This window comes from Undibacterium sp. Tian12W (assembly GCF_049339405.1).
Taxonomy (GTDB): domain Bacteria; phylum Pseudomonadota; class Gammaproteobacteria; order Burkholderiales; family Burkholderiaceae_D; genus Undibacterium.
Genome location: NZ_JBMPPK010000028.1, coordinates 1 through 57,671 on the forward strand (window position 1 = coordinate 1; position 57,671 = coordinate 57,671).

The window sequence follows — 57,671 nt, forward strand, 5'->3', positions numbered from 1 at the left end:
TGAAGAAGTTGGGGATACAACTCCCCAATTCTTGATGAAAATCATGTTCAGCAGCACGTTTTATGCTTTGACTGGAACATGATTTTGTAATTGATGGAAATTAGAACTTAATCAGATGTTCCTTAGCCATGTGTTATGGAATACCAACAGGGGATCTTCAGCGTCGCGATTTTGTCTGGAATGCCCCGCAAACATATCCATGTTATCTCGAATAGTTTCATATACTTGAGGAGCAAATATTCTGAGAAATTCAAGTGCAATAAAATCAACAACGTTAACTTCTCCAGCAACGGGAGGAAAAGTAACGCAAAAGATATTTGTTAGCCGTACAACGTCACGAGGTTTCTCAATGAACAAATCCAGCCCATCCACGTATACGTTATGCCAATAGACTTCATCAAACTTAATATCTGGGAACGACTCCAAAACTCGACTCAAATTCGTAAATAGCTGCTGCCGTAAGAGTATTTTATCTATAGAAGGCAGTGAGAACGGTACTTGAACAATTTTCTCCAAATATGAAGCACCATCGATACCAAGTGACTTATTTAAAGCCAATTGCACGACATCTCTATCGAAGGAAAGTAAATAAATCACATTTGGAAAATCTGCGATAGCCTTGATTGCCTTAAATAACTCTCGAATTTCATCTGGTGAGAGGCGATCAATATCATCAATTAAAAATAATACTCGTGTGTTTGATTCAAATAATGCCTTAGCAATTTTCGACTTTAGCTGTGGAATATCTTCAGTCTTTATATTTAATTTACTTAACAGCCATGCCACTATTTTGGAAGCCCATGGCGCACCTGCGCTTGTCGTGGCTGTCGCGGCTAAAGCATCAGAATATTTAGCCATTATGTCGCCGACCTTCTGCAAGGCACTTGGAGCGAGTTTGAGGGAGGATTGAAATGTCGATAAGAATTGATTAACCAAATGGTTTTTATCATTAAACCACCAAGGATTGAAGTCAATTACAAGAATTGGCGAATCCTCTTTTGTTTCCTCTAAATGACACTTTACGAAGTTGAGTAGCGTTGATTTCCCTGCCCCCCAAGGACCGTGCACAGCCATGACCAACCCCTGAGGGCTTGGGGTAACCAAAATGGCTTTGGCGATTTGACGAGCAAAAGCTGTATATCCATAAGAATCCTCAAAAGGATTACTTTTAGGTACATCAGATCCTAAAATAATTATATCTTTTGCTCCCGCTTCTGCCATACATACCTCTATTAGTTAATAAGTATCCACAACGTGATGTTTCTCAAACTTCGCAAGAGCAATTGATAAAACGCCACCTAGCGCTGACGCTCCTTCTCCCACAACACATCCGATCCCCCAGCATACCGGTTCAACACCCGCGACAACACAAACAGCAAGTCCGACAGACGGTTCATATACTGTCTTGGTGCCTCATTGATGGCCTCGGCATTGCCTACGCTGACTATCGCACGTTCTGCGCGGCGGCAGACGGTGCGGCAGACGTTGGCGATGGCGGCGGCACGGGAGCCTCCGGGCAGGATGAAGTCTTTTAGTGGTGGCAGGTCGGCATTGTATTTTTCCAGGAGGGCATCTAGCCGCTCTACCTGGGCATCGGTGATCATGGTGTAGCCGGGGATGCAAAGTTCGCCGCCCATGTCGAACAGGTCGTGCTGGATGGAAAACAATTCTTGCTTCATCTGCTCTGGCATGTCTTCACACAGCAGGACGCTGATCTGAGAATTGAGTTCATCCACATCACCCATGGCGTGCACGCGCAGGGCGTCTTTGGCGACGCGGCTGCCATCACCGAGGCCGGTCGTACCTTTGTCGCCGGTACGTGTTGCGATTTTTGAGAGTCGATTACCCATGGCAAATAAATTAAGTGAAAAATAAATAAGGAAGTGTGAAAGGATACGGCAAAATCTGCCCGAATACACCTTGGATACACCATCCTCTCCGCTGGCAGCATGCACATCATAGCTGGTATTGGTGCTTGGACACCCGCCATGATTGCCCCGCTTGCCGCGTATCAATATAATCTCGCCATGACACTTACACAATTACTCGGCGCGATACGCGCCTCTTATGTTGCCGTACTGACTGCGGCCATCAATCAGGATAATGCCCATGTCGAACCGGCTTACCGCAATGCCGATGGTGCACTCGCTCTGGAAGGCAGCCCGGCCTTGCCCTGCCGGGCAGACTGGATACCGGTAGAGGGTGAATATGCCGGACAGTCACATACGGTGGATGCCAAAACCCAGCTGGAATTTGAGCCCTTTGGCTTTAGCATGTCAGGCACCGAGGTAAGCATCACTCCGTTTACCTGGGACTGGCTGCCCTTGCAGATCAGTGGCCTTGCACCTGATGTTGCTGCTACTACCCTGGCCAACTGGTTCATGGCCTGGTTTGATGTTGAGGATAACAATGTAAAAAATGCCGAGAGCCTGTACGGAGTCGTGCATTTCATGTCTGCCATCACACAGGAAGATGAAGCCCTGCAAGTCAGCATAGACCTGGGTTCTGTCTCTGAGGCGGCACTGGAAGATTTGTTGTTCAAGCTGGCTGATGCCAAAGCGCAGTCCATAAAACTGGGCTAAAGCAGCACTATGTCATTTTACTTGCCTGGCTGGCAATTTTTGAACGCTGATTGCCGCTGGCAAATAAAATAAGGCAGGAAGTTGGAAAGCTTACGGCAAAATCTGGCCGGACACAGCATAATAGAGGGCACCACTACCTGTACGGACCGCATCATGAACCATCCTGCCATTTTGGCGAGTGTCAGAAAGCCCCTGCCCACTGGCCTGTTGCATGCCCTGCAAGCCATGCTGGAAGACCGTTGCAGCATCGCCCTGGCAGTGCGTGAGCACCATGGCCGCGACGAGTCCTCATATGATCCCATGCCACCAGAAGCGGTGGTATTTGCCCAGAGCACCGAAGAAGTCGCCGAGATCGTCAGGCTGTGTCATGCGCATGATGTGCCAGTGATACCCTACGGTGCCGGTTCTTCGCTGGAAGGCCATATCCTGGCCCTGCATGGCGGCGTGACGATAGATTTGTCACAGATGAACAAAATGGTGGCGGTGCATGCCGAGGATTTGACCGCCACCGTACAGGCTGGCGTGACGCGCAAACAACTGAATACCGAGATACGCGACACCGGCCTGTTTTTCCCGATAGACCCTGGTGCTGATGCCAGCCTCGGTGGCATGGCAGCCACGCGGGCATCCGGCACAAACGCCGTGCGCTACGGCACCATGCGTGAAAACGTCATGGCGCTGACGGTGGTGACTGCAGATGGCCGCATCATACGCACGGGTTCGCGTGCCAAGAAATCATCTGCCGGGTACGATCTGACGCGGGTGTTTGTCGGTAGCGAAGGCACGCTGGGCATTATCACTGAAGTGACGGTCAAACTTTATCCCTTGCCGGAAGCCATCTCGGCTGCGGTGTGCAGCTTCCCTGACAATGCCGATGCGGTGAATACCGTTATCCAGACCATACAGATGGGCGTACCGATTGCACGGGTAGAATTTCTGGATGCGAATGGCGTGCGTGCCATCAATGCGCATGACAAGCTGAATTTGCCAGTCAAGCCTTTGCTGCTGTTTGAATTTCATGGCACAGAACATGGCGTAAAAGAACAGGCTGAGCTGGTGCAAGAGATTGCTGCGGCCAATGGTGCCGGTGATTTTGAATGGGCAACCAGGCCAGAAGACCGCAGCCGCCTGTGGGCTGCGCGGCATAATGCCTATTTTGCGCTGCTACAATTACGGCCAGGTTCACGTTCTATTTCTACCGATTGCTGCGTGCCGATTTCACGCCTGGCTGAATGCATCAGCGAAACCCAGATCGATTGTGAAAACCATGGCATTACTTATTCCATCATAGGCCATGTTGGCGATGGTAATTTTCATGTACTGATGCTGGTAGATCCGGACAGCCCGGATGAAATTGCGGTGGCAGAATCCATCAACCAGCGCATGGTGACGCGGGCGATTGCCATGGATGGTACCTGTACGGGTGAGCATGGCGTGGGCATACACAAAATGGGATTTTTGATAGAAGAACATGGGGCAGATGCAATACACATGATGCGTATGCTCAAGCATGCATTTGATCCAAAAAATATTTTAAACCCGGGCAAGATTATTGCGTGGGATGAGGTTGAAGAATAAATCGAGACCATCGTCGTTTATCGACGGAAGACCACTCACCACAGAGACACCGAGCCACAGAGATAACACAGAGAAGATCGAAGCAAAAAAATCTGAGCATTGCTTTGAACCCAACCTCCTTGTGTTATTTTTGACTGCTTGCCTGTGGATTGAGCAAGCGTATAAAACAAATCAGGAAGAGTATGGCAACACGATTACCACCGGTACATGCATTATCTGCTTTTGAGGCTGCGGCGCGGCATAGTTCTTTTGCGATTGCGGCAGAAGAGTTGTGCATCACACCTTCTGCACTGTCGCACCGCATACGTCTGCTGGAAGAACATTTGTGCGAGCGCGTTTTTGTGCGTGAAGGGCGCAGTGTCACGCTGACTGAGTTTGGCCGCCGTTACCTTGATGTGGTGCGGGTAGCCTTGCGCACCCTGTCTGATTTCCCGCTGCCGAACAAGATCACGCAAAGCCAGTTGCGCGTCAAGGTGACGGTGCCGCCTACTTTTGCGCGCTATATGTTCATGCCGCGCCTGGCCGAATTCATGCGCCAGTATCCCGATGTCGAAATTGAAGTCTATCTGTTTGTGCCGCTGTATGACCTGAGCCTGTCAGAAAGCGATGTAGAAGTGCGCTTTGGCGCCGGTGAATATCCTAATCTTGTCACCAAGAAATTATTTGTCGAACCCAGCTTTGCCGTCGCCAGTCCAGCTTACCTGAAGTCTTTGCCATCGATACAGGCACCGGCAGACCTGCGTCATGCCAGACTCTTGCGGTCTGCGCTGGAACCCTGGCAGCCATGGTTTGAAGTGGCAGGCTTGGACTGGCCAGAACCAACGACAGGCTTGCGCATTGATGACCTGGGCCTGTTGCTGGAAGCAGTCAAGCACGGCCATGGCATAGGCCTGACACGTCAGCACTTTGCCCAGGAGATGATCAACCGGGGCGAGGTCGTGCGCGTGTTTGATACGCAACTGGCAACACCACCGCATGCCTATTACCTGGTACATGAGGCGCAGGCAAATATACGGCCAGAGGTGCAGTTGTTCATCGACTGGATGCAGGCGACTTATCAGCAGGCTTAGTGGCAAGCTTAGTGACAGGTTTGTAGGGTGCGCCGTGCGCACCGTTTGAGGTACGGACATGCCTCTGCAAACCTATATTTGTTGGAAACGATGGTGCGCACGGCGCACCCTACAATTTGCTCAGGCGAATAAATCACCGGGACTTGGGTAAAGAGATAAGCGTAGGGCGCATTGTAATGCGCCGTATGTGTGCGCCACGCACGGCAATCATTTTTTTTCCCGGAATTTGAAATGGCATGCGGCGCATTGCAATGCGCCCTACAACACGGCTACGTTTAGAAATAGCCTATGTGCACCGCAAAGCTGTCTACGTTACACCACCCTGCTGCTTTCCTGCCCTGGTTGCGCTATCTGCTTTTGCAAAGCCAACCATTTATCCAAAGGCATGGGGCGGGCGAACAAGAATCCTTGCATGGATGCACAACCGTTGGCGATCAAAAATTCTGCCTGCTCCTTGGTCTCTACCCCTTCGGCCACCACACGCAAACCCAGGTGGGATGCCATGGACAATATCGATTGCACGATGGCCGTGCCATTTGCATCACCCGGCGTATCCTGGACAAAACTCTTGTCTATCTTGAGCTCATACAAAGGCAGGCGTTTGAGATAAGCCAAGCTGGAATAGCCGGTGCCAAAATCATCGATGGAAAAACGTATGCCCAGGGTCGTCAACTCCAGCATGCGGGCGATGGTGTCTTGCAGATTATCGATGAGCAAACCTTCAGTCACTTCAAAGATCAGGCGTGACGGTGGGGCGCCTGTGTAGCGCAAGACGCGCCTGACTTTTTCTACGAAATCTGGCTGGCGAAATTGCTTGGGGCTGACATTCACAGACAGCGGTATGTCACAACCTGCAGCCTGTAATTGCAGCAGGGCCATGCAACCCTGCTCCAGCACCCAGTCACCCAGGCGCAAGATCATGCCGGATTCTTCTGCCACGGGGATGAACAGTGCGGGCGACACAAAGCCACGTTCAGGATGTATCCAGCGCATCAGCATTTCACCACCGACTGGCTTGCCCAGCCTGTCGACCTGGGCCTGTATATACATGTGCAGGTGCCCGCCTGAGATGGCTTCGCCCAACTCTCTTTCCATGGTCAGCCTTTGTTCGACCTCGGTCTGCATGCCGGTTTCATAAAAGGCGATCTGGTTGCGGCCACTGCTCTTGGCGCGGTACATTGCTGTGTCCGCTTCACGCAGCAGGTCGTGTGAATTCTGGTTTTCTCTTGGCAACATGGTCACGCCTATGCTGCAGGTCGTGCTGTATTGCAGGCCATTGATATCAAAAAACTGTGATATCGAATGACGGATTTTCTCAGCCACGGCCTGTGCTGCATGGGCGCCTGCCACTACGTTATTCGAGATATGGCAGAGCATGACGACGAATTCATCGCCACCTATATGGGCCACTGTATCCACTTCGCGCAGGCTGCTGGAGAGTCTTTGCGCAACGAGGTTCAACAAGGCATCACCGACGGCATGGCCGCGCGCGTCATTGATGTATTTGAAGTGGTCAAGATCGATGAAAAGCACGGCACTGACCATATTGCCGCGCCTGGCTGTTGCCAGCAGTATGCTCATGCGGTCCAGCAAGAGGCGGCGATTCGGCAAGCCTGTCAGCACATCAAAATAGGCCAGCCTGTGTATATGTTCCTGGGCTTTTTTACGGTCACTGATATCGCGCCCGGTAGCCACCCAGTGGCTGAACAGACCGTGCTCGTCGGCCAGCGGTACCACGTCGGCCTCCATCCAGAATTCACTGCCATCGTGGGTATAGCATATTAGTTCTATATGAACCGATTCATAAGACAGCAGCGCTTCGTTGAGTTTATCAAGTTCATCTGTCTGGGTGCGCGGCCCCTGTAAAAAAACCGGCGACTTGTCGATGACATCCTCACTTTTAAATCCGGTCTGGCGCACGAAGGCATCATTGACGAAGACGATTTTGAGGCGGCGTTTTCCTGCGCCATCAATATCAACCTTGATGATCATGACGATGTCATTCAGGCGCGCCACGGCAGCGACAATCAGGCGCAGTTCTTCGTTCGCCACGGCAAGTGAAGATTGCCCATGCTGCAATGAGGCAGCGATGACGCGCTGGTGTTCAAGCGAACTATCCAGTCTTTGCAATAACACACTGCAAGAGATGGACATGACAGCCCCAATGAAGCTGAAATTGATGGTAACCACCACCAGTTGCATGAAGGGGTGGGAATCAAAGCCATACACATGCAAATTGGAATCAGAGATATAGCCCACCACCAGCAAACTCAAAGAAGCCAGCACCAGGGCATACATGGACAGCCGCATGTTCAGCAACAAGGCAGTCAGCACAGGGAAGGCCAGCAGGTAGATCAGCCCGGTCAGGCCGACCTTGATGAGAAACCAGACACCGAGCAGATACAGGAAAAGCAGGAAGTTCCAGGCGCGTTGCTGATAGTTCAAGAATGGCAGGCGCCAGATTGTGGCGACCCAGCCCAGCGCAAAAATATCAACCACGACGACTGACCACAGGTTTTCGCTGATGGCCAGCACAATGCTGGGTATGGCTGTTGCGCCACCCAGTGCGAGTACAAAAAACAGAATGGCAGACAAGACCTGCTCACGCCACTGGTGGGTTTCCACCGGTGCCGAAGAGTTAGCCATGAAATTACTGCGGATGAATTGAAAAACAGTCACAAATCCTGTCCTTCTGCAATCACATCACGAAACAGGCCAGACCAGATTTAGCGGCCAGAACAGTAATACTATACCAACATATATCCATTCAGACAGAAATTGCGCCTGTGCTGGCAAAAAGCGACAAAATGACTTTACACAAGGCAATAATATGGCTGTTTGGCAGACTGATTGATCAAGAGACTGATCAATCAGTGCCTGACAATCCCGACTAATCGACGTTTTTGCCCGCAGAGGCACACCACAGGGCAAACCATTGTTCACGATTCAGCGTGATCGCAGTGGCATTGACTGCTTCTTCAATCGCGGCAATACGACCTGAACCTGTCAGCACCAGTGGCCGGGATGGATGTTGCAAAATCCAGGCAAGGGCAATGGTACTGGGGCTGCTATCAAGCTCTGCCGCAATGCGGGCCAGCACTGTGCTGATGCGCTGGCCGCGTTCGTCCTGCTCATGCAGGGGACGGAACAGGCTGCCACCACCAAGGGCTGACCAGATCATCGGTGCAATGCGCAGGCGCTGGCACAAATCCAGCGTACCATCATGCAGGGGTTGCATATGCAGGAGCGATAATTCCACCTGGTTGGTCACCAGCGGGAAACCGGCTGCCAGCAATTCAAACTGGCTGTTGGTGAAGTTTGACACACCAAAATGCCTGACCTTGCCACTGTCTTGCAAATGCTGGAAAGCACCGGCGATTTCGTCCGCATCCATGAGCGGATCTGGCCTGTGTATCAGCAATAGATCAAGCTGCTCTATCTGCATCGCACGCAATGATTGTTCTGCAGATGCAATGATGTGTGCGGCACTGGTGTCGTAATGCTGCATGCCATGGGCTGGGCGATTATCAGACACCAGCTTGATGCCACATTTGCTGACGAACTGGAACTTGTCACGCAGGTGCGGTGCCAGCGCGATCGCCTCACCAAGCAATTGTTCGCTTTCATAATTGCCATAGATATCTGCCTGGTCTATGGTGTTGATGCCGAGCGCCAAAGCTTGCTCAAGAAAGCTTACTCTTTGCTGCGCTGTCATTTGCCAGCTGGCGAGCCGCCACAGGCCAAGTACGATGCGGGAAAATTCAGGGCCGTTTGGAGCGATAGGGGCAATCTGTAAATGTGGTGTCATGCTATTTTTCATTATTGTGTCAGTGCCTGGAAAGTAGAGATCAGATCATCACGCGTGGTGTAGCCAGAAGCGAGCATGTGTAGCGCGCCCTCATGCACGAGCAAGAGCGCTGGAAAGCCGCGTATGCCCCAGTTTTTTGCCTGCTCAAAATGCTCGCGCGCATCTGACATGGCCATCGGTGACACCAGGGTTTCGGCAAAGCTGGCAACATCAAAACTGCCCTCACCTTCAACCTTGTTCATGGCAGCGACGGCAAGTTCAGACAAGACTGCCGGGTCACGCACATCAAGCCCTTGGGCATAGAAGCCATGCTGTACCGCATGGAAGACTGCCAGTGCAGACCGCCCTGTATCATCGTCAGTCAGCGTGCGCGCAGTCACCACGGCGCGGCAGGCGGGCTCAGTGTCATACACAAAGCCGGACTGTAACATGGCACTATCGCTAAAAGGCAGGCCACTACGTTCTGCCACCTGCTGCCAGTGCCCGATGATGGAAGTGCGCGTAGCATCATCCAGCACTTGTTTGTTATAGGCGCGCAAACCACCCATGATCAAATCAATTTTTGCATCCGGCACAGTATCAAGAAAAGCCAGCAATTCTGGCCCGAAGCCATAACACCAGGAACACATGGGGTCGGCGACATAAATCAGTTGCGTCATAAAGCAATCTCAAAGTATCAATATTGATTTGCCATTGTATAGAAACTTGGGATTGACTGTCGCCTGCGATTTTGTAGGGTGCGCTGTGCGCACCAGCCTGTCTATATTTGCACGCATGGATTTACACGCGTGACTACGGTGTGCACGGCGCACCTTGCTAAACTACGCGGGGTAAAGGGCACCTAAAATTCGCCCGCCAGCGGCACCTGTCACTTCGGCCAGGTTGCCCGCCAAACGCAGGCAAAAGCGCTGTGCCAGCCAGGCGAAGGCCAGGGCCTCTACCTGTTCAGGCGCAACACCGAGCACTGCAGTGCTGCGGACAACAGCAGCGCATGATTGCGCCGCCAGCAAAGCCTGCAAGCGCTGCATGAGCTGATGATTGAAAGCACCACCACCGCAGACATAAACATGGGCGGCATCGGCAGCATGGCGGGCAATATCATTAGCCAGCGTCAGCGCGGTAAATTCACACAAAGTTGCCTGCACATCGACAGGCGATACGGCATCGAAACCCTGCAGTTTGCCTTGCAGCCATGCGGGATGGAACAGGTCACGCCCAGTACTTTTGGGCGGTGGCATGTGCAGGTAAGCCTCGTCCATCAGACTGTTCAACAAGGCGGGTATGACATTACCCTGCGCTGCCCAGTCACCATTGGCATCATAGCTTTTACCCTGATGTTGCAGCACCCAGGCATCCATCAACACATTACCAGGGCCGGTATCAAAACCACGGGTACTGCCATCTGCCGCGAGTACGCTGATATTGCTGATGCCACCAATATTGGCAACCACGCTGGAAGCACCTGCGCGGCCAAATACGGCACGGTGAAAGGCTGGCACCAAAGGCGCACCCTGGCCACCGGCAGCGACATCACGGCTGCGGAAATCGGCAATCACATCTATCCCCGTCAACTCGGCCAGCAAGGCAGGGTTATTGGTCTGGCGGGTATAGCCCAGCTCAGGCCTGTGGCGAATAGTCTGACCATGCACACCTATGGCATGCACGGTTTGTTCCGGTGCACCTGCCTGCAGCTTTTTGACGCAAGCGGCATAAGTACTCGCCAGCGCATTTGCCAGCATGGCTTCATGATGCAGTTCATTGTCACTGGCCTGCTGCAGGCGCATGGCTTGCTGGCGCAGGTCTGGGTCAAAGGGGATATAGGCAGTCGCGATAATCTGCATACCGGTGTCAGCATCAGCAGCAGCATCAACTGAATCGGGCAGACGCACCATGACACCATCCACGCCATCGAGGCTGGTGCCTGACATCAGGCCGATATAGATGTTTGCCGTATTGTGTTGATTGTGCAGCATGCTGATTCCACCTGTATGTTGATCAGCATGAGTATAGAAGAGTCGGCCAGGTATTACAGCGTCTTGCAGAAAATTCTGTTGGCGACTTCTTCGTTTTCCATACGAAAGACGGTGGCACCTATGTCGGCATAACAAGTACGTGGATAAAAGCGCAGAGCCTTGTCATTACCGACCCAGGCTGTCAGCCAGAGTCGCTGTACGCCCAGAGAGCGTAAATGTTCTTCAGCTTCAGCCAGCAAGCGGCGGCCTATGCCGCGACTAAAAAATCCAGGGTGTACGTACAGATGATCAAGCTCGGCCTGGTGTTCGGCCTGCACCTGGTCATTGCGTTTACCGTTCAAGGTCTGGCAATAGCCAACCAGATGGCCATCAATTTCTGCCAGCAGGATGTGGGTATGTTCTTGTGCGAGATAGGCAGCCGTGCGTGCGGTCGTCAGTTCAGACAACACATAATCAGCAATCGATTTTTTGATGCCATGCTTGACATAGGTATCAAGCCAGACTTGCAATATCAATACAGTCAAGGCAGAGACATCCTCTGTCTCTGCCTCGCGTATGATGACTTCGCCTGCGGTCAAACCAGACAAACCAGTCAAACCAGCCAAGGTTTATGAGCGCTTGGCCGCCAGACGCATAATTTCTGCCATGCGTTCAGGATGCAGCAAGTTAAAGCGGTGAATCATGTCGCCAGCAAAACCCTTGAAGCGGCTCATTTCAGCAACTGCCAGAGGTGCTGCCTCTGTCATATTGATGCTCATGGGGTCACGCGCTTCATTATTGACGCGGAACTCATAATGCAGATGCGGGCCAGTGGACCAGCCGGTAGTGCCGACATAACCAATGACATCACCCTGGCTGACCTTGCTGCCCTTGTGTATGCCAGCAGCAAAACGGCTCATGTGGGCGTAGGCTGTGCTGTAGTTATTCCAGTGCTTGAGCACGACCAGGTTGCCATAACCATTGCTGGGCGCGGCTGAATCAACCACACCATCAGCCGAGGCGCGGATAGGTGTACCAGTGGCGGCTGCAAAATCAACACCCTTGTGCGCCTTCCATTGACCGGAAATAGGATGCACGCGCATGGAGAAGCCAGAAGACACACGGGTAAATTCTATCGGTGACTTCAGGAAGGCTTTTTTGAGGGACTTGCCGTCAAAGGTGTAGTAGCCACCCTTGCCGCCGGCTTCTTCAAACCAGGCAGCCTGATACAGCTTGCCAGAATTGCTGAATTCACCTGCGAGTACGCGACCAGTGCGGACGCGCTCACCGTTTTGCCAGAAGCTTTCATAGACAATATTGAAATAGTCGCCCTTTTGCAGGCGCTGGTAATCAACATTGGTCTCGAACATGGATTTGACCTGCTCAGTGACGCCATAGGGGATCATGGCATCGTCGGCAGCCGGGTAAAAGGCAGTGCGGATATAGGCCGTTGCCATTTCCACACGTCTTTCGAGCTTGGCGCTGACATCAGAAGATGTCAGTTTGCCATGAGCATCGCGGTTGATGACGATATTTCTGACTGGTTTGTCCGGGCCATCAGAGACCGTTGTTTGCAACCACAGCAGTTCACCTTCTTCATCCGTTTTTACTGCCACGGTTTTGTCAGCCCTGAATTGCAGGATAGTGCGTGCAATATTGTCTGATTTGATGAACTGTGCCGCTTCTTCGTCATCCACGCCTATGCGCTGCAAGAACGTGGCCAACTGCTCACTGCTCTTGAAGGTGGCTTCACGGATGAATTGCTGATCAACCGCTTCGAGTGCGGCGACCTGTTCATCGAGCGAAGGCAGGCTCAGCTCTTCCTTGATGCGCTTGACTGGCAAGTCAGAAGCATCTGGTGCCAAAGGAGCAACACTAGCAGCGCCAAATGCGCAAACAGCAAAGAAAAGAGCGGAAACAGAAACGATGCGCGAAGCGCGTGTAGTGCCGAACAACAGCCTGCCGCCAGAGACGATACGAAGTAATTTATCTGTTGGACGCATGCAATAAGTTAAAATTGACTGGTTTTATTGAAAATTCGAGTACATTGCGGTGAAATGCTCTTGCATATTTTATGCGCACATTATCAAGACGGCAATATTGAAACTCGCACTAAGTTCGGGATTAAAAACCAGGCAAAGGCATTAAAATGCTGACATCTGGCTTAAACAATAATCCCTGCTAATTAACCAACACCCAGAATTTGGCAAACGCTGATTATGGATTCAGATTTGAAATTCGACCAGCGGTGTTACAAAAAATTTGATTTCCATTCATGATGACTTCTGAACAAAATTCCAGCTCCCCTGAAAACACTGGCAATGCCAGCAAAATCATGCCCCTTTCCGATGCAGTGCAACATGCACTGGCAGTGACCAAACGCGGTGTTGATGAACTGCTCATCGAATCCGAATTTGCCCAAAAACTGGCCCGTAGCGAACAGACGGGCAAACCCCTGCGCATCAAGCTGGGCCTGGACCCGACTGCACCAGATTTGCACCTGGGCCATACCGTTGTACTCAACAAGATGCGCCAGTTGCAAGATCTGGGCCATACCGTGATCTTTTTGATTGGCGATTTTACGTCCATGATCGGCGACCCGTCTGGCCGCAACGCCACCCGCCCACCGCTGACGCGCGAGCAAATAGAAGACAACGCCCAGACTTATTTCAAGCAGGCAGCTTTGGTACTGGACGCCAGCAAAACCGAGATACGCTACAACTCTGAATGGTCAGACCCACTCGGCGCACGCGGCATGATCCAGTTATCATCCAAGTACACCGTCGCCCGCATGATGGAGCGCGATGACTTCACCAAGCGCTTCAAGGCGGGCACCCCGATTTCCGTGCATGAATTCTTGTACCCGCTGATGCAGGGTTATGATTCTGTCGCCCTTAAATCTGACCTGGAACTTGGTGGCACTGACCAGAAATTCAACCTGCTGGTGGGTCGTGAACTGCAAAAAGATTATGGACAAGAGCCACAATGTATTTTGACCATGCCTTTGCTCGAAGGCCTGGACGGCGTCGAGAAGATGTCAAAGTCCAAGAATAACTACATCGCCATCACTGAACCAGCCAATACCATGTTCGCCAAGATCATGAGTATTTCTGATGTCATGATGTGGCGTTACTACGAGCTGCTGTCCTTCTGCTCACTGGAACAAATCGCTGCTTACAAAAAAGCAGTCGCAGAAGGCCAGAACCCGCGTGATATCAAGGTAGCGATTGCGCAGGAAATCGTGACGCGCTTCCATAACAGGCAGGCGGCGGAAGATGCACTGGCGAATTTTGTCAATGTTACCAAAGGTGGAATACCAGATGACCTGCCAGAAGTTAGCGTCAGCGGTGCGCCAATTGGTATAGGCCAGTTGTTAAAGCAAACGAATCTTTGCGCATCGACATCCGAAGCCCTGCGCATGGTAGAGCAAGGCGGCGTGCGTATAGATTCCGCTGTTATCAGCGACAAGGGCTTGAAAGTGGAAGCAGGTACTTTCGTGCTGCAAGTCGGCAAGCGCAAGTTTGCGAAAGTGACGTTGACGGCTTAATGCTTATGCGTAGGTTGGGCTACGGGGTATCAGCCCAATACTGGGCCTTCGCAAATGTATACATTATTTGATCGCCGAGTGTTGGGCTGATGAAGCGTAGCCTAGCGAGGCCCGGCCCAACCTACAATCTTGCCCAACCTACCAGATTTCGCCCGCCCACTCTCTCTTCGCTACACTAAAGCAACAACCAATTACCCCCATGATCGCCCTACTCCAAAGAGTCACCGAAGCCAAAGTCGTCGTTGATGGCAACACCATAGGCGCCATCAATGCCGGCCTGATGATCCTGGTCTGCGCCGAGCGCGAAGACACTGAAAAACAGGCTGACGACCTGCTAAAAAAATTACTCGCCTACCGCGTATTCTCTGACGACGCAGGCAAGATGAACCGCAGCGTCACCGACGTACAAGGCGGCTTGCTCTTGGTGCCGCAATTCACGCTAGCAGCGGATACCAATTCCGGCACTCGGCCCTCATTTACGCCAGCAGCCCCACCAGAACTGGGCAGGCAATTATTCGATTATTTTGTCGCCCAGGCACGCAGCAAACATGCGCAGGTAGAAACCGGCAGTTTTGGTGCCGACATGAAGGTCTCACTGACCAATGATGGCCCGGTGACCTTCTGGCTAAAAACAAAATAAGAACAAAATAAGAACAAAATAAACAAATGAAACCCACAGAAATTTTATTGATACGCCATGGCGAAACCGCCTGGAACGCCGAACGCCGCTTGCAAGGCCATCTCGACATCCCATTGAATGCCGAAGGCACACGCCAGGCCAAGGCATTGGCCTGGGCCTTGCAAAATGAAAAACTACACGCAATAGTCTCCAGCGATCTACAACGCGCGGTGCAAACCGCAGGTGAAATCGCCCGCCTGCAAGGTGTCAGCACCCGCATAGATAAAGGCTTGCGTGAACGTTGCTTTGGTGGCTTTGAAGGCAAGCTGTATAGCGAACTACCCAGCCTGTACCGCAAGGAATATAACGCCTGGCAAGCGCATGAACCAGATGCACAATTCCCACCTGGCGAAAACGAAGGCGAAACCATACGCCAGTTCCACAAGCGCGTTATGGAACATGTGCTGCATTATGCCAAGCAATTCGAGGGCAAGAAAATCGCCCTTGTCGCTCACGGCGGCGTGCTTGAATGTGCTTACCGCGCCGCCAAGGATTTGCCGCTGAGCGCACCACGCGAAGTGACCATCTACAACGCCAGCATCAACCGCTTTGAAGTCACAGGTAAAGAAATCAAGCTGCTGCAATGGGGTGATATTGCGCATCTGGATGCCGATGGGCTGGATGAAATTAACCAGAGCAAGGTCGAGAAACATTGATGTCTTTGCGATGGCAATAACCGGCATTATCTGTCAGTTGAAAAACGCCACTGGGCTCCAGCTTGTGCTGGAGCGACCTTAAATTGTGCCACCAGAATAGTATGTTGAACAAATTGGAATTCTTATTTGCATGAGCGAATGATAATCCTCATATCTTCCAAATCGTCATTCCTGCGCAGGCAGGAATCCAGAGACTTTCGTGATACACCGTAAAAGCGATTGGCTAATAAAACATCATCAACAACAGAGTTCAAGATACTGGCACTTATTTTTACTTCGTTAATTTCTCCAGCTTTCCTTTAGCTTTGGAACTGACATCCAGTTTCACGGCTTGCTGATAGGCTTCTTTCGCTTTGGCCTGTTCATCTGCAGCCAGGTAGTAATCACCCATACCTTCATGGGACAAAGCATTGCGTGGATAATTTTCCAGATTCGCGCTAAGAAAATCATGGGCATTCTTCAATTTTTTCTCACGCAAGAAATGCTGTCCCAACCAATCCATCGTTTCAAGATCGGGTAAAAGCTTGTAGCCCATACGGGCGCTGATTTTTTCAAACTGATGTTTCAGTTCACCTGCACCATCTATCTTCGCATCATACAAGCGCACAAAATCAGCCATCTTGTAAAAATCAAACAAGAAATTTAAGCCGTCATACTCGGCCAAAACCGGAATAGAACCATGGCCTTCGTCCGGGTAGTATTTCCACTTCCAGCGCAGGCCGCTTTGTGGATGCGCATCCAGGGTATCGACCAGTTTGAGTATGGAACGAATATGCCTGCTTTCCTGATCGCTGCCAGATCTGACCTGATCAATAGACACGCCTTTGGCAAGTGTATTGGCAACCGCCAGATATAGCGATTTGTTAGCCAGGCGGCCATCCCTTAGCGCGACTTCCATCTGTTTGACCAGCAAAGCATTATCCCACCACATACTGGGGTCTATCGCCAGATAGGCGTCGAACAATGCACTGTGATTAATCAGATTATGCATCACGGTCAAGCCACCCAAAGAATGACCAACCAATACCCGATAAGGAGCAGCCGGATATTTTGCGTTAATGTAGGGAATCAACTCTTTTTCCAGATAAGTAGAAAAAGCTTCGCCACCACCAGAGTTTTCATTGATCTTTTCTGGCTGGGCATACGAACCTGCCTTCGTCGGTGTCAGTTCACGCTGGCGGTTATTGTGGGTAACCGCAACCAAGATCATTTCGGGGCAAGAGTGTCCAATGCCCCGGCATTTCTTTTCCATCAAACCCATCATCGAAAGAAAATGATCGCTGCCGTCCAGCAAATAGACGACAGGATAGACAGGCTTTTCCGGTCCCAGAGCAGCATTCGGTTTGGGAACATATACCCATATCTTTTTATCTTCATCCAAAGCATTTGAATGTATGGTCTCTATCGTGCCCACGATAATGTCTTCGTTTTTCTCCCCGGCATGGGCAAATCCAACCAAACTCAGCAGAAGAACAAATAGTCGAATGTTGCTCATAGGATGGACAATTCAAGGTAATAGAAATGACAGATGGTTTACATCTTTGTATCGGCATGATGGCAAGATTGCCTAACGAACAATATCAAGTCAAGAAACTTTCCAATTCCTGCAAAGATTCACACACAAAACTTAAAGCAACCTTTTGGTTGCATTTATTCAAAATCCATCCCATAATAAATACGCAGCTATTTGGTTGCATATATCACACAATGGAGACAGATCATGAAAAGCTACCAGCAAAGCCTCAACATCAAAGCCAGCCTTGCCGCGGTCTATGCAGCCCTGACCACCATACAAGGCTTGCGTGCCTGGTGGACCCAGGATTGTGAAGGTGGGGTAGCCGTTGGCGATACCCTGGAATTTCGCTTCAGTGAGTGTTACAAGGATATGCGTATAGAGAAACTGCAAGCTGACAGCGAAGTTCGCTGGCTATGCACCCGCGCGCATATCGTGGCTGAATCAGTCAGCCTTGCTGACGAATGGGTGGGCACTCAGGTCGTATTCCATATCAGCGATGCAGGGCTGGGCAAGACGCAGCTGGATCTGGAACACATAGGCCTGTTACCTTCGCTACAATGCTATACGCTTTGTCAAAATGGCTGGCAGCATTTCCTCGCCAGTCTGCAGCTGTATCTGGAAACTGGCACAGGCACACCGTTTGTAGCGGCCGGTCATCAGCAAATCCCATCCACGGAAAGGAGAGCAGCAGCATGAGCAATAATACAGATAGCATACAGCGCAGCATCTTCATCAATGGCACACGTGAGCGCGTATGGCGTGCCCTGACTGATGCAGAAGAATTTGGCGCATGGTTTGGTGTCGATCTGAGCGGCCAGGTATTTGCGCCGGGCCAGCGCACACGTGGGCTGTTTACCCACCCTGGCTGCGAAGGTTTAATGTTTGATATCGTCATCCAGCATATACAGCCACAAGATGCCATGTCTTTTCACTGGCATCCGTATGCAGTCGATACTGCTGTTGATTATTCTGGTGAGATACCAACCCTAGTCAGTTTCAATTTACAAGATGCGCCCGGCAATGCTGTCTTGCTGACTGTGGTTGAATCAGGTTTTGACAAAGTGCCTGCGCACCGCCGTCGCACAGCCTTTGAGATGAATACCGAGGGCTGGGACATACAACTGCAAAATCTGGGGAACCATGTCACCAAGTAAAACAAGCAACAAGGCCAGCGCACCAGCCATCATTAGTGCCCACGACACGTCTGCTCAGGTGTTCGCGGCACTTGGTGATCCCACACGTCTGAAGCTGGTGGCAGTGCTTTGCGCAGGTGGCGCTTTTTCGATTTCTCACCTGACGCAAACCACAGCCATCAGCCGCCAGGGCGTCACCAAGCACCTGAACGTACTGGCTGAAGCAGGTGTCGTCAGTGACATCAAAATTGGCAGGGAACGTTTGTGGCAACTGCAAGCTGCGAGCATAGATGAAGCCAGAAAAACACTCGAATCCATAGGCCGCGAATGGGAAATGGCACTGGGCAGACTGAAGCGTTTTGTGGAAAAGGATGATTAGGGGACAAACAAATTTCTTGCTATCGACCAACACCATGAATACACGGAAATACTGCATCCAAAAAAAACGACATTTCCCCAAAGCTTATTCCGCTAAGTGCTGGGTAAGCGTAGCGAGCGGTTCAAGTTTGAGTTAAGAAGCGCAGTCGTACTTAAGTACGACGAGCATCGCAGGCTCAAAATTGAGCCGCGCAGTAGCTTAACCAGCACTTAGCAGCTACATTTGGCGAAACTGGTGTTGATACGCCTGCGACACCGCCAACCATTCATCCTCTTTCTGCAAACGCAAAGCCAGGCCACCATCACTTCTTTGCACTGCATCTATCGCTGCCACATTGACGATATTGCTGCGGGATATCTGCCAGAATTTATCACCGTCGAGTTGCGCCGCCAGGTCCTTGATGGTGGTGCGGATATAGGCTTCGAGCCTGGCAGTGATGACTTTGGTGTATTTGGAGTCTGCACGAAAGCAAAGCACATCGCTGACATTGATGAAGCGTATCTGGTTGCCAACCGATGCCTGTATCCAGCGCAGTGCTTCTTGCGGTTTTTTGATTTGCAGGGAAGACAGGTCAGCCGGTTGTTGTGACAGGCGCTGCTTCAACCTTTGCACTGCCAGCGCCAACCTTCCTAAATCCAGGGGTTTGAGCAGGTAATCCACCGCACCCTGGTCAAAGGCATCAACGGCATAATCATTATGGGCAGTCAGAAACACGATATGACAGGGATGCTGGGCCAGGCGGGCCACGTCTATACCGCTCAGGCCAGGCATGCGTACATCCAGAAAAGCGATGTCGGGGCGCAGATCGGTAATGGCTTGCATGGCCTTGATGCCGTCATCAACAGCGGCGATGATATCCAGTTCTGGCCATAGCTGCGCCAACGCGTTTTGCAACTCCTGACGCAAGATGGCTTCATCTTCAGCGATCAGGGTTTGGGGTCTGATGATGCTCATGCCAGCTTACCTGTCCTGGCTGGCAGACATATCGTAGCGCGTACACCACCCTTGCCTCCTGGCTGTAATTGCAGTTCTGCCTGCTCACCAAACAGGGCCGATAGGCGCTCCTGTACATTCAGCAAGCCAACACCACTACCCAGTTCATCCTTAAAACCGCGACCATTATCGCTGACTGTGACCAGCAACTGGCCGGCTTCGCTGCTGGCACTGATATCTATGCGCACCTCACCCGGCTGCGGCTCTATGCCATGCTTGATGGCGTTCTCTACCAGGCTCATGATGGCCAGTGGCGGGATCAGGCAGGCCCGCACTTCATCTGTGGCCTGGACTGAGTATTGAAAGCGTGCACCCAGACGTATCTGGAAGATTTGCAGATACGCCGCTGCCCTGTCCAGCTCTTGTCCCAGTGTGGTGGTACTCAGGCGCATGTCGGGCATGGCAGCGCGCAGGTAGGCAATCAGGTGGTTCAGCATTTGCTCCGCCATGGCGGCATCCTGGTGTATCAGGGCACGGGTGTTGGCGAGCGTATTGAATAAAAAATGGGGTTCTATCTGGCCCTGCAGTGCCGCCAGTCTGGCTTCCAGCATTTGTCTCTCGACTTTGTGCTTGCTGGCTTCCGCCGCCAGGCTGGCCTGGGTACGGTGTCTGATTTCCAGATCTATGGCAGCAGGCAAAACGGTGGCGAAAATAAACACCAGAATAATGGCGGGCAATAACCAGCTGACATGCCTGTGCTCATCGCTGGCCAGTAAGCAGCTTCCGCCTTGAGCCCTGCGAACAATGCCAGCGCCACAGACAAGGCCAGAATAGCCCAGCGCTGGCTGGCATGTTTGAACCACAGTATTTTTTGCGACAGACATAAACCAGCTTGTGCCAAAGTATAGGCCAGCAGGATGGCCAGGCTATCTGCCAGCCAGGCTGAACGTCCTTGGTCAAGGCTTGCATAAACCAGTAAACCCAGCACGGCCAGCATGGGTAATAACGGCCACGCGCTCAATGTGCCTGACTCATCCTTATCCGCATGAGTTATCGTCATGTCTGTACGCATTTTTTTATTCCGAGAAATTCAGGTTTTTTATCGCTGCGCTTGCCTGACTAATGTTGACATCGTTTGCTATAGGTCTGCGTTCAGATATGGAATTATTTGCGGAGGCTTCGGCAAAGGACAGGTCCTTCACCAACAATTTTCCTTGTTTTCTGATGCCTATCCCTAACTCCAGTTTTTGCGCATTGGCGCTCACTGGTGTCTGAACCTTCACCGTTTCCCAAGCGTCCCCTTTAGCTCCGCTAGAGGAGGTAATGCGAACGCCGCCTTTATCATCAGTCGTTCTGATCCAGAGTTCGTAGCGCCCCAGCTCACCAGTGTGTCGGGCAGATGCTGTTAAAACCATGATCTTTCCACGATATGCACCGGCATCGACCACTTGCGTGATGGCGGCAAAGTCATCATCCGTGCTTGTCTCTTTTGCAGCAATAAAGAAAGCTGGTTGCTCTTTACTTCCTTGCGACTCGTCAAGCCCACTTTCATAGTGGGTAGCAATTGCGCCGCTACCTGTCCAGCCTTTTGGAATGCCGTTCTTGACAGCACCTGCGTAAGAAAAATTGACAGCAAAGGCAACCAGTGGGGCTGCGATCAGGATTTTCCAGTGTTTCATGTCTGCTCCAGTATTGTTCAGTATTTGCTAGATTCGGGATATCGTTTGTGAGGCCCGGTAATTTTATTCAGTAAAGTTCAGGTTGCGTGCTGGATAAGCTGGCAGGCCAGAACGATGAGTGGGCAACTCAACCGCTTTGGGAACAGCCACATAGGGCTTGCGCTCCAGCTTGATATCCCTGATCCAGATCTTGCCTTTGGATGCCAGGGAAAAACCGATGTCAAAGTGTTTTTGACCGGGCTCTGCACCTTTAGGGAAATAGCTGCTCAGGGTAATTCTCTCCCAGCCTTTTCCATCAGGTATGCTGCGCGAGTATTCCATCAGTTGCGGCCTGCCAGCTTTTTCGCCCAACATGAGGGCCTGGCTTCTCAAGTGGCGCAACCATACCCTATTTTTCTCTGCGCCTATGGCCTTAGCCATCATACTGAACTCGATCACGCCCCCTTCCCACTCGCTTGCATCTACTTGCTGCATCAGGCTGACGGTTTCATTGGTCGGCGTATCTTTGCTGGCGACAAGCAGTGCGGGGTGTTCCGGCGTGCTTTCTGCCGGGTCTATGCCCATCTCATATTTGTCACCCAAAGGTCCCCATAATTGCCAGCCACTCGGGACACCTGACTTGACGCCATCAGCGAACGAAGTATTCATCGCAAGTGCAATCAGGCTGGCTGCGGCCAGAACTTTCCAGTGTTTCATCATCTTTACTCCATGTGGGTTGTTGATGATGTGCAATATACGGATGAACAAGTTTGGTTTCCTTCGCTTTGCGATTACTGCCCCGTCACCGCCGATAAATGGCGGGAAATTTCTGATGAATGGAGCTGTTAAAAAATAGTTTTATGCATGGCTGCCAGAATGACACAAGTGAATTGACCATGGCATTGTAAATAGCGATACTGCCAGCTTTAGCCTGAAATTTTTTCGCGCATATTATATGCGTGACGTTTTTGCTGATCTGCCTCTTTAATTGAAGGAAAGTTGTGGTGCGAGCCTTCTATCAACTCGATTATGACGCACTCCCCCGTGACGTCAAAAAACAATTGGCCAGGTCGGTCAGAAGCCCGGACTATCTGGTGCATGCTGACGCCATGTCGAATCGGTCGTGGTACCTGCGGCATGCTGCCTTGATGGCCGCATGTATTTTCTTTATTTTCCTGGCTGCGTCGTCAAGCTTTGGTGACCCAGTCAATGATCTCGCCTGGGATAATACTGGTCTGATAGTCTGGTATGCAATACTGTTTTTTGGGGTAGTCTATGCTGGCCATGAAATATGGCAGCGCATGCAGCTGAGCACAAAATTTCGCTTCGCCCCTGGTTGCTACCTGTTCCCACTGGCACTGGTTGATATACGCAGCAACAAAATCGCGGTACATGATCTGGCACAATTGCGCAAACTTGATGCTACCCATCATGAATCGAATGGACGTTATCAAAGAACGATTTTCTCTTTTAATTTCAATGATGGCACGCGTAAAGACCTGGTCATCAATAACCAGAACCTGGCTGAAGCCACGCTGGGAAAATTCAATATCTATAAAACCAAGGCCAAGGATGCATTTCATAACCGCGATCTGGCAAGCCTGTATGGCTTTGACCCTCTGTTGGACGTGCGGAGAAACAAGTGGCGGGAGGCACATGGAGCCGCCAGCCTGGGTAAGCGCTTTATCAATCTAATGACTCAATTCAAAGTACCGCTGCTGGTGCTGGCCATCTTCATTGCTGCCTTGTTTTGGTATGGCAGGAATGCCGCAGCAGACAAGAAAATGTATTTGAATGCCAAGCACTTGCAGACAGAAGCGGCGTATCTGGGTTATCTGGCACACGGCAAGTTCAAGATTACTGAAATGCAGGCAGAGTTGCCGCGCGTGGTATTCAATGAAGTGCAGAAAAAAAATTCCGTCACTATGCTGCGTCAGTTGAAACTGCGCTTCCCACAGTCGGATATTCTTCCTGACGTGGCAGAAGAAATCCATGTGCTGTATGACAGCTCCATGCAAAAATTCAGGGAACAGGCAGTTAATTCAGATACTGCCTTGATACGCTCCATGGAACAGTTGTTGAAGTTTGCCGAGGAACATGACGATCCGAATGTGGCAGTCAACTTTATTCGTCCGACAGACAGTGATTTGAGCCAGTTGGACGCTGTTTTGAAACTCAAGGAAAAACAGATACGTGGCAAGCAGATCATACCGGCAGCAAAATATTTCGCAAACAATAGCGCCGCTGTCAGGGAGACACGAATTATTCAAGGTATACGCAGCGCGTTCAGTTCAATATTCCCAAATGATGTGCTGTCATTCAATGCCAGTCCTGTCGCACCCGACAACGCTCCCAGACTGCAAATCACTTATCAGATAGAACCATCCGGCGAGATCTTCGGCTCTGAAAAGCATGATAATGCTTTTGTTGGCATGCTGGTACGCTTCAAGGCTGCGCTCATCGTGCCCGAAACCAAAGACCGCTGGAAATTCGACCTGGAAGTAACACCACCAGATACATTCAAAGTGGAATACCAGACATCCAGCCGCGATCCTGTTAAACAAGCGCCTGAGGGACAGGTCTATGCAGTAATGGCAGAACGAGCTTTCGATAAACTGGCACTCAAAATCAATGCTGCCTTCTTCAGGCCCGATAGTGCGGTATATATGAAGCAATTGAAGAACCAGTAAAAAATTGCAAATAGATAGGCTGCTGCCTATCTATATTGCCGTCTGTATGCACAGACACGCGAATTACTTACCCAGTCTATCGCCCAGTTCCGAATCCAGAGCCACATAGCAAGCGCCCACAGCCTGCAAGCTGAAAATGCCAGGCAATAACGGGCAAACCCAATTTTGCCCATATTGTCACGATAAAGTACGCATTTTTGGGAGTCGCGCCTGATGCAGCCATCCATTAAATATATCCAGGTTTGCCGATTGACCAACAAGGCAGAATTCACGATACTTATGCGCAAATGAAAATTAACAATCGAATAATTTTCTCCTTGCACGTTTACTCATGAATTAAGGATGTACCTTTGGCTTATTATTATGAATATCAATTTGACGCGCTGCCTGCGCATCTCAAATCCGATCTGGCCAAGACGATAGGACGCTCCAAATACCTGGCATTTGCAGAAGTGCAATCCAATCTGGATTTTTATCTTATGCACGGGCTGATATTGCTGCTCTGCAGTTCCTTGCTCTTGCTTACTGCAAGCGCTGACTTTGGTAACCCGCTAAAAGATGAATTGTGGTCTGCGCGAGCCATACTGGCCTGGTATGTCTTGCTATTCGCTGGTATTTTCTATTGCGTGCATGCAAGCTGGAAGAGGATCAGCCTCAGCAGACGCTTCGGTTTTTTGCCGGGACGTTATCTTTTTCAATCTAGTTTCCTGGATGCGCGGCAAAAGAAGGTCATGATCATTGATCTTAAGTTATTTAAAAACGTCAGTCTTGGTGAGACACAGTTTCTTGGCCTGCATAACAAGTCTCAACTCGCGCTTGAACTTCAAGAAGACCAGCATCTGCTCATTAACATACCAGGGCGCAAACTGGGTAAATTGGTTTTTGAGAAATTCCAGGCGATGCATGCTGCAGCACAGAAAGCAATTCAAGAAAGAAATCTGCCAGCACTGCAAAAATTTGATCCTTTCCTGGAATTAAAGAGGAACCAGTTCAGTGGTGCCCTCGAACAACGCCAAGCCAGTTTTTTTGCCATCAGCATTCATTTCCTAAGGAAACTGCACTTGCCGCTACTGTTTATTGCCTGTGCATTTGCGGCCCTGTTCTGGTATGCACGGAATATGATGGCAGACGATAAGGCCGCCATGACAGCCCAGCGCATGAACACGGAAACTGCGTATCTGGCCTATCTTTCACACGGCAAAAACCACGTCAAGGAAATGCAAGAGAAGCTGCCGCGCATCGTCTTTAACGCACTGAAGAAAAATACCAGCGTCACACAATTACGCGCCTTGAAGCAGCGATTTCCAGGCTCGGACATCATTGCCGATCTGGACAAGGAAATCCATCATCATTACCTGCTTGCTCTGGAAAATTTCCGCGCGCTCAATGCCAGCGCAGATCCTGGTTTGATCGCCACCATGGAGCAATTATTGCTCTACGCAGAAAAAAAGAATGATCCCAATGTTGTCATCCGCTTTGGCAGACCTACACCAGCAGAACTTGTTCAGTTGGATGATTTATTGAGGAAGAAAGAGGTACGCACAAAGAATTTAAAAATCATTCCGGCATCACCTCATTTTACCAATGATACTGCGGCAACCAGAGAGTCGCGCATAGTAGCGGGCATACATACTTCATTTGGTGCCATCTTCCCTCAGGATATATTGAAATTCGCCGCAAATGGTGCCGCCAAACCACCGTTTCCCATGCTGAAGATCAATTACAAGATTGCCCCATCAGGTAAAGTGTATACGCAAAGAAAGCAAGAGAACCTGGCATTAAGCGAGCAGGACATTTACATTGGCCTCATCATGAATTTCAATGCCAACATCAGCATACCCGGTCAGGAAAATGAATGGAAATTCAATTTAGAAGTCACTCCACCAGATAATTTCAATGTGAAGTATGAATATTCATTGGATGCGATTGATCACCATCCTTCGGATAGCCAAGTATATGCCGTCATGGCAGAAAGGGCATTTGACCAATTGGCGGGTCAAATCAATGCCACTTTCTTTCATAACCAGGGTTCTGCCTATACCAAAAAGTCCAGACAGGTACGTTAACAATCTGTGATGAAAATGCCGCTCAGTGCAACTTGATACGCGGATTGCGTACCCGGTCGATCGTCTCTGCCCAGGTCGATAACCAGGTATGGAACAAACCATTGACTGCCATCTGGTGTTGTTTATGCAGTGACCAGTACATCCATTTTGCCAGTGTGCCTTCGATGAAAACAGAACCGCTGGCCAAAGAACCCATGAGACTGCCAACGGTGCTGTAATTACCCAGCGACACCAGCGAACCATGATCTTTATAAGTAAATTCCAGCGCAGACTTACCCTGCAAGCGGCGTACCAGGGTTTTCGCCAATGTGCTCGCCTGCTGGTGGGCAGACTGTGCGCGTGGTGGCACGTTCGGCAAACCCTCACCTTGCGGACATGCGCAGCAATCACCAATCGCGAAGATGGCCGGGTCTTGCGTGGTTTGCAAAGTACGGGTTACGACCAGTTGATTGATGCGGTTGACTTCCAGCCCATCCAGGTCTTTTAAAAACTCTGGCGCTTTAATGCCTGCCGCCCAAACCACGATGCCACTGGGAATGAATTTGCCGCTAGCCATCTGCACCCCGGCCTTGGAGACATCGACCACTTTTTCATTGGTATGCACTTCTACCGCCATGCTGCGCAATTCACGGGCGACTGAATCGGAGACACGCTCTGGTAGCATTTGCAGCAAGCGAGTACCGGCATCGACGATGACGATCTTCAAATCTTTTTCAGGATGAAAATTCACCAGTCCATAGCTGGACAGGATTTTGGTAGTCATATGCAATTCTGCTGCCAGCTCTACACCGGTTGCGCCGCCACCTATGATGGTGACGGTAAAACGGCCTTCGCCAGATGTCTGCTGCTGACTTTGCGCCTGCAGACAATAATTGATGAGACGTTGATGGAAACGCTCTGCCGCAGCAGGTGAATCAAGCATGATGCTGTTTTCGCGTGCGCCGGGGGTGCCAAAATCATTGGTCTGGCTGCCCAGGGCTATCACCAGGCTGTCATAGGCAATGGCCTGACGTGGTAATAACTGGACGCCGTTTTCATCGAACATGGGGGCGATATAAATTTCTTTCTTTTCGCGAGAAAGTCCTTCCATACGACCAAGACGGAATTCGAAATGATTGGATCTCGCCAGGGCAAAGTATTCGCGCTCGTCTGCATGGCTGTCGAGGGTGCCTGCGGCAACCTGATGCAATAGAGGTTTCCACAAATGGGTACGGCTGGCATCGACCAGCGTGATGACGGCTTTGCCGCGCTTGCCTAATTTCTTGCCCAGGCGCACTGCCAGTTCCAGCCCGCCTGCACCACCGCCAACGATGGTAATTCTATGTACTGCCTCCTTGTTTTGCGTGTCCACGAACGACTCCCTTATTTGAAAAATATATTCCCTTGCTGACTATCTTTTTAATAAACAAAGAAGATGGATGGCAAGGGAATACATTTTTGTCAGGAGTGAAAATGACAAATACATAAATGTACGCTTGGAGTATACACAGAACTGACAAAGCTGAGCGTGGGTTGACGAACAAAGCGGGGGCGAAAAAGGCATATTGCAGGCAAATAGCAGACACATTCCAAGTGCCAACAGCAGTTTAGAGAGGCTAGTCTAATCTGCTCCAGGAAGCGCAGTTTTGTTGAAATTTAAACTATCAAAAAGCCAACAAATATAGATAAAAATATTCCTTACGAGTGGTAACGATTTTGCCAAATATTTAGGCAGGATTCAGGTAGAATAGCGCTTCTTCGAATTTCCCCCTTCCCTGATCGTGCAAATCGGCTCTTACGTGCTGCGTAATAATATTTTTGTTGCTCCCATGGCTGGTGTGACTGACAGACCTTTCCGTCAGTTGTGCAAAGAACTGGGTGCGGGTTATGCCGTGTCTGAAATGGCAGCGTCCAATCCCAAACTCTGGGAAACAGAAAAGTCCACGCGCCGTACCAACCATGAAGGCGAAATGGAGCCCAAGGCAGTGCAGATTGCCGGTGCAGACCCACAGATGCTGGCTGAATGTGCCAAACATAATGTTGATAAAGGTGCGCAAATCATCGATATCAACATGGGCTGCCCGGTTAAAAAGGTCTGTAATGCATGGTGTGGTTCTGCCTTACTGCAGCATGAAAGCCTGGTTGGTCAGATACTGGATGCGGTGGTTGGCGCAGTCGATGTGCCGGTCACACTCAAGTTCCGTACCGGCTGGGACAGGGCCAATAAAAATGCCCTGAACATTGCCCGCATGGCAGAAGCGGCTGGCATACAAATGCTGACCCTGCATGGACGCACCCGTGCCGATGGCTATAAGGGCGATGCAGAATATGAGACCATTGCTGCCGTCAAGGCCGCAGTCAATATCCCCGTAGTTGCCAATGGCGACATCACGACACCGGAAAAAGCCAGATATGTATTAGAGGCCACCGGTGCTGACGCCATCATGATAGGCCGGGCGGCGCAAGGCCGACCGTGGATCTTTCGCGAGATCGCCCATTTCCTCAATACCGGCGAGCATCTACCTGCCCCACTGATTTCTGAAGTTCGTGAACTCATGGATAACCATTTGAAAGCGCATTATGCTTTCTATGGTAACTACCTTGGCGTACGAACGGCACGCAAACATATAGGCTGGTATGTGCAAGACCTGGTAGGTGGTGAAGATTTCCGGCAACAAATGAACTTACTGACGGATTGTGATGAACAACTTGCCGCCGTCAGCAGTTTTTTTGATCACATGGCTGGGGAGCGGTTACAATACCGCCCCTTTGAAGAAAAACTGGCAGCATAAGACAAAACACTTTTACAAAAACCAATTTGTCTTGCCGTCCATGAAGCATGGACTACCCGCCGCCTGGCATAACCGAACAGTGATAAAAACAGCATGAGCAAAGATAGCATTCAAGACGCCGTCCACAAAAATCTGGAAAAGTATTTCCGTGACCTGGGCGAGCAACCCGCATCCAATATTTACGACATGGTCGTGTTAGCCGTTGAAAAACCGATGTTAGAAATGGTCATGACGCGCGCATCGAGCAACCAGTCACAAGCCGCCGATATGTTAGGCATTAACCGGAATACTTTGCGCAAGAAATTGCAGCAGCACGGTTTGCTTTAATCCATCCGCGAGGCTTGACACCGATTTCCTTACTCACATCAAAAATCATGATCAAACAAGCCCTCATTTCCGTCTCCGACAAGACCGGTGTGCTCGAATTTGCACGTGAATTGTCTGCGCTCGGTGTCAAGCTCTTGTCTACGGGTGGCACAGCCAAGTTATTGGCTGACAATGGCCTGCCTGTCACCGAAGTGGCTGACTACACCGGCTTCCCTGAGATGCTCGATGGCCGTGTCAAGACCCTGCACCCTAAAGTGCATGGCGGCATCCTGGCACGCCGTGATTTCCCTGAGCATGTGGCAGCGCTGGAGCAGCATGGCATTCCTACCATCGATATGGTGGTGGTCAATCTGTATCCCTTCCAGCAAACTGTCGCCAAGGGTGAATGCTCACTCGAAGATGCGATAGAAAATATCGACATCGGTGGCCCAACCATGTTGCGCTCTTCTGCCAAGAACCACAAAGACGTGACTGTCATTGTAGATCCGTCTGATTATGCCGTTGTGCTGGCAGAGATGAAGGCGAATCAAAATGTTGTCAGCTATGACACCAAGTTCACGCTGGCGAAAAAAGTATTTGCTCACACAGCGCAATACGATGGTGCCATCACCAACTACCTGACCAGCCTGGGTGAAGACAAGGCGCACACCACACGCAGCGCCTATCCGCAAACCCTGAACCTGCATTTTGAAAAAGTGCAGGAAATGCGTTACGGTGAAAACCCGCATCAGTCTGCCGCCTTCTATCGCGACCTGAAGTCTCTCGAAGGCTCACTGGCCAACTACAAGCAATTGCAAGGCAAGGAACTGTCTTACAACAATATCGCCGATGCCGATGCCGCATGGGAATGCGTAAAGTCTTTTGCTGAATCTGCCTGCGTCATCGTCAAGCATGCCAATCCTTGCGGCGTAGCCCTGGGTGCGACACCGTTTGAAGCTTATAGCAAGGCTTTGCAGACTGACCCGACTTCTGCGTTTGGCGGCATCATCGCCTTCAACCACGAACTCGATGGCAAGGCTGCTGAAATCGTCGCCAAGCAATTCGTTGAAGTGTTGATCGCGCCATCGTTCACTGCCGAAGCAAAACAGATTTTTGCAGCAAAACAAAATGTGCGCCTGCTGGAAATTTCTCTGGGCAATGGCTTCAACCAATACGATATGAAGCGTGTTGGCGGTGGCTTGCTGATACAGGCACCGGATGCCAAAAACGTCTTGCAGGAAGAACTGCGCGTCGTCTCAAAATTGCAGCCTAGTCCACAACAAATGGCGGACATGATGTTCGCCTGGCGTGTGGCCAAGTATGTGAAATCAAACGCCATCGTCTTCTGCGGCAATGGCATGACGCTGGGCGTAGGCGCTGGTCAGATGAGCCGCATAGACTCTGCCCGCATCGCGTCTATCAAGGCACAAAATGCTGGTTTGACACTGACTGGTTCTGCCGTCGCGTCTGACGCCTTCTTCCCGTTCCGTGATGGTCTGGATGTAGTGGTGGATGCGGGTGCAACTTGCGTGATCCACCCTGGTGGCTCCATGCGTGACCAGGAAGTGATAGATGCTGCGGATGAACGTGGTGTCGTGATGGTTTATACCGGTACACGTCATTTCCGCCATTGATGCGGGATTGATGTATTAAATGAGGTATGTGCGGCCCTGATTATTCAGGGCCGTTTTTATTGCAGGCGCCTTATTACTGCCGGCATCACCTCAGTACAACAGCTCAACAATACGCATTGTCCATAACTTGCCGGTAATAGCCATATGCGATAATGCCGCCTCACACAAGATGGCTACAAGGCGGCACTATATTGCCGTGCCGAAGAATTCCCACAGGATGCATGACGAATGATTTATCTGAGCAAGACGACATTGTCTACCATAACTTGCGCCGTGCTGATGGCCCTGAGTTTGTGGCCTGCCAGCTATGTATCGGCCTCAGAGCCTGATCATCCCGCCGCCAACCAACAGAATTACAGTGCGGACTTGATAGAAACTACCAGGCTTGCTGAAGAAGGCAAAGCCGCTACACAGCTTAAGTGGGCAGACATGTATTTTGAAGGCCGGGGCGTGGCCAAAGACTTGCATCAAGCCGCCCACTGGTACCGCAAAGCGGCCGATCAGGGAAATGACAGAGCACAACACAGCATGGGCTGGATGTACCAAACTGGTTCTGGCCTGTCCAAAGATATGCAACAAGCGGCCTACTGGTATCTGAAGGCCGCACAGCAAGGCAATGTCAATTCGCAGAATAATCTGGGGTGGCTTTATGAAAAAGGCCAGGGTGTAGTTAAAGACGTGCAACAAGCTGCTCACTGGTATCTGCAGGCTGCACAACAGGGGAATAAAGAAGCGCAAAACAATCTTGGCGTCATCTATCAGGAAGGCCTGGATGAGATAAAAAAGGATGAACAACAAGCGGTGCACTGGTACCGCAAGGCAGCGGATCAGGGGCTTTCAGTTTCGCAGAATAGCATGGGTCGGATGTATTTCGAAGGTCGTGGTATAGCAAAAGATTATCAGCAAGCGGCCCTTTGGTATCGTAAAGCCGCTGATCAGGGAGAGGCCCGGGCACAATCGAGTCTGGGCTGGATGTATCAGACGGGCACTGGCGTAGCCAAAGATGCGCAACAAGCTGCTGGCTGGTATGTGAAGGCTGCGCAGCTGGGAAATGCAGGCGCGTAAAATAATCTAGGCGGGCTTTATGAAAAAGGTCAGGGCGTAGTTAAGGATATACGACAAGCTACACACTGGTATCTGCAGGCTGCACTACAGGGAAGTGCTGATGCGCAAAATAACCTGGGATGCATCTATCAAAATGGTCAAGACGGAGTAAAAAAAGACGACAAGCAAGCCGTGAGCTGGTACCGCAAAGCAGCGGACCAGGGACTTTCCGAGGCACAGACCAGCATGGGCCTGATGTATTTTGAAGGCCGCGGTGTAGCCAAAGACCATCAGCAAGCAGCAAGCTGGTACCGCAAAGCAGCAGATCAGGGAAATGCCAGGGCGCAAGCTAGCTTGGGCTGGCTATACGAGTCTGGCAATGGCGTGTCCAAGGACGCGCAACAAGCAGCCTACTGGTATCTGAAGGCTGCGCAGCAGGGAAATGCAGGGGCGCAAAATAATCTTGGGGGACTCTATCAAAGTGGTTCTGGCGTAAGCAAGGATGAACAAGAGGCGGCAGTCTGGTATCGCAAAGCGGCCGAGCAGGGTAATGTCGGCGCACAGTTGAGCCTGGGTGAAATGTATGCTAATGGCCGCGGTGTGCCTAAGGATGAGCAGCAAGCAGTGAGTTGGTACCGCAAAGCCGCCGAGCAGGGAAATGCCAATGCGCAATTTGGTCTGGGCTGGTTGTATCACACAGGTTCTTTTGTGGGTAGAGACACACAGCAGGCAGTGCACTGGTATCGCCTGGCTGCCTTGCAGGAAATGTCCATGGCACAAACGATGCTGGGTGGCATGTACCTGGCAGGCGTCGGCGTACCTGAGAATTTGTCTCAAGCTGCATTCTGGTTTCGCCAGGCTGCCAACCAGGGAGCTGCAGATGCAGAGTACTTCCTGGGGCTGGCGTATATCAATGGCAAAGGCGTGCCAGAAGACTGGCGGCAAGGGTCGATCTGGCTGCGTCGCGCTGCTGAACAAAATTATTCTAATGCGCAGCACGTGCTGGCTTTGCTTTATCTGTCTCGCAAAGAATCACCCGATGACGGGAAACAAGCCCTTTATTGGCTGCGCAAAGCAGCAGAACGCGGCGACGCCAATGCACAACTCGACCTGGGCAGGATCTACGCCAGCGGCAAAATCTTGAATATAGACAGCCGCGCTGCAGCCAGCACCGTTGCGGGTCCACTTGACCAGGCCCGGGACAAGACACAGAAAGACCTGGCGGCAACGATTGGTGAAGTGGCAGGTGTAGCCAGAGATGAACAGGCCGCCTATTTCTGGACCATGCTATCTCTTGCCAACGGCAATCAAGTTGCACGCGACTATTTACCCCCGCTGGTAGCAGTATTGCCCGCTGAGAGCAAAAGCAAAGTCGATGCAGAAGTCAAGGCCTGGAAGCCAGTAAAATAAAGGCTGACAACTTTGATGCCGATGACTGCCAGCCTGCCTGCACTCGTGCCTGAAATACCATGATGCTTTCATCGTCGAGTGGCGACACCGCATTGTGTCAGTTGGCGAGGGGGCTGGCTTCAATGCAGGTAAAAATACCGCTGGAACTCAGCCCACTCCACATTGCATTTCCTTGCTCACACATATCCTGCAAAAGATTAAACGTCATAAGCAATTACTCACTTACATAGCGAGCAATAAAACTAGCTCGCCGATACGCTATACTCATCAGCAATAATTCCTGTAGCAGCACAGCACCACATCTAATACACACTCAGAAGCCCTCATGAAAATCCTAGGCATAGACCCCGGCTTGCGCACCACCGGTTTTGGCGTCATCCATAAACAGGGCAGCAAGCTGACGTATATCGCCTCAGGCACGATCAAGACCATTGATGGTACTTTACCAGAACGCTTGAAGACCATCCTCGCAGGCGTTTCAGAAATAGTACGCACTTACCAGCCTGATTGTGCGGCGATAGAAAAAGTCTTCGTCAACGTCAATCCGCAATCTACCCTGTTACTGGGGCAAGCCCGCGGTGCAGCGATTTGCGCGTTGGTAGCGGCAGACCTTGCAGTCGCAGAATATACAGCCTTACAGGTTAAACAAGGCGTGGTCGGTCATGGCCGCGCCAAGAAAGAGCAGGTGCAGGACATGGTGCAACGCCTGCTGGCTTTGTCTGGCCTACCTGGCAGCGATGCTGCCGATGCGCTGGGCGTGGCGATTTGTCATGCCCATAGTGGTGATACCCTGGCAACCCTGGGGGCAATTGCGCCGGGTCTGGCGAAGAAGGGTTTGCGTGTCAAGGGCGGTCGTCTAGTCGGTTAATACAGGGCTGTAAGCTCACCGAAGCTGCACTGCGCCCTGGCCAGATCATATAACTGGCCTGCATAAGCTTAATTGCAGTATCGCAATATCAATATAATTTCCCTGCGAGCCTCGTCAAACGCGTCAGAATCGTTTACTATCACTGCTTATTCATACAGTATGAAAGCAGTCTCATGATAGGTCGCATTGCAGGCACTCTGATAGAAAAGAATCCTCCGCAATTGCTGGTCGATTGCCAGGGTGTGGGCTATGAAGTCGATGTGCCTATGAGTACTTTTTATAACCTGCCGCATCTCGGTGAAAAAGTGGTCTTGCTGACGCATCTGGCGATACGCGAAGATGCCCATGTACTGTTTGGTTTTGGTACGGCAGAAGAACGCAGCACCTTCAAGCAATTGATCAAGATCAGCGGCGTCGGTGCCCGCACTGCCCTCTCTATTTTATCTGGCATGTCGGTAGCCGATCTGGCCCAGGCGATCACCCTGCAAGAAGCAGGACGCCTGACCCGCGTGCCGGGCATAGGCAAGAAAACTGCAGAACGTTTGCTGCTGGAACTCAAAGGCAAGCTCGGTGCTGACCTTGGCAATGCGACTGCGGCACTGGCTGCAGGTGACCATAGCGCTGACATCCTGAACGCCTTGCAGGCACTTGGTTACTCCGACAAGGAAGCCTTGCTGGCGATGAAATCCGTGCCTGCTGGTAGTGGCGTCTCTGATGGCATCAAGCTGGCATTGAAAGCATTGTCCAAAGGCTAAGCGATGACGATACAGACCGACAATCTTTCATCCAACTTCAGCGAGCCACGCATTATCTCGGCCACGCCAAGCTCGCCCAATGAAGAAGCAATAGAACGCGCCCTGCGCCCCAAGCAGCTTGATGAATATGTGGGCCAGGAAAAGATACGCGGGCAACTGGAAATTTTTATCACTGCAGCTAGGCAGCGTAGTGAAGCACTTGATCACACCTTGCTGTTTGGCCCGCCGGGCTTGGGTAAAACCACGCTGGCGCACATCATTGCGCGTGAGATGGGTGTCAACCTGCGCCAGACTTCTGGCCCGGTGCTGGAACGTGCCGGTGACTTGGCGGCCCTGCTGACGAACCTGGAAGCCAATGATGTACTCTTTATCGATGAGATACATCGCCTGTCGCCGGTAGTCGAAGAGATTCTGTACCCGGCGCTGGAAGATTACCAGATCGACATCATGATCGGTGAAGGTCCGGCAGCCCGCTCGGTGAAGCTGGATTTACAGCCTTTTACCCTGGTTGGTGCCACTACCCGCGCCGGCATGCTGACCAACCCGCTGCGTGACCGTTTTGGTATCGTCGCCCGACTGGAATTTTATACACCGGAAGAATTGACCAAGATCGTCACCCGCTCCGCATCATTGCTGGGCGCCCCAATACAGGCGGATGGTGCGCGTGAAATTGCCAAGCGGGCACGTGGCACACCGCGTATTGCCAATCGTCTGTTGCGACGGGTACGTGATTATGCCGAGGTCAAAGGCAATGGTGAAATCACCAAAGGCATTGCCGATGCGGCATTGAAGATGCTGGATGTCGATGCGGTTGGTTTTGATTTAATGGACAGAAAACTGCTGGAAGCCATCCTCTTTAAATTTGGCGGTGGCCCGGTAGGCCTGGATAACGTCGCTGCGGCCATAGGTGAAGAACGCGACACCATAGAAGATGTACTGGAACCCTATCTGATACAGCAGGGTTTTTTGCAACGCACGCCCAGAGGCAGGATAGCAACGCCGTCCGCGTATGAGCATTTTGGCGTGACCATGCCCAGATCGGGTAATAACGGTGACTTATGGGGTGGTAGCTAAACGCTGACCCTTCCCATGGTTTGTGCTCAATCCAACCGAACTTGATGCCATGTCCTTACAAGCCGAACAACATGCTTATACCGTCCTTGAGGCCAGGGCGCGTACCCAGCATATCAATCCCTTAAGCTGGCAATTTGAGCTGAGCATTAACGATGCTTATGACATTGCCAAAGCGTCTGACACCATCCGTGCCGCCGAAGGCGAAGTTTGCATAGGCCGCAAACTTGGTTTCACTAACCGCAAGCTGTGGAATAAATACGGCGAGAAAGCTGCCATCTGCGAACCAATCTGGAGCAGCCTGTTTGACAGCACGGTGCGCTATGTTGAAGATAACCATGCCTACCAAAGCCTGACAGGCGCGCTGCAGCCACGCATAGAACCGGAAGTGGTATTCAAGCTCGGCAGGACGCCGGCTGCCGACGCTTGCATAGAAGAACTCGCAGATTGCCTGGAATGGATGGCGCATGGCATAGAGATCGTCGTCAGCCCCTACCCTGACTGGAAGTTTGAAGCAGCCGACGCGATAGCCGCACTGGGCTTGCACGGCACCCTGCTGATCGGTGAGCCACGCATCTTGTCGAGTGCCAGCCGTCAGCATCTGGCTGAGTTGCTGGCCAATGCCAGCGTCTCGCTGTCATGCGACGGCACACTGCTGAGCGCTGGCTATGGCAGCAATGTGCTGGACAGCCCCTTGCATGCGATCTGGCACCTGCATGGCCTGCTGCAAAAGCAGCCACAGTTCCTGCCTTTGCAGGCAGGTGAAATCATTACCACCGGCACCTGGACTGATGCTTACCCGGTACAGGCCGGGCAAACCTGGGGGACTGCTTTCTCTGGTATCCCATTACCAGGCCTGAGTGTTAGTTTTGCTTAAAAGCAGCCAAGCCTGCAGTTATGCAGTCTGCAACGATAAGCCCACAGCGATAAGACTGCATCTTTAGCAAACTACGGGCAATCAAAACTAAAAAGGCTGACATGTAAATCATGTCAGCCTTTTTTATCTTGCAAAAGCGCATTAGCCTTGTTGGTAACCAGGCCTGTTCAGCACCGCCAGAATTGCAGGCAATTACCCTCAAGGCAAACACGTAAAGAGAAAGCACTCACCAGGAGTGCCTTCTCAATCTTGCCATGCTCTTTTTAATACTGACCTAAGCCAGCATTAAATTAGAACTTGTGACGGATACCAACGTTAACCAGACGTACATCAGCGCCGTTAGGAACTGGATGGAAAGTTGCTGAAGAATCAGCGCTACCCAGGTTGATGTTTGCGTCGTTGCTTGCGCGGGAGATCGAAGTGTACAGGTTAGTACGCTTGGACAGGGAGTATGTGTAACCCAGAGCCAATTGTGTACCGTTAGCAGCTTTCAACAGGCTGTTTTGGTTAGTGGAACGGATGTAGCTGGCGATGATATTGCCAGAACCAACTGGTACTGTCGCACCCAGCAACCATACGCGACGATCCAGAGCAGCTGCGCCTGTGCCATCATCTTTGATGGAGGAGAAACCGGCGTGTGCTGTCACTACGTCAAAGTTGTATGTACCAGCCAGCAAGTAGCTCTTAGTTGCGTTAGTACCAGTAGCGTTTTGCGCATTGCTGTATGCCAGTTCAGCAAACAGAGGACCAGCAGTGTAAGCACCAGAGAAACCGATGTAACGGCCAGCTGTTGTGTTACCAGCAACTTCACCGAAACCATAAGCAACAGTACCTACGAAACCACCCAGGTTAGTTGTGTTGTAGATAGCGGAGTTGTTGATACGAACGCCACCGTGGTCGAAGTAAGCTGCAGCGCCCAGGCCGGAAGTACCGCTACCTGCTGTACCGCTAGTGATACCAGTGCCGAATGGATCGAAGCTGTCGATTGCAACGAATGCTGGTGTGTATTGACGGCCGAAGTTAACCGCACCGAAATCACCAGACAAACCTACGTAAGCTTGACGACCGAATGCACGGCCACCTTGAGCGGAGCTACCTGTATCAGCATTGATACCCATTTCCAATTGGAAATTTGCTTTCAGACCGCCACCCAGATCTTCAGAGCCTTTGAAGCCCAGACGGGAACCGGATTGAATACCACTATCCAGACCCAGAGTAGAGCCAGCAGGATCGCCAGTGTTTTGATGTTGCAAAGCCATATCAACTACACCGTAGATAGTGACGGAAGATTGAGCTTGCGCTGTACCAGCAACAGCAGCCAAAACTGACAGAGCGATGAGTGATTTTTTCATTGATATTTCTCCAAAGGATTTCACATTGATATTGAACTACATTAAGCACAGTTCGCGCAAAACAGAGCCAAAACATTGATTGCACGAAGAGCGCAAATACTTAAGAACCGACAAGACAGCTAAAAAGAAGTTAACGTATTTGACCAAAAATGGTGTCAGGCAGCCAAGCTAAATCGGCTTTTGGAGGGAATATGGGGGTATTTTGTCTCGAATAAGCAACAAAAATTGCTCTAAAAACAATAATTTCAATGTCATTGAATTAACATTAATGATGCCAGACAAGTGCTGAAAAATTACATTATTACCAATAAAAATGAAACAAAAACAAAATTGCAAAGGTCGCCTTGGGCGACCTTTGCAAGTAAAACCAGCTATTTACAATCAGAATGCGTGCAATACGCCTACTGCTGTACGTGTTGCAGAACTATTGCCTGCACCAATGATGCCCAATGCCAGGGAAACATCTTGTGCATTAACAGAACCAGCTTTTGCATATGTCAGGGAGGCGTAGGCAGTTGTACGTTTGCTGAATGCATATTTACCCAGCAAGATGTACTGATCAGCTTTACCATCGATATCGCCAGAGCGTTTGGTGTTGTAATAAGCAGTAGTCAATGTTGTCTGATCAGACAAGAAGAAGTCTGCACCCAGGCCTATGACAGCAATTTTGCGGCCATTTGCACTTGGCAATGCATCGATCTTCACATTGCCTTCAACTTTATTGCTGGAGTAAGTACCACGCAACATCACAGATGGAGCGACTTTGAATTTGGCGCCACCAGCCCAGCCAGACAGATTGGAGACATTGGCATTGTCACGCAGTTTTGCGTAAGACAGAGCTGCACCGTTTGTACCATCTGTGAAGAAGCCGGACAGACCTGCATAGTTGCTGGCAGTATTGTCACCTGCTTTTTCACCGAAACCGTACATCAGCGCGCCGCCGAAACCGGACATCAGAGGAGAAACGTATTTGATGGAATTGTTTTGACGCAGAGCAGTACCGCCCTGGTTAGTACCGAAGCCACCAAAGAATGCGCCAGCATTCAGGGCGCTGAACATCACGTTAGGATTGGAACCTGCGTGTGCCAGGCTGATAGGATCAGCCAGACCGACAGAATCCACACCCAGAATATTGTTACGGCCCAGAGTGACTGTACCGAAATCACCAGACAAACCTACCCATGCCAGACGATCAAACAGGGATGTATTGTTACCGGCCTGATTAAATACGTTACCGCCAAAACCGGCACCTGCAGTACCTGTGTCATTGGCCAGTGTGCCTTCGAGATTGAAGTTAGCTTTCAAACCGCCGCCCAGGTCCTCAGAACCTTTGATACCCCAACGGGAGGTCAGTAACTGACCAGCATCCATGGAGAATTTAGAACCACCAGTTGGTGTCTGGTTGGTAGTAGCTACAACGGCTGCGTCGATAATACCGTAGATGACGACTGAAGATTGTGCGGAAGCGGTTGCTGCAAATGCGCTCAAGACTGCGAATGCCAGTATCGATTTTTTCATTGAAAGCGTCTCCAAAATTATTAATTTATGCGGCCACACCTGAAAAGCTTCGGCCATTATTTTACGAATTTAGTCTTGCCAAGACTTCGAAACCTGCTGATTAAGAAGCTAGATTCCATTGAAACAAATTAAAAGAATTTGGGCAAAGAGAATTTGCGAACGATCGTTTTTAAGCAAATTTTATGTGGTGTTATCGCAACAAGCATCTACTTTCTTATTATTACAATCTTAAGTTTTCTGTAGGTTTCCAGACTTGGTCTGATGGCGTGTATCCTTAATTCTTCCTACAATACACACTATCCAGTCTGGTATGGCTCATCGTTCCATCATTACATGCTTAAAAACAATATGAATCTTCCAACAACACTTCCCAAGGTCAGCCTTGACCAAATGATCAGCAAGTTTGACCGCGCCTTGCGTGTGGTCAGCGGCCAGGCCATGTCCAGGCGCGCCTATCCTGGACATGATATGCCCGATGGCAATTTGTCTGAACAGGAAAAATCCCATAGCGCAGGTTTGATGCGCGTTAATCATGTAGGTGAAATTTGTGCCCAGGCCCTGTACGATTCTCAGGGAGCAAATGCGCATACGGAAGATATACGCCAACAGTTCGAGCATTCCGGCATAGAAGAAGAAGACCACCTGGCCTGGACGGCAAAAAGGTTGCATGAACTGAATTCACACACCAGCTTTCTGAATCCGCTGTGGTATGCCGGGGCCTATGCCTGCGGCACACTGGCCGCCAGGTTTGGTGATGCCGTCAGTCTGGGATTTGTTGTTGAAACAGAAAAACAGGTAGAGGCACACCTGGCCAGCCACCTCAAAAAATTACCGGCAGAAGACCAGCGCTCACGCGCCGTGGTAGAACAGATGCGCGTCGATGAAATTGCCCACGGTGCGGCAGCGCAGGCTTTGGGTGCCAGCACCCTGCCTGCTCCCGTGCAGGCGGGTATGAAACTTATGGCCAAAGTCATGACGACGACGGCTTACTATATTTAAAATCCGAAAGCCTTGAAAAGCTGAAACAGGCCAAGCTGTGAACTTTAGTGATTAGTGCGCAGTCCATCGACTGCGCATTTGCCTTTCGTTTATATTTTTTCCAGCTTGGCGATGCTCAAGTCCAGCTCCTTCATGCCAAACTTGCCGAAATTGATTTGCGCTCTGAGGCTGCCACTGCCGCCACCGCCATTCAGATTCACAATAACACCCTCACCAAATTTTGCATGCTCCACATTCTGGCCTATGCGCCAGCTCATGCTGTCATTGCTCTTCTTGAAAGTCTGGGCGATACGATTCGCGGCATCGTCAGGTGCTTCATCCCAGGCGGACTTTTTATTGCCAAACCAGGTCGGCTGTACACGCGGCGTCAGCCACTTCAATGATTCTTCCGGCAATTCATCAAGGAAGCGGGAACGCATGTTGTAACGCGTCTGACCATGCAACATGCGGGTTTGTGAAAAACTCAGGTACAGGCGTTTGCGCGCACGCGTAATGGCCACATACATAAGGCGGCGTTCTTCTTCTACACCACTGTCCTCCTGCGCACTGTTTTCATGCGGGAACAAGCCTTCTTCGAGGCCTGTAATAAATACCGCATCAAACTCCAGGCCCTTGGCGGAATGCACGGTCATCAACTGCATGGCATCTTGCCCGGCCTGTGCCTGGTTGTCACCCGCTTCGAGAGAAGCATGCGACAAGAAAGCAGACAGCGGTGACATCACCCTTGGCAAGGCAGCGTCGGCATCGATGATCTGATCGCCATTCCCGCTATCGAGTAAAACTGCCGCACTGCTGGCTGGCCCGGCAAAGGCTGGCGCTTCTTTGTTAAAACCTTCTTCCGACACGAACAGGGTGGCAGCGCTGACGAGCTGCTCCAGGTTTTCTATGCGGTCTGCACCTTCTTTTTCAGTCTGGTAATGTGTCAGCAGGCTGCTAACTTCCAGCACGATCTTGACCATCTCGGGCAAAGGCAGGTTCTGGGTTTCAAACCGTGCACTTTCGATCAATTTGACGAAGTTTGCCAGAGAAGAACCAGCCTTGCCCGCCACATAAGGTACTGCCGCATACATGGAAATATTCTGCTGCCTGGCGACATCCTGCAATTGCTCAAGCGAGCGCGCACCTATGCCACGGGTAGGGAAATTCACCACGCGTAAAAACGCAGAATCATTATGCGGGTTGTCCATCAATTGCAGATAGGCGATCGCATGCTTGATCTCGGCACGCTCGAAAAAGCGCTGGCCGCCATATACCCGGTATGGGATATTCGCCGTGAACAAGGCATGTTCTATGACCCGTGACTGCGCGTTCGAACGATACAGTATCGCGATCTCGCTGCGTAGTGAACCCTCACGTATCAGGTTCTTGGCTTCTTCTATGATCCAGTTGGCTTCTTGTATATCGCTGCTTGATTCCATGATGCGCACTGGCTCACCATGACCGGCATCCGTACGCAAATTCTTGCCCAGTCGTTTGCTATTGTGCTCTATGAGTACATTGGCACTATCGAGGATGTGGCCATGCGAGCGGTAATTCTGCTCCAGCTTGATCAGGTTTTGCACCTGGAATTCACGCTCAAAGGCGGACATATTGCCGACATTGGCACCACGGAAGGCATAGATACTCTGGTCATCATCACCGACGGCAAACACTGCGCCACCTTTTTTACCACCCTCGCCCGCCATCAGCTTCAGCCACTTGTATTGCAAGTCATTAGTATCCTGGAACTCATCGACGAGGATGTGGCGGAACCTGTCCTGGTAATGTTCACGCAACGGCTGGTTGCGGCTCAGCAATTCATAAGTACGCAACAGGAGTTCAGCAAAATCAACGACACCTTCGCGCTGGCACTGCGTGTCATACAGATCATACAAGCCAACCAGCTTGCGGTTAAAGTCATCTGGAGCATCGACCTGGGCAGCACGCAAACCCAGGTCCTTGGCACCATTGATGAAATACATCAGGGTCTTGGGTGGGAATTTTTCATCATCGATATTGTTCGCCTTCAGCAAACGCTTGATGAAGGATAGCTGGTCGCCAGAATCAAGAATCTGGAACGTCGAAGGCAAACCGGCATCGCGGTGATGGGCGCGCAAGAGGCGGTTACACAGGCCATGGAAAGTGCCTATCCACATGCCGCGTGTATTAATCGGCAACATGGCAGACAAACGCGTCAGCATCTCCTTGGCGGCCTTGTTGGTAAAGGTCACGGCCAAAATACCACCGGGCGAGACCTGACCAGTCTGTATCAGCCAGGCGATGCGGGTCGTCAGCACACGTGTCTTGCCAGAACCGGCACCAGCCAAAATCAGGGCAGACTGCGCCGGCAGTGTCACGGCGGCAAGTTGTTCGGGATTTAAGTTGTGGAGTAAATTTTGCATAGGCAGATTATACGGGACTATGCCTGCCAGCCTGTTTTCCACTCCCTGAGTCAGGCAAAATCAGGCAAAATTTATTGTCGGCAGGCTTGACAGGCCTGGCTGCACGCGCAGATAATCATTTCAATCGCAATAGAAATTTCATCCACATTTCATTATGCAAACTCAAGTCAAAGATCAAGTACACACGCAAAGCAGCACTGCTTTGTGTATGGTCTTTGCTAAAGCCAAGAAACAGACGCTCATCTGACCGGGGCGTGCTGTCCCGTCAGGTGAGCTGACAGGATGGCAAAAACGGTACTCTTCCCTTTGCGCTGTATGTCAACTCCCTGCGGGTCTTTAACCGGTCCACAGGAGAACAGGCATGACCAGCAGCAATATTAATAGCAGCAACATCAGCAATTCCAGTAACACTCATATTGAATCAAGTAATCACAACAGGCGCGACGATTTTTCTGGCATCTGGGTCGCCCTGATAACACCATTTTGCGATGGTCCGGACGCGGCAGTGGATTTACCCGCACTGCAGGCACTGTCCAGCAAGTTGATCAAGGAAGGAGTTACTGGCCTGGTCGTCTGTGGTTCCACCGGCGAAGCTGCAGCCCTCAGTGAAGAAGAACAATTGCAAGTGCTGGATGCGGTGCTGGCCGTGGTATCGCCCAATCAAGTCATCATGGGCTTGAGCGGTAATCATATGGGGCAAGTCTTGCACAGGCTGGCAGCCATAGGGCAAAGGCAGGTTGCTGGGGTACTGGTCACGCCACCGCATTACATACGGCCATCACAGGCAGGCATCTTGCACTACTTCCATGAAATTGCCGGGGCCTCTGCTGTGCCGGTACTGCTATATAACATTCCTTACCGCACGGGAGTGAACATTGAATTACCCACTCTGCAGCAATTGGCAAAACATCCAAACATCGTCGCCATCAAGGATTGTGGCGGCAATCTGCAAACCACTATGCAACTCATCACCGACGGCGACATACAGGTGCTGACCGGGGAAGACCATCAATTGTTTATTAATCTATGCCTGGGCGGTGCGGGCGGCATACTGGCATCTGCCCATTTGCGGTCTGATCTTTTTGCACGCCTGCAAGCACTAATCATTGCCGGAGAGCTTGCGCAGGCCAGGATAATTTTTTATCGACTGCTGCCTGTCATGCAGGCCTTGTTTGATGAGCCCAATCCAGCGCCGCTGAAAGCTGCGCTGGCAGCATCTGGGCTCATACGGGCCAATCTGCGGGTGCCCATGCTGCCAGCAAGTACCGAAACTACGGACAAACTCTTAAGCAAGATGGCACAACTTGACCTCATTCAATAGCACATTGCCTTGATGGTGCAAGCAAAGGATAATGCGATATCAATAATTTCTTTCAGAATGATATGCGACGCCTGCTTCCTTTGTTTGCCGTATTCGCTACCCTGGCAACCAGCTTGATTTTCCATAGCCAGCCTGCTGCAGCCATGACCATGCTGCGGGCAAATGACACCCTGATTTTATATGGCAGAGTGGTGGCGGATGATGCGCAACGCTTTCGCCGCAATCTGTCTGGCGGTGAAGTACACAATGTCGTGCTGAGTGAAAGCCCGGGCGGTGACCTGAATGCAGCTTATGGCATCGCGCAATTGATACGCGGCAGGAAAATCAATACCGCCGTTCAGGGCAATTGCTTTTCTTCTTGTGCCATCATCTTCATGGCAGGCACCGAAAGACGCATGCTGGATAGCAAAAATCTGGCGAATACAAAACTAGGTTTTCATGGACCACATAATAAGGAAACCCATGAAGTCAGTACCGAAGCCATTCCCAAATTGCGTGAATGGTTGCTCAATGCCACCGATGGCAAATTCCCAGATGCATTGCTGGACCAGGCGATGTATATCAAAAGTGCCGGTGACATGATGTTTTTCCATTATCCGGGTGCAGACAAAAAAAGAGGCAATATCCGCTTTTGTACGGCAGGCACACTAGACCATCCACGCAAATGTGAAACCATTGAAGGTTACGATGTCGTCAGCGTCGGCATCCTGACTACGGCAGAATTATTAAAGGTCGAAGAGCTGGACCAACAAGCCGCTGACGGCAAGGAAAACCCTGTGGCTACTGAAAACCTCAAGCAATAAAGATCCCGGGATATACCGCGAACCAGTCTCTTACTTCCGCCTGATGTAAAAAAATTCAGTCGCGTCGTATCTGCATTCATGCGGTATATCCAGGGTAGAAAAATCACCGCGCATACATCTCCATAAAATTTCCTTTTCCCCTTCGTAACGGGGTGCCAGATAAAAAGTCTGCTCTATGAAGGGAGCAACATTCATCGTGACAGCGATCAGGCCATGCCTCTGGTCAATTTCTATACTCTTGACATAGTCTGGTAGCTGGGAATCAAAACCGGCCTGGGCGATATTTTTAGGGAAAGCCTGATGAGCAAGAATATAGTCGCCAACTCCCTGGGAAACGTCTTTTGCAATATTCACCGCGTCAGCAATGGCGTGACGGCCATTCGACACCAGCTCTTTCCTGATTGCTTCATTTTTAGCGTCAAGCTGCTTCCTGACGACCTCTCTTTGTATCTCAGGATATTTTACAGCGCCAGCTAGCGCAATCGTCAGTGCATACAGGCTGAAAGCAACAAGTGTCCAGTTCCGTTGTGCGCTCTTGAAATGCTCCAGACTATCCCAGTAAACATTTTGCCAGGCCCACAGTCTTGCGTTACGGCCAATTTTGACAGCGCAAAAGAAACTGATGACAGGGCTAAAAAGAATCAGCAAAACCACCCATCTTTTGTCTATGCTGCTTATGTTATTAAGCCCGACCACACTGGCGACTATGGGAGCCACGAGAAGAAAAAAACTGATCCACCGTTTATGGCGGGCAGTCCAAAAAATCGCCAGCAAAAATGCACCCCATGACCAGCCAGCCACACCATCAGGTGCCGGGTAAAAATCCCCTTTACCCGAAGTATTGTCTTTGCCCACCAGCTGTCTGCTGGAGATCATTTGTGGTTCTGGATTTGCTGGAAAGCTGTTCGCGCTCATGGGTCTAGATAATTGGTCGGCTTGGAAACCGAAGTATATCTGAGGTCCCTGCATATCTTCGAGCGGTTTTTGAGCCAGCCGACAAATGAAATCCCTCCCGCAGACAAGATAAACAGGCAAGCTAAGCAAACAAGCTGGCAAATGCCCGTGCCGCCTGTTGCGGCTGCTCTGCCATATACACACTGCTGATTGCGGCTACCATGTGCGCGCCTTGTGCGAGCAGCGGCTGACAGTTTTCCAACGTCATGCCACCAATGACGACATTGGGCACATCAAATTCCCTGACCGCATCTCCAACTATGCTGGCGGGGGTCGTCACTGCATATTTCTTGATACGTGAGGGATAGAAACCGCCAAAGGCAATATAACTCGCATCACCCTGAATTGCGCTACGAGCCAGTTCCAGGTCACCATAACAGGACGCACCCAGTATTTTGCCCGCGCCCAGCTTGGCTCTGGCATCGGCCACTGAGATATCCGTGCCGCCTACATGCAGGCCATCGGCATCAATATCAAGACAGAGTTGCAGATGGTCATTGATGATGAAGGGCTTATTAAAGCGGCGGCAGAGTTCCAGCAAGGCCAGCGCCTGTGTCTTGCGCAGTACATCGCTTGCAGTCTTGTGGCGGTATTGCACAATATTCGCGCCACCCAGCAGAGCTTGTTCGGTTACTTCAAGCAGCTTCGCCGTATCGTCCCAGTCGGGGGTCACAATGTACAGGCCGCTGAGTTGATGCTTGCTCAAATTATTCATGATTTCTTTCTTGTAGTCGGAACTGGCTGGCGTGCCGGAATGAGCTGTCCTGCGGCAATCGCATACGCATATTGCAAACTCTGCTGGGTATAGCTTTGCGCCTGTTGCAGCGCTACCGGCAAGCTGGCACCAATTGCCAGTTGCCCGGCTATCGCCGATGCCAGCGTGCAGCCACTGCCATGGAATTCACCAGGCAAACGCGGCCATAACCATTCTTGTGCAGTCTGCCATTGTCCATGCTGGAACCAGATATTTTTAACCTGCGCTTCTGTTGCATGTCCACCTTTGAGCAAGACATCCGCCGCATAGGTTTGCATGAGGTTTTCTACCTGTGCCTGCATATCCATAGATTGTGATGACAGACGTTTTAGCTCAGGCAGATTCGGAGTGAGCAGGGTTGCGACTTTCAGTAAAGGCTCAATCGCCTCTACCGGGTTATCGAGAGACAGACTGTCACCTTGACCACTGCCCAATACAGTATCAACGATGACTTGCAAATCAGGCTCTTGCAGTTTCATCTTCTGGATAAAACTGGCAATCGTCGTCGCATTCTTTTTATGTGCAACGATGCCCAGCTTGACGACCTTGACCGGCATTTTTGCCACCAGGGTCATTGCTTGCTGCAAGATGATTTGCACATCGACCGCATGCACCGCATAGACATGATCATTGTCTTGCACAGTCAATGCGGTAATCACCGGCAGGGCATGTGCGCCCTGCGCGGCGATGGCTTCTATGTCTGCCTGTATGCCAGCACCACCGCTTGGGTCATGTCCGGCAAATACCAGCACACAGGGGCGCGTAGTTGTTTTCATCAAACGAATATTAAACTATGCGGCCAGCCATAGGGGACGAAGGCGATGCTGCAAACTTGCGTGGCATACGGCCCGCCAGAAAAGCTTCACGCCCGGCTTCGACCGCCAGGCCCATGGCGCGCGCCATGCGTACCGGGTCTTTGGCACCTGCGATGGCGGTGTTCATCAACACACCATCACAACCGAGCTCCATGGCTATCGCAGCATCAGATGCAGTACCTACGCCTGCATCGACCAGTACCGGTACTTTGGACTGTTCGATGATCAGCGACAGATTCCATGGATTCAGGATACCCATGCCTGAGCCGATCAAGGATGCCAGCGGCATGATGGCAACGCAGCCTATGTCTTCCAGCATACGCGCCTGTATAGGATCATCGCTGCAATACACCATGACATCGAAACCATCCTGCACCAGGGTTTTCGCTGCTTTCAATGTTTCCGGCATATTCGGGAACAGGGTTTTCTCATCGCCCAATACTTCCAGCTTGCACAGCTTGTGGCCGCCCAATAATTCACGTCCGAGTTGCAGGGTATACACAGCATCTTCAGCGTTATAGCAACCGGCGGAATTCGGCAGTATGGTGTATTTGCTCGGTGGTACTACATCCAGCAAACTCGGTGCATTCGGGTCTTGCCCTATGTTCACACGACGGATCGCTACCGTGATGATATCGGCACCGCTGGCTTCTGTTGCCAGGCGGGTTTGTTCGAGATCTTTGTATTTACCGCTGCCAACCAGCAGGCGGGAGCGGTAGGTTTTTCCGGCTATGCTTAAGCCTTGAGTATTTTCTGTGTTCATTGTTTTTTCTCCCAAATTGTGGAATGCTGCCTGGCTCCTTCCCCTTCAAGGGGAAGGCTGGGATGGGGATGGGTTTCTTTAGCAAACTATATGCTTGTTTTATCAACTGAAACCCATCCCCACCCTAACCCTCCCCTTGAAGGGGAGGGAATGCTCTCAGTCTTCTTTAGTTTCTTCTTGATTTATATGCCGCCAAATTTCCTCAATTACAGCAGAGGTTTCATTAAGTACCTGATTATTCCAAAAACGTAAGACAGTAAAACCTGCCTTATTCAGCACTTCAGTTCTATGCATGTCATAGACCCGCGCTTCAGCGTGCTGTCCGCCATCAACTTCAATCACTACACGCTTTTCCAGGCACACAAAATCCAGTACGAAATGTTGATATGGATATTGCCGTCTGAATTTCACACCAAGCTGCTCACCACGCAAGCCTTGCCATAATTTCTTCTCGGCATCGGTCATATTTTTACGTAAGACTTTTGCTGTTTTGATTAAGATTTCATTGGCAAAATTTTTCATATTTCAGATCGGCGTAAATTAACTATATCCCCTCCCCTTCAAGGGGAGGGTTAGGGTGGGGATGGGGTTCCATCGCAAATAATGTAAAGATTTTACGACCGAAACCCATCCCAATCATCCACCGCGCCGCTTGCAAGCGGCTTAGAAATTTGTGGCGCAAAGCATGCTTTGCGAATTCCCACAAATCTCCCCTTGAACGGGAAGGAGATAAAAACTCATCCACCACCAATCGCCCTCACCACATCAACCTTGTCATCGACTCGCAACTGATGCTCCGCCCACCGCGAGCGCGGAATAATCTGCCGGTTCACAGCCACCGCAATCGCCTGCTGCGACAGATTCAATTCTGCGATCAGATCGGTCAGCAGCGCGCTCACCAGTTGCCGCTTCTCTCCATTAAGCTGTATCTCCACCATGGCTATTGCTTCTTATAGATTTCCGCGCCGGATTTGATGAATTCAACGGCTTTCACTTCCATGCCTTTTTTCAAGGCCTGTATCTCGGTGATGCCCTGGGCATTGGCATAGTCGCGCACTTCCTGCGTGATTTTCATCGAGCAGAAATGCGGGCCGCACATAGAACAGAAATGGGCAACCTTGGCAGAATCCTTGGGCAATGTCTCGTCATGGAATTCACGCGCCTTGTCGGGGTCGAGGCCGATGTTGAACTGGTCTTCCCAACGGAATTCAAAGCGTGCCTTGGACAAAGCATTGTCACGAATCTGCGCACCGGGATGGCCTTTTGCCAGATCGGCTGCGTGAGCAGCAATCTTGTAAGTGATGATACCGTCCTTGACATCCACCTTGTTCGGCAAACCCAGATGTTCTTTTGGCGTCACATAGCACAGCATGGCCGTGCCATACCAGCCTATCTGAGCTGCGCCTATGCCGGAGGTGATGTGGTCATAACCGGGTGCGATGTCGGTCGTCAAAGGGCCCAGGGTATAAAAAGGCGCTTCATGGCATTGCTCAAGTTGCAGGTCCATGTTTTCTTTGATGAGGTGCATGGGTACATGGCCGGGGCCTTCTATCATGACCTGTACATCATGCTTCCAGGCGATCTGTGTCAGTTCGCCCAGGGTTTTCAATTCACCTAACTGCGCTTCATCATTGGCATCATAGATGGAGCCAGGGCGCAGGCCATCACCGAGGCTGAAGGACACGTCATAAGCCTTCATGATTTCGCAGATATCTTCGAAATGCTCGTACAGGAAACTTTCTTTATGATGTGCCAGACACCATTTCGCCATGATGGAGCCACCGCGTGACACGATGCCGGTCAGGCGTTTGGCTGTCATCGGCACATATTGCAGGCGCACGCCTGCGTGAATGGTGAAGTAATCGACGCCCTGCTCAGCTTGCTCAATCAGTGTGTCACGAAAGATTTCCCAGGTCAGGTCTTCTGCCTTGCCATTCACTTTTTCCAGTGCCTGATAGATAGGTACTGTACCGATAGGCACGGGGGAGTTACGGATAATCCATTCACGGGTTTCGTGGATGTGCTTGCCAGTGGAAAGATCCATGACATTGTCGCCACCCCAGCGTATTGCCCAGGTCATTTTTTCGACTTCTTCACCGATGGAAGAAGTGACTGCAGAATTGCCGATATTGGCATTGATCTTGACCATGAAATTACGGCCTATGATCATAGGTTCGATTTCAGGATGATTGATATTCGCAGGGATAATCGCACGGCCACGGGCGATTTCTGAACGCACGAATTCTGGCGTGATTTCTGCGGGAATTGAAGCGCCAAAAGACTGGCCAGGATGCTGGCGGCCCATGACTTCTGCCAGCTTGCTACCCATGGGGCCTGAGGCTTTGAGGTTTTCCAGGTATTCTTTTCTGCGCAGGTTTTCGCGGATAGAGACAAATTCCATTTCCGGCGTGATGATGCCCTGGCGCGCATAGTGCATTTGCGAGACATTCTTGCCTGTCAATGCACGGCGTGGCAGGCGCTTGAGGTTGAAGCGCAACTCGGCCAGCTTGGGGTCATGCAGACGGGCGATACCATACTCAGAGCTTGGGCCTGCCAGTTCTTCAGTATCATTTCGCTCGGCTATCCAGGCACCACGTACGGATGCAAGGCCGGAACGGATATCAATTTTTACTTCAGGGTCAGTGTAGGGGCCGGAGGTATCATAGACATAGATAGGGGGATTTTTTTCCGAACCAAACATGGCTGGTGTATCAGACTGTGTAATTTCGCGCATGGGTACGCGGATATCGGGGCGGCTGCCCTGCACGTAGGTCTTGCGGGAATTTGGCAGTGGCTGAATGGCTGCCTCATCTACCGTAGCGGTAGCGGACAAGAATTGCGGGTTGGCGTTCATTTTGGCTCCTTTGCTTTGTTGGCATGGAGCCAGCAAAGGAGTTTCCAAAACAGGTGCGCGCAGATCAAGACATACTACAGGCGGCACAAACTTCGGCAGCTTCCCTTCGCTGGCATTATCCAGATCAGGTTCGAGGGTATTTCTCACCCGCCAACAACATTGATGGCAGGACCCCTAGCATTTTTTCTTCGGGTTCCAGAAATAAATCCAGAACCGCGACGACGGCAGATTATACGACTTTTTTAAACTCAGGTGCTTTATTTGATGGCGCTGGCAAGTTCTTCATCAGATACCGTTGCCGACGCAGCAAGATTGCCTTCTGGCAGTTTTACCGGTCCATGCACCTCTATCAACTCGACCATGCCAGCCTTGATCGCAGCCGACAGATCATGGTCAAGCACGGGCAAGGCTTCTTCATAAGCGATCAATAATCTGCTGACACCATAGGCGCGGTTGCGGCCATTGACCTTGCCCAGATATAAGGCCATGTCGGCAATTTGCAGGGCTTTTTCCCAATTGCAGATGGCTTCTGGCAAACCGGAAAATGGCAGGCTGATGAAACCGGCAGTCAGCGTGACAGGGACACTGGCACCATCAGCCTGAATGTTTTCTTCACCTATACTGCGCAAGATGCGCTCAACAAGACCTTTGAGTTGTGCGGGATTGGAGCGTGGTGAATAAATCAGAAATTCTTCACCACCCCAGCGCAATACCATATCACTGTCACGCACGGTACTGCGCAAGCGGCGTGCCACTTCTATCAATACCGCGTCGCCAGTGGCATGACCAAAGCTGTCATTGATATTTTTGAAATGATCAATGTCCATCAGTATCAGGCAGTCAGGGTTATCAAGCGCATCTTCACGCCTTTCACCCTCAGGCAAGATGGCCCTGCCCTTCATCATATCGACAAAAGAACGGCGGTTATACAAACCTGTGAGGGGATCACGTACCGCATGAAATTCCAGTTGCTCATTGACTTCGCGCAGCTTTTCATTGGTCTTGCGCACCCGCCGGTACAGGAAGAAAACCACCACCCCAACCATCACCATGATGACTGCAGCCAGCATCAGCACAACTTGCTGCAATTGCCGGTTTTTGATATCAGCATCCTTGAGCTGGTTTTCACGCGCCAGCAATTCAATCTGTTTTTGCCTTTGCTGGGCATTGAATTGCTCTTGTAAAGTGGCTACAGCACGCGCCCGGTCAGAGCGGAATAATTCATCGCTGAGTTTTTGTTGCTCGCGCACCGTCGCCAGTGCCTCTTTATACATATCGGCAGCTTCATACATATTGCCGATTTCACTAAGCAGATTTTCCACATCCGACTTGGAGCCGGTTTCCATGAAAAACTTCTTCGCTTCATTGATGTAGCCTATGCCCTGTGCGAATTTCTTTTGCCCTGCCAATGCAAACCCGATATTCGCCTTGGCGATGGCCATCGCAAAAGGATCATTCACCACCTGGGCTTTTTCCAGTGAGAACCTGGCGGCGCGTTCAGCCTCGGTAAATTTGCGCACATGCAGGTAATAGTCGGCAATATTGCCAAGTGCCGTGGCGGCCACAGCAGGCATGCCGGCATCGGTGGCTATCTGCAAGACGGTCTTGTAGGCCTCCAGCGCTTCATCATGACGACCCAGATCTATCAGTGACAGGCCGCGTGTCATTTGTAGCGAAGAAGTAATTTTGGGAGAGTCTATGCCGGGCAACATTGCCAGGGCTTCATTGGTAGTTTCCAGCGCCTTTTCTGCATTATGCATATTCAGGTAGAGTCTGGCGATGGATTCCATGCGGTACAGCTTGGCCTGTGCGCTGCGGCGTGGTACCTGGTCAGCCAGCTTTAGTGCTTCAAGAAAATAAGGCAGAGATTTATCAAAATTGCCTATCGCCAGTTGTACCATGCCAAAGGCGATATTCAAACGCATGAGCACTTCTGCATTTTTTGAATCACGCAGGCTTTGCTGTATATCATTGAGCTTCACCAGCGCCATGGCGAACTTGCCCTGATCCAGCATCTGAAAGGCTTCGCCTATCAGAGCCATATTGATCATGTCATTGTCTTTTTGTGCTCTTGCCAGTTGCAGCAACTCTGCATTGGCAGCATCAGCCTCCTTGATCTTGCCTGCGTCATACAAGATGCCTATCAATGTCTTCAAGACCTCGGCACGCAAGACATAGTCGGCATCTTTGCCGAGGCGGTCTTTGTATTCCTGCAGTTGCTTGAGGGCCGCCGTATTGTCACGGTCAGACAGGGTATGGATGACTTCTATCTCAGAAAAATCCGGCCTCGCTTGCGCCTGTGCAGCGCAGCCCATGCATAGCAAGGTAATCGCCAGCAAACCCGGCATCAGCCTGGTTTGCCACCTGGGAAGTTGAAGCTGCAACATGCAGGCTCTCATCATTCTATCCGTGTCTCTGTTTATTTTTTAATCAAGCTGGGGCTATTTCACCCCACTTTTATTTACCTGTCTGGTCCAGGAATACGCTACCCACTTGCGAGAATATTTCATCTTCCAGTTGCTGCGCCGGTATCGGCTTACTCAGATAGAAACCTTGCAGGATATCGCAGGACTGGGCGCGTAAAAACTCCAGCTGTTCCCGGGTTTCCACCCCTTCGGCCACCACTTCCAGCCGCAGGCTGTGTGCCAGGGCGATGATACCGGTGACGATGGCTGCATCGTCGGCATCACCCGGAATATCACGCACGAAGGACCGGTCTATCTTGATAATATCCACTGGGAAGCGTTTAAGATAAGATAAAGATGAATAGCCAGTGCCAAAGTCATCAATGGTCAGCCTGACACCCAGGCTACGCAAACGGTCCAGTATCGCCAGGGTATCTTGCGCATGCTCCATCAGCGTGCTTTCAGTGATTTCCAGCTCCAGCATTTTCGCTGGCAGGCCGGTATCGAACAAGACCTGCTCCACGGTATTGGCAAAATCTTTTTGCAGTAACTGGCTGACAGACAGATTCACCGCAACCCGCAGATGCCCCATGCCCTTGTCCATCCAGTTGCGCATCTGCGCGCAGGCGGTACGCAACACCCATTCGCCAAGTGCGATGATGAGGCCGGTTTCTTCTGCCATGGGGATAAATTCCAGTGGCGACACCATACCACGGGTAGGATGGAACCAGCGCACCAGTGCCTCGGCACCAATGATCTCGCCATTGTCCATGCGTGCCTGCGGCTGATAAAACACCGCCAGCTCATTGCGCTCAAGTGCGCGACGCAGGTCGTTTTCGAGACGTACCCGTTCAGAAATCGAATGTTCCATCGCCGCTTCAAAAAACTGGAAGTCGGTATTGGTTTTCTTGGCGCGGTACATGGCCGTGTCTGCATGTTTGACCAGAGTGCCTACGTCCATGCCATCGCTGGGATAGACAGAAATACCTATGCTGGCGGTCACAAAAATATCATGACTATCAATCTGAAAAGGCTTGGCAAGGGTGCGGCAAATATTTTGTGCAGCCGATGCTGCAGCAGCAGGGTCGGCCAGTTCACTGAGTATCACAGTGAACTCATCACCACCCAGGCGTGCCACGCAATCGGCATTGCGCACACTGCGGCGTATGCGCTGGGCCACGGCAATCAGTAGACGGTCACCGACATCGTGGCCGAGCGTATCATTGACGTTCTTGAACCTGTCCAGATCAAGAAAAAGTATTGCCACTGACTCGACATTTTCCTTGGCCATGGCCAGCCTGCGACCGAGTTGATCGAGGAATTGCGTACGGTTGGGCAAGCCAGTCAACACATCGTTGAAAGCCAGGTGACGTATGCGTTTTTCTGCCTGGTTCGCTTCTATGATGCGACGGACGCGTTGCGACAGCACGGCAAAATGGATGGGCTTGGGAATGTAGTCACAGGCACCGGCAGCAAAAGCTCTTTCCACCGACGTATTGTCTTCGAGGGCGGTGATCATCAACACCGGTATGCTGCGGCCACGCGGCATTTCCTGTATCAGGCTGCAGGCGGTAAAACCATCCATGACAGGCATGACGGCATCCATGAGAATGACATCAGGGCGCATGCGTTTGAGCATCAGCAAGGCTTGTGAGCCATCTGCCGCCTCCTCAACCTTGAAGCCATCTCTTTGCAGGGTATGACGCAGCGTGCTGCGGGTGCTACGGTCATCATCGACTACGAGCACTTTGGCAACATGTCGGCCAGGGTTGACTGCTTCATGGCCTTCCAGGAATACCTCATTGCTCAGTTCATACGCCACTGCTTCGTAGGCCTGATGCAAGCTGCTCAGCAGTGGCGGGATTTCTGACAAATGCCTTTCCAGCGCCAGTTGCTCAACTTCCTTGGCAAACTGCAAAAGATTGCTGGCCCCCAGGTTACCACTGCTGCCTTTGATCGAATGTGCCATGGCGCGCACCATTTCAGCATCGTCTTGCTGCAGGCCCTGGTTCAATTGTTCCAGATAGACAGGAGTATCTTCCAGGAACAGGGATACCGTCTGCTGCAAACCCGGCCCCAGGATATCGCGCAATTTGTCAAACACACTGCGGTCAAGTGACTGTCCATCAAGCGCTTGCAATTGTCCATCTGGCGGCAGGGCACGTCCTGCCGCACCGCCATGGGTAAGCCAGCGTTCCAGCTTCTGGCGCAACTCTACCAGCGTGATCGGTTTGGCCAGATAATCATCCATGCCTATCGCCAGGCATTTTTCTGCATCGCCTCGTTGGGTATTAGCCGTCATCGCGACGATAGGTGTGCGCCTGCCCAGACCGTCTTCATAACTGCGTATCCTGACGGTGGCTTCATAGCCATCCATCTCCGGCATGCTGCAATCCATGAGTATCAGGTCATAACGGTTGCGGCGTGCGGCTTCGACTGCTTCCTTGCCATTCCCGGCAAATTCGCAATGACAGGCAGACAGTGACAGCATGCCCGCTGCTACCATCTGGTTGGTGCGGTTGTCTTCAACCACCAGCACGCGCCATTCAACCTGACCACCCTGAGCAGGATGACGCGCCACTTCAATATCCCTGGCAGGCATGGGTACAGGTGATCGGACCATGCTTGCCGTGGCTGGTGACTGTACCTGTGTTTCAGTCAGCAATAAATGCCGCAAGGCTTGCAGCATTTTTTCTATATGCACAGGCTTGCTCAGGCAGATTTCTGCTGCTGAGGAATTGCTATCTCCTGCACAGCCATTCCTGTCCAGTGCCAGCGTGTGGATGCCGCTAAAACGATGATCATTGCGCAGCCGGCGCGCCAGTTCCACGCCATCATCATCCATGCTGGCAACATCCATGATGACCAGGGAATGCGGCGCGCCTTCTTTGACGGCCTGATCCAGCAGGCTCAGGGCCTGCATGCCACTGGCTACTGCATGACATGCCATGCCATGGCGGGAAAGCTGTTGCAGCAAAAAGCTGCGCACGATCTCGCTGGGATCAACAATGAGTATGCGTTCGCCCTGCAACTCGGTACTGGCAAGAGCTGGCTTATCAGTGACGCTGATGTTGTCGGTGCCGCTGATACTGTTGGCACTGCCGGCCCTGCATTGCATGCTGAAGTAAAAATTACTGCCCTGACCCGGCATGCTGCTGACGCCGATTTCGCCATGCAAGAGCGCCACCAGTTGCTTGCAGATAGCCAGACCGAGGCCGGTACCACCATATTTGCGTGTCGTTGAACGGTCTGCCTGGGCGAAGGATTCAAACACATTGGCGACGGCATCTGCCGACATGCCTATGCCAGTATCGCTGACTTCAAAGCGCAAGCTCATCGTGGCAGCAGGGTCTGCTTGATCGTGGTGCTGGTTCAATACTACCCGCACTGCTATTTCACCATGCTCGGTAAACTTGATGGCATTACCTATCAGGTTCATCAGTATCTGGCGCAAACGCAAAGGATCACTCTTGATGCGCAACGGTACTTCATCGGCAACCAGATACGCAAGTTCCAGGCCTTTTTGCTGGGCAGACTTGGACAATAACTCCAGCACTTCAGCCACCAGTTTATTCAAATCGAACTCGATTTCTTCGACCTCGACCTTGCCCGCCTCCATCTTGGAAAAGTCCAGGATGTCATTGATGAGTTCTATCAGGGACTGGGAAGAATTCCAGGCCACATCCACGCATTCGCGCTGGCTGCGGGTCAGGCGCATTTCCTTGAGCATGTCGAGCATGCCAACTACGCCATTCAAGGGGGTGCGCAC

At 51.2% G+C, this 57,671-nt stretch carries 50 protein-coding genes, 1 pseudogene and 1 riboswitch (1 of these 52 running past the window's edge); of the genes and pseudogenes, 24 read left to right on the forward strand and 27 right to left on the reverse strand.

What is annotated here, in order from left to right:
• Nucleotides 1-111 precede the first annotated feature (111 nt).
• Both ACO0LI_RS26875 and ACO0LI_RS26880 read right to left on the reverse strand, forming a co-directional pair.
• Nucleotides 112-1,221 (reverse strand): KAP family P-loop NTPase fold protein, encoded by a 1,110-nt coding sequence (locus ACO0LI_RS26875; protein ID WP_423036550.1) that lies wholly within the window; start codon nucleotides 1,219-1,221, stop codon nucleotides 112-114.
• 77 nt (nucleotides 1,222-1,298) lie between these two features.
• Nucleotides 1,299-1,850: a cob(I)yrinic acid a,c-diamide adenosyltransferase gene (locus tag ACO0LI_RS26880; RefSeq protein ID WP_422950709.1), complete on the reverse strand. Its 552-nt coding sequence runs from the start codon at nucleotides 1,848-1,850 to the stop codon at nucleotides 1,299-1,301.
• Nucleotides 1,851-1,949: 99 nt separating this feature from the next.
• Between ACO0LI_RS26880 and ACO0LI_RS26885 the strand changes: the two genes are divergently transcribed.
• From ACO0LI_RS26885 to ACO0LI_RS26895, 3 genes are all read left to right on the forward strand, one after another.
• Nucleotides 1,950-2,582: a hypothetical protein gene (locus tag ACO0LI_RS26885; RefSeq protein ID WP_423036552.1), complete on the forward strand. Its 633-nt coding sequence runs from the start codon at nucleotides 1,950-1,952 to the stop codon at nucleotides 2,580-2,582.
• 153 nt (nucleotides 2,583-2,735) lie between these two features.
• The gene (locus tag ACO0LI_RS26890; protein ID WP_423036554.1) at nucleotides 2,736-4,160 is read left to right on the forward strand and encodes an FAD-binding oxidoreductase; all 1,425 of its coding nucleotides are present in this window, start codon (nucleotides 2,736-2,738) and stop codon (nucleotides 4,158-4,160) included.
• Between the two features lie 182 nt (nucleotides 4,161-4,342).
• On the forward strand, nucleotides 4,343-5,230 hold the full coding sequence (locus tag ACO0LI_RS26895; RefSeq protein WP_423036556.1) for a LysR substrate-binding domain-containing protein: 888 nt from the start codon (nucleotides 4,343-4,345) through the stop codon (nucleotides 5,228-5,230).
• A gap of 312 nt (nucleotides 5,231-5,542) precedes the next feature.
• On the opposite strand, the gene ACO0LI_RS26900 is transcribed toward ACO0LI_RS26895, so the two are convergent.
• The 6 genes from ACO0LI_RS26900 to ACO0LI_RS26925 form a co-directional block, all read right to left on the reverse strand.
• Nucleotides 5,543-7,876 (reverse strand): putative bifunctional diguanylate cyclase/phosphodiesterase, encoded by a 2,334-nt coding sequence (locus ACO0LI_RS26900; RefSeq protein WP_423036558.1) that lies wholly within the window; start codon nucleotides 7,874-7,876, stop codon nucleotides 5,543-5,545.
• Nucleotides 7,877-8,120: 244 nt separating this feature from the next.
• Nucleotides 8,121-9,038: an aldo/keto reductase gene (locus ACO0LI_RS26905; RefSeq protein WP_423036560.1), complete on the reverse strand. Its 918-nt coding sequence runs from the start codon at nucleotides 9,036-9,038 to the stop codon at nucleotides 8,121-8,123.
• Between the two features lie 11 nt (nucleotides 9,039-9,049).
• The gene (locus ACO0LI_RS26910) at nucleotides 9,050-9,697 is read right to left on the reverse strand and encodes a DsbA family protein (RefSeq protein ID WP_423036562.1); all 648 of its coding nucleotides are present in this window, start codon (nucleotides 9,695-9,697) and stop codon (nucleotides 9,050-9,052) included.
• 162 nt (nucleotides 9,698-9,859) lie between these two features.
• Nucleotides 9,860-11,011, reverse strand: a complete 1,152-nt coding sequence (locus ACO0LI_RS26915) for an anhydro-N-acetylmuramic acid kinase (protein ID WP_423036564.1) — start codon at nucleotides 11,009-11,011, stop codon at nucleotides 9,860-9,862.
• 53 nt (nucleotides 11,012-11,064) lie between these two features.
• Complete coding sequence (locus ACO0LI_RS26920) at nucleotides 11,065-11,616, reverse strand: GNAT family N-acetyltransferase (RefSeq protein ID WP_423036566.1); 552 nt, start codon at nucleotides 11,614-11,616, stop codon at nucleotides 11,065-11,067.
• Between the two features lie 3 nt (nucleotides 11,617-11,619).
• On the reverse strand, nucleotides 11,620-12,993 hold the full coding sequence (locus ACO0LI_RS26925) for a peptidoglycan DD-metalloendopeptidase family protein (RefSeq protein ID WP_423036568.1): 1,374 nt from the start codon (nucleotides 12,991-12,993) through the stop codon (nucleotides 11,620-11,622).
• 275 nt (nucleotides 12,994-13,268) lie between these two features.
• Between ACO0LI_RS26925 and tyrS the strand changes: the two genes are divergently transcribed.
• The 3 genes from tyrS (at nucleotide 13,269) to ACO0LI_RS26940 (ending at nucleotide 15,872) form a co-directional block, all read left to right on the forward strand.
• A complete protein-coding gene (gene tyrS, locus ACO0LI_RS26930) occupies nucleotides 13,269-14,537 on the forward strand; it encodes a tyrosine--tRNA ligase (protein WP_423036640.1) in 1,269 nt (422 codons plus the stop codon).
• 199 nt (nucleotides 14,538-14,736) lie between these two features.
• Nucleotides 14,737-15,177, forward strand: coding sequence for a D-aminoacyl-tRNA deacylase (gene dtd, locus ACO0LI_RS26935; RefSeq protein ID WP_422950699.1), 441 nt, complete (start codon nucleotides 14,737-14,739; stop codon nucleotides 15,175-15,177).
• Nucleotides 15,178-15,203: 26 nt separating this feature from the next.
• Nucleotides 15,204-15,872, forward strand: a complete 669-nt coding sequence (locus tag ACO0LI_RS26940) for a histidine phosphatase family protein (protein WP_423036570.1) — start codon at nucleotides 15,204-15,206, stop codon at nucleotides 15,870-15,872.
• Between the two features lie 271 nt (nucleotides 15,873-16,143).
• Here ACO0LI_RS26940 and ACO0LI_RS26945 read toward each other — a convergent pair whose 3' ends face one another.
• Nucleotides 16,144-17,367, reverse strand: a complete 1,224-nt coding sequence (locus ACO0LI_RS26945; RefSeq protein WP_423036572.1) for an alpha/beta hydrolase-fold protein — start codon at nucleotides 17,365-17,367, stop codon at nucleotides 16,144-16,146.
• A gap of 225 nt (nucleotides 17,368-17,592) precedes the next feature.
• On the opposite strand from ACO0LI_RS26945, the gene ACO0LI_RS26950 reads away from it, so the two are divergent.
• From ACO0LI_RS26950 to ACO0LI_RS26960, 3 genes are read left to right on the forward strand one after another with little or no spacing between them, the layout of a single operon-like run.
• Nucleotides 17,593-18,084 carry an SRPBCC family protein gene (locus ACO0LI_RS26950; RefSeq protein WP_423036574.1) on the forward strand — a complete coding sequence of 164 codons (492 nt, stop codon included), beginning with the start codon at nucleotides 17,593-17,595 and terminating at the stop codon, nucleotides 18,082-18,084.
• Entirely contained in the window at nucleotides 18,081-18,542 is a 462-nt protein-coding gene (locus tag ACO0LI_RS26955) for an SRPBCC family protein (protein ID WP_423036576.1), read from the forward strand. The genes ACO0LI_RS26950 and ACO0LI_RS26955 overlap by 4 nt, the downstream gene beginning before the upstream one ends.
• Nucleotides 18,529-18,900 (forward strand): ArsR/SmtB family transcription factor, encoded by a 372-nt coding sequence (locus tag ACO0LI_RS26960; RefSeq protein WP_423036578.1) that lies wholly within the window; start codon nucleotides 18,529-18,531, stop codon nucleotides 18,898-18,900. The genes ACO0LI_RS26955 and ACO0LI_RS26960 overlap by 14 nt, the downstream gene beginning before the upstream one ends.
• A gap of 216 nt (nucleotides 18,901-19,116) precedes the next feature.
• On the opposite strand, the gene ACO0LI_RS26965 is transcribed toward ACO0LI_RS26960, so the two are convergent.
• The 5 genes from ACO0LI_RS26965 to ACO0LI_RS26985 form a co-directional block, all read right to left on the reverse strand.
• A complete protein-coding gene (locus ACO0LI_RS26965) occupies nucleotides 19,117-19,854 on the reverse strand; it encodes a LytR/AlgR family response regulator transcription factor (protein ID WP_423036580.1) in 738 nt (245 codons plus the stop codon).
• A complete protein-coding gene (locus ACO0LI_RS26970) occupies nucleotides 19,851-20,570 on the reverse strand; it encodes a sensor histidine kinase (protein WP_423036582.1) in 720 nt (239 codons plus the stop codon). The genes ACO0LI_RS26965 and ACO0LI_RS26970 overlap by 4 nt, the downstream gene beginning before the upstream one ends.
• Complete coding sequence (locus ACO0LI_RS26975; RefSeq protein WP_423036584.1) at nucleotides 20,516-20,905, reverse strand: hypothetical protein; 390 nt, start codon at nucleotides 20,903-20,905, stop codon at nucleotides 20,516-20,518. The genes ACO0LI_RS26970 and ACO0LI_RS26975 overlap by 55 nt, the downstream gene beginning before the upstream one ends.
• Nucleotides 20,906-20,909: 4 nt before the next feature.
• Nucleotides 20,910-21,512, reverse strand: coding sequence for a hypothetical protein (locus tag ACO0LI_RS26980; protein ID WP_422950691.1), 603 nt, complete (start codon nucleotides 21,510-21,512; stop codon nucleotides 20,910-20,912).
• A 63-nt stretch (nucleotides 21,513-21,575) separates the two neighbouring features.
• Entirely contained in the window at nucleotides 21,576-22,208 is a 633-nt protein-coding gene (locus tag ACO0LI_RS26985) for a hypothetical protein (protein WP_422950690.1), read from the reverse strand.
• 287 nt (nucleotides 22,209-22,495) lie between these two features.
• Between ACO0LI_RS26985 and ACO0LI_RS26990 the strand changes: the two genes are divergently transcribed.
• Both ACO0LI_RS26990 and ACO0LI_RS26995 read left to right on the forward strand, forming a co-directional pair.
• Complete coding sequence (locus ACO0LI_RS26990) at nucleotides 22,496-24,181, forward strand: hypothetical protein (protein WP_423036586.1); 1,686 nt, start codon at nucleotides 22,496-22,498, stop codon at nucleotides 24,179-24,181.
• Nucleotides 24,182-24,531: 350 nt separating this feature from the next.
• Entirely contained in the window at nucleotides 24,532-26,247 is a 1,716-nt protein-coding gene (locus ACO0LI_RS26995; protein ID WP_423036588.1) for a hypothetical protein, read from the forward strand.
• A gap of 22 nt (nucleotides 26,248-26,269) precedes the next feature.
• Here the strand turns inward: ACO0LI_RS26995 and ACO0LI_RS27000 are convergent, their stop codons facing one another.
• Complete coding sequence (locus tag ACO0LI_RS27000) at nucleotides 26,270-27,598, reverse strand: NAD(P)/FAD-dependent oxidoreductase (protein ID WP_423036590.1); 1,329 nt, start codon at nucleotides 27,596-27,598, stop codon at nucleotides 26,270-26,272.
• A gap of 409 nt (nucleotides 27,599-28,007) precedes the next feature.
• On the opposite strand from ACO0LI_RS27000, the gene dusB reads away from it, so the two are divergent.
• From dusB to ACO0LI_RS27050, 10 genes and pseudogenes are all read left to right on the forward strand, one after another.
• On the forward strand, nucleotides 28,008-29,018 hold the full coding sequence (gene dusB / locus ACO0LI_RS27005; protein WP_423036592.1) for a tRNA dihydrouridine synthase DusB: 1,011 nt from the start codon (nucleotides 28,008-28,010) through the stop codon (nucleotides 29,016-29,018).
• A 93-nt stretch (nucleotides 29,019-29,111) separates the two neighbouring features.
• Complete coding sequence (locus tag ACO0LI_RS27010) at nucleotides 29,112-29,345, forward strand: helix-turn-helix domain-containing protein (protein WP_110258221.1); 234 nt, start codon at nucleotides 29,112-29,114, stop codon at nucleotides 29,343-29,345.
• 47 nt (nucleotides 29,346-29,392) lie between these two features.
• Nucleotides 29,393-30,958, forward strand: coding sequence for a bifunctional phosphoribosylaminoimidazolecarboxamide formyltransferase/IMP cyclohydrolase (gene purH / locus ACO0LI_RS27015; protein WP_423036594.1), 1,566 nt, complete (start codon nucleotides 29,393-29,395; stop codon nucleotides 30,956-30,958).
• A 252-nt stretch (nucleotides 30,959-31,210) separates the two neighbouring features.
• A complete protein-coding gene (locus ACO0LI_RS27020; RefSeq protein ID WP_423036596.1) occupies nucleotides 31,211-32,023 on the forward strand; it encodes a tetratricopeptide repeat protein in 813 nt (270 codons plus the stop codon).
• Between the two features lie 12 nt (nucleotides 32,024-32,035).
• Nucleotides 32,036-32,215: pseudogene (locus ACO0LI_RS27025) on the forward strand (tetratricopeptide repeat protein); the annotation flags it as partial.
• The gene (locus ACO0LI_RS27030; protein WP_423036642.1) at nucleotides 32,195-33,412 is read left to right on the forward strand and encodes a tetratricopeptide repeat protein; all 1,218 of its coding nucleotides are present in this window, start codon (nucleotides 32,195-32,197) and stop codon (nucleotides 33,410-33,412) included. The pseudogene ACO0LI_RS27025 and the gene ACO0LI_RS27030, both read left to right, overlap by 21 nt.
• A gap of 325 nt (nucleotides 33,413-33,737) precedes the next feature.
• Nucleotides 33,738-34,280 carry a crossover junction endodeoxyribonuclease RuvC gene (ruvC, locus tag ACO0LI_RS27035; protein WP_422950683.1) on the forward strand — a complete coding sequence of 181 codons (543 nt, stop codon included), beginning with the start codon at nucleotides 33,738-33,740 and terminating at the stop codon, nucleotides 34,278-34,280.
• Between the two features lie 173 nt (nucleotides 34,281-34,453).
• The gene (gene ruvA, locus ACO0LI_RS27040; RefSeq protein ID WP_422950682.1) at nucleotides 34,454-35,035 is read left to right on the forward strand and encodes a Holliday junction branch migration protein RuvA; all 582 of its coding nucleotides are present in this window, start codon (nucleotides 34,454-34,456) and stop codon (nucleotides 35,033-35,035) included.
• A gap of 3 nt (nucleotides 35,036-35,038) precedes the next feature.
• A complete protein-coding gene (gene ruvB / locus ACO0LI_RS27045; protein ID WP_422950681.1) occupies nucleotides 35,039-36,109 on the forward strand; it encodes a Holliday junction branch migration DNA helicase RuvB in 1,071 nt (356 codons plus the stop codon).
• A gap of 49 nt (nucleotides 36,110-36,158) precedes the next feature.
• Complete coding sequence (locus ACO0LI_RS27050) at nucleotides 36,159-36,983, forward strand: 2-keto-4-pentenoate hydratase (protein ID WP_422950680.1); 825 nt, start codon at nucleotides 36,159-36,161, stop codon at nucleotides 36,981-36,983.
• Nucleotides 36,984-37,273: 290 nt separating this feature from the next.
• Here the strand turns inward: ACO0LI_RS27050 and ACO0LI_RS27055 are convergent, their stop codons facing one another.
• Nucleotides 37,274-38,335, reverse strand: coding sequence for a porin (locus ACO0LI_RS27055; RefSeq protein ID WP_422950679.1), 1,062 nt, complete (start codon nucleotides 38,333-38,335; stop codon nucleotides 37,274-37,276).
• A 381-nt stretch (nucleotides 38,336-38,716) separates the two neighbouring features.
• On the reverse strand, nucleotides 38,717-39,853 hold the full coding sequence (locus tag ACO0LI_RS27060; RefSeq protein WP_423036598.1) for a porin: 1,137 nt from the start codon (nucleotides 39,851-39,853) through the stop codon (nucleotides 38,717-38,719).
• A gap of 348 nt (nucleotides 39,854-40,201) precedes the next feature.
• Between ACO0LI_RS27060 and coq7 the strand changes: the two genes are divergently transcribed.
• On the forward strand, nucleotides 40,202-40,852 hold the full coding sequence (gene coq7, locus ACO0LI_RS27065) for a 2-polyprenyl-3-methyl-6-methoxy-1,4-benzoquinone monooxygenase (protein ID WP_423036600.1): 651 nt from the start codon (nucleotides 40,202-40,204) through the stop codon (nucleotides 40,850-40,852).
• Between the two features lie 89 nt (nucleotides 40,853-40,941).
• On the opposite strand, the gene ACO0LI_RS27070 is transcribed toward coq7, so the two are convergent.
• Nucleotides 40,942-43,233: a UvrD-helicase domain-containing protein gene (locus ACO0LI_RS27070; protein WP_423036602.1), complete on the reverse strand. Its 2,292-nt coding sequence runs from the start codon at nucleotides 43,231-43,233 to the stop codon at nucleotides 40,942-40,944.
• Nucleotides 43,234-43,594: 361 nt separating this feature from the next.
• On the opposite strand from ACO0LI_RS27070, the gene dapA reads away from it, so the two are divergent.
• Together dapA and ACO0LI_RS27080 are read left to right on the forward strand one after the other, a co-directional pair.
• Nucleotides 43,595-44,554 (forward strand): 4-hydroxy-tetrahydrodipicolinate synthase, encoded by a 960-nt coding sequence (gene dapA, locus ACO0LI_RS27075; RefSeq protein WP_423036604.1) that lies wholly within the window; start codon nucleotides 43,595-43,597, stop codon nucleotides 44,552-44,554.
• Between the two features lie 62 nt (nucleotides 44,555-44,616).
• Entirely contained in the window at nucleotides 44,617-45,357 is a 741-nt protein-coding gene (locus ACO0LI_RS27080; RefSeq protein ID WP_423036606.1) for a hypothetical protein, read from the forward strand.
• Nucleotides 45,358-45,387: 30 nt separating this feature from the next.
• Here the strand turns inward: ACO0LI_RS27080 and ACO0LI_RS27085 are convergent, their stop codons facing one another.
• The 9 genes from ACO0LI_RS27085 to ACO0LI_RS27125 form a co-directional block, all read right to left on the reverse strand.
• Nucleotides 45,388-46,272, reverse strand: coding sequence for a DUF2628 domain-containing protein (locus ACO0LI_RS27085; protein WP_423036608.1), 885 nt, complete (start codon nucleotides 46,270-46,272; stop codon nucleotides 45,388-45,390).
• A gap of 121 nt (nucleotides 46,273-46,393) precedes the next feature.
• The gene (thiE, locus tag ACO0LI_RS27090) at nucleotides 46,394-47,026 is read right to left on the reverse strand and encodes a thiamine phosphate synthase (protein WP_422950672.1); all 633 of its coding nucleotides are present in this window, start codon (nucleotides 47,024-47,026) and stop codon (nucleotides 46,394-46,396) included.
• Nucleotides 47,023-47,841, reverse strand: a complete 819-nt coding sequence (gene thiD / locus ACO0LI_RS27095; RefSeq protein WP_423036610.1) for a bifunctional hydroxymethylpyrimidine kinase/phosphomethylpyrimidine kinase — start codon at nucleotides 47,839-47,841, stop codon at nucleotides 47,023-47,025. The genes thiE and thiD overlap by 4 nt, the downstream gene beginning before the upstream one ends.
• Nucleotides 47,842-47,851: 10 nt before the next feature.
• Nucleotides 47,852-48,643, reverse strand: a complete 792-nt coding sequence (locus ACO0LI_RS27100; RefSeq protein WP_162060804.1) for a thiazole synthase — start codon at nucleotides 48,641-48,643, stop codon at nucleotides 47,852-47,854.
• A gap of 156 nt (nucleotides 48,644-48,799) precedes the next feature.
• Nucleotides 48,800-49,165: an endonuclease domain-containing protein gene (locus ACO0LI_RS27105; RefSeq protein WP_423036612.1), complete on the reverse strand. Its 366-nt coding sequence runs from the start codon at nucleotides 49,163-49,165 to the stop codon at nucleotides 48,800-48,802.
• A gap of 215 nt (nucleotides 49,166-49,380) precedes the next feature.
• On the reverse strand, nucleotides 49,381-49,581 hold the full coding sequence (thiS, locus tag ACO0LI_RS27110) for a sulfur carrier protein ThiS (RefSeq protein WP_423036614.1): 201 nt from the start codon (nucleotides 49,579-49,581) through the stop codon (nucleotides 49,381-49,383).
• Nucleotides 49,582-49,583: 2 nt separating this feature from the next.
• A complete protein-coding gene (gene thiC / locus ACO0LI_RS27115; protein ID WP_423036616.1) occupies nucleotides 49,584-51,497 on the reverse strand; it encodes a phosphomethylpyrimidine synthase ThiC in 1,914 nt (637 codons plus the stop codon).
• Between the two features lie 84 nt (nucleotides 51,498-51,581).
• Nucleotides 51,582-51,683: riboswitch (TPP riboswitch) on the reverse strand.
• Nucleotides 51,684-51,754: 71 nt separating this feature from the next.
• Nucleotides 51,755-53,884 (reverse strand): tetratricopeptide repeat-containing diguanylate cyclase, encoded by a 2,130-nt coding sequence (locus tag ACO0LI_RS27120; RefSeq protein ID WP_423036618.1) that lies wholly within the window; start codon nucleotides 53,882-53,884, stop codon nucleotides 51,755-51,757.
• Nucleotides 53,885-53,954: 70 nt separating this feature from the next.
• Nucleotides 53,955-57,671, reverse strand: the 3' portion of a protein-coding gene (locus ACO0LI_RS27125) for an EAL domain-containing protein (RefSeq protein ID WP_423036620.1). 846 nt of this gene lie beyond the right edge of the window; the window shows 3,717 of its 4,563 coding nt (coding positions 847-4,563); its start codon lies off the right edge, out of view; the stop codon is at nucleotides 53,955-53,957.

Coding starts and splice junctions, on each gene's coding strand:
- ACO0LI_RS26875 (WP_423036550.1), bottom strand. CDS start 1,221: ATGGCAGAAGCGGGAGCAAAAGATATAATTATTTTAGGATCTGATGTA.
- ACO0LI_RS26880 (WP_422950709.1), bottom strand. CDS start 1,850: ATGGGTAATCGACTCTCAAAAATCGCAACACGTACCGGCGACAAAGGT.
- ACO0LI_RS26885 (WP_423036552.1), top strand. CDS start 1,950: ATGCACATCATAGCTGGTATTGGTGCTTGGACACCCGCCATGATTGCC.
- ACO0LI_RS26890 (WP_423036554.1), top strand. CDS start 2,736: ATGAACCATCCTGCCATTTTGGCGAGTGTCAGAAAGCCCCTGCCCACT.
- ACO0LI_RS26895 (WP_423036556.1), top strand. CDS start 4,343: ATGGCAACACGATTACCACCGGTACATGCATTATCTGCTTTTGAGGCT.
- ACO0LI_RS26900 (WP_423036558.1), bottom strand. CDS start 7,876: ATGGCTAACTCTTCGGCACCGGTGGAAACCCACCAGTGGCGTGAGCAG.
- ACO0LI_RS26905 (WP_423036560.1), bottom strand. CDS start 9,038: ATGACACCACATTTACAGATTGCCCCTATCGCTCCAAACGGCCCTGAA.
- ACO0LI_RS26910 (WP_423036562.1), bottom strand. CDS start 9,697: ATGACGCAACTGATTTATGTCGCCGACCCCATGTGTTCCTGGTGTTAT.
- ACO0LI_RS26915 (WP_423036564.1), bottom strand. CDS start 11,011: ATGCTGCACAATCAACACAATACGGCAAACATCTATATCGGCCTGATG.
- ACO0LI_RS26925 (WP_423036568.1), bottom strand. CDS start 12,993: ATGCGTCCAACAGATAAATTACTTCGTATCGTCTCTGGCGGCAGGCTG.
- tyrS (WP_423036640.1), top strand. CDS start 13,269: ATGACTTCTGAACAAAATTCCAGCTCCCCTGAAAACACTGGCAATGCC.
- dtd (WP_422950699.1), top strand. CDS start 14,737: ATGATCGCCCTACTCCAAAGAGTCACCGAAGCCAAAGTCGTCGTTGAT.
- ACO0LI_RS26940 (WP_423036570.1), top strand. CDS start 15,204: ATGAAACCCACAGAAATTTTATTGATACGCCATGGCGAAACCGCCTGG.
- ACO0LI_RS26945 (WP_423036572.1), bottom strand. CDS start 17,367: ATGAGCAACATTCGACTATTTGTTCTTCTGCTGAGTTTGGTTGGATTT.
- ACO0LI_RS26950 (WP_423036574.1), top strand. CDS start 17,593: ATGAAAAGCTACCAGCAAAGCCTCAACATCAAAGCCAGCCTTGCCGCG.
- ACO0LI_RS26955 (WP_423036576.1), top strand. CDS start 18,081: ATGAGCAATAATACAGATAGCATACAGCGCAGCATCTTCATCAATGGC.
- ACO0LI_RS26960 (WP_423036578.1), top strand. CDS start 18,529: ATGTCACCAAGTAAAACAAGCAACAAGGCCAGCGCACCAGCCATCATT.
- ACO0LI_RS26965 (WP_423036580.1), bottom strand. CDS start 19,854: ATGAGCATCATCAGACCCCAAACCCTGATCGCTGAAGATGAAGCCATC.
- ACO0LI_RS26975 (WP_423036584.1), bottom strand. CDS start 20,905: ATGCGTACAGACATGACGATAACTCATGCGGATAAGGATGAGTCAGGC.
- ACO0LI_RS26980 (WP_422950691.1), bottom strand. CDS start 21,512: ATGAAACACTGGAAAATCCTGATCGCAGCCCCACTGGTTGCCTTTGCT.
- ACO0LI_RS26985 (WP_422950690.1), bottom strand. CDS start 22,208: ATGAAACACTGGAAAGTTCTGGCCGCAGCCAGCCTGATTGCACTTGCG.
- ACO0LI_RS27010 (WP_110258221.1), top strand. CDS start 29,112: ATGAGCAAAGATAGCATTCAAGACGCCGTCCACAAAAATCTGGAAAAG.
- purH (WP_423036594.1), top strand. CDS start 29,393: ATGATCAAACAAGCCCTCATTTCCGTCTCCGACAAGACCGGTGTGCTC.
- ruvC (WP_422950683.1), top strand. CDS start 33,738: ATGAAAATCCTAGGCATAGACCCCGGCTTGCGCACCACCGGTTTTGGC.
- ruvA (WP_422950682.1), top strand. CDS start 34,454: ATGATAGGTCGCATTGCAGGCACTCTGATAGAAAAGAATCCTCCGCAA.
- ruvB (WP_422950681.1), top strand. CDS start 35,039: ATGACGATACAGACCGACAATCTTTCATCCAACTTCAGCGAGCCACGC.
- ACO0LI_RS27050 (WP_422950680.1), top strand. CDS start 36,159: ATGTCCTTACAAGCCGAACAACATGCTTATACCGTCCTTGAGGCCAGG.
- ACO0LI_RS27055 (WP_422950679.1), bottom strand. CDS start 38,335: ATGAAAAAATCACTCATCGCTCTGTCAGTTTTGGCTGCTGTTGCTGGT.
- ACO0LI_RS27060 (WP_423036598.1), bottom strand. CDS start 39,853: ATGAAAAAATCGATACTGGCATTCGCAGTCTTGAGCGCATTTGCAGCA.
- coq7 (WP_423036600.1), top strand. CDS start 40,202: ATGAATCTTCCAACAACACTTCCCAAGGTCAGCCTTGACCAAATGATC.
- ACO0LI_RS27070 (WP_423036602.1), bottom strand. CDS start 43,233: ATGCAAAATTTACTCCACAACTTAAATCCCGAACAACTTGCCGCCGTG.
- dapA (WP_423036604.1), top strand. CDS start 43,595: ATGACCAGCAGCAATATTAATAGCAGCAACATCAGCAATTCCAGTAAC.
- ACO0LI_RS27080 (WP_423036606.1), top strand. CDS start 44,617: ATGCGACGCCTGCTTCCTTTGTTTGCCGTATTCGCTACCCTGGCAACC.
- ACO0LI_RS27085 (WP_423036608.1), bottom strand. CDS start 46,272: ATGAGCGCGAACAGCTTTCCAGCAAATCCAGAACCACAAATGATCTCC.
- thiE (WP_422950672.1), bottom strand. CDS start 47,026: ATGAATAATTTGAGCAAGCATCAACTCAGCGGCCTGTACATTGTGACC.
- thiD (WP_423036610.1), bottom strand. CDS start 47,841: ATGAAAACAACTACGCGCCCCTGTGTGCTGGTATTTGCCGGACATGAC.
- ACO0LI_RS27100 (WP_162060804.1), bottom strand. CDS start 48,643: ATGAACACAGAAAATACTCAAGGCTTAAGCATAGCCGGAAAAACCTAC.
- ACO0LI_RS27105 (WP_423036612.1), bottom strand. CDS start 49,165: ATGAAAAATTTTGCCAATGAAATCTTAATCAAAACAGCAAAAGTCTTA.
- thiS (WP_423036614.1), bottom strand. CDS start 49,581: ATGGTGGAGATACAGCTTAATGGAGAGAAGCGGCAACTGGTGAGCGCG.
- thiC (WP_423036616.1), bottom strand. CDS start 51,497: ATGAACGCCAACCCGCAATTCTTGTCCGCTACCGCTACGGTAGATGAG.
- ACO0LI_RS27120 (WP_423036618.1), bottom strand. CDS start 53,884: ATGTTGCAGCTTCAACTTCCCAGGTGGCAAACCAGGCTGATGCCGGGT.